The organism is Qipengyuania sp. NPDC077410, assembly GCF_044543405.1.
GTDB classification, from domain to species: domain Bacteria; phylum Pseudomonadota; class Alphaproteobacteria; order Sphingomonadales; family Sphingomonadaceae; genus Qipengyuania; species Qipengyuania pacifica.
The window spans coordinates 903444-959928 of record NZ_JBITWB010000001.1 but is presented as its reverse complement, the minus strand read 5'-3'; the positions used below and the strand labels follow the sequence as shown (position 1 = coordinate 959928).

Annotated in this window: 58 protein-coding genes (2 of these 58 only partly in view); 25 read left to right on the top strand and 33 right to left on the bottom strand. The window is 62.2% G+C overall.

Annotated elements, in window-relative coordinates; translation table 11 throughout:
* Positions 1 to 248, top strand: the end of a protein-coding gene (locus tag ACIGGE_RS04715) for an energy transducer TonB (protein WP_397489583.1). Its footprint begins 655 nt before the window's first position; the window shows 248 of its 903 coding nt (coding positions 656-903); the start codon falls outside the window, past its left edge; the stop codon is at positions 246 to 248.
* Positions 249 to 260: 12 nt separating this feature from the next.
* Here ACIGGE_RS04715 and ACIGGE_RS04710 read toward each other — a convergent pair whose 3' ends face one another.
* The 6 genes from ACIGGE_RS04710 to ACIGGE_RS04685 form a co-directional block, all read right to left on the bottom strand.
* Positions 261 to 1472 (bottom strand): DUF445 domain-containing protein, encoded by a 1212-nt coding sequence (locus ACIGGE_RS04710; RefSeq protein ID WP_397489582.1) that lies wholly within the window; start codon positions 1470 to 1472, stop codon positions 261 to 263.
* A gap of 65 nt (positions 1473 to 1537) precedes the next feature.
* Positions 1538 to 5008: an efflux RND transporter permease subunit gene (locus ACIGGE_RS04705; protein ID WP_196847314.1), complete on the bottom strand. Its 3471-nt coding sequence runs from the start codon at positions 5006 to 5008 to the stop codon at positions 1538 to 1540.
* A gap of 14 nt (positions 5009 to 5022) precedes the next feature.
* A complete protein-coding gene (locus ACIGGE_RS04700; protein ID WP_397489581.1) occupies positions 5023 to 6222 on the bottom strand; it encodes an efflux RND transporter periplasmic adaptor subunit in 1200 nt (399 codons plus the stop codon).
* A 239-nt stretch (positions 6223 to 6461) separates the two neighbouring features.
* Positions 6462 to 6725 (bottom strand): GlsB/YeaQ/YmgE family stress response membrane protein, encoded by a 264-nt coding sequence (locus ACIGGE_RS04695; RefSeq protein ID WP_103024673.1) that lies wholly within the window; start codon positions 6723 to 6725, stop codon positions 6462 to 6464.
* Between the two features lie 150 nt (positions 6726 to 6875).
* On the bottom strand, positions 6876 to 7175 hold the full coding sequence (locus ACIGGE_RS04690; RefSeq protein ID WP_103024674.1) for a DUF1153 domain-containing protein: 300 nt from the start codon (positions 7173 to 7175) through the stop codon (positions 6876 to 6878).
* Complete coding sequence (locus tag ACIGGE_RS04685; protein ID WP_146029865.1) at positions 7172 to 7486, bottom strand: hypothetical protein; 315 nt, start codon at positions 7484 to 7486, stop codon at positions 7172 to 7174. The genes ACIGGE_RS04690 and ACIGGE_RS04685 overlap by 4 nt, the downstream gene beginning before the upstream one ends.
* Positions 7487 to 7568: 82 nt before the next feature.
* Here ACIGGE_RS04685 and mnmA point away from each other — a divergent pair, with 82 nt between their 5' ends.
* Positions 7569 to 8723, top strand: a complete 1155-nt coding sequence (gene mnmA / locus ACIGGE_RS04680) for a tRNA 2-thiouridine(34) synthase MnmA (RefSeq protein ID WP_397489580.1) — start codon at positions 7569 to 7571, stop codon at positions 8721 to 8723.
* Here the strand turns inward: mnmA and ACIGGE_RS04675 are convergent.
* On the bottom strand, positions 8720 to 9064 hold the full coding sequence (locus ACIGGE_RS04675) for a hypothetical protein (RefSeq protein WP_397489579.1): 345 nt from the start codon (positions 9062 to 9064) through the stop codon (positions 8720 to 8722). The genes mnmA and ACIGGE_RS04675 overlap by 4 nt on opposite strands.
* 32 nt (positions 9065 to 9096) lie before the next feature.
* On the opposite strand from ACIGGE_RS04675, the gene ACIGGE_RS04670 reads away from it, so the two are divergent.
* Positions 9097 to 10227: a serine hydrolase domain-containing protein gene (locus ACIGGE_RS04670; RefSeq protein WP_397489578.1), complete on the top strand. Its 1131-nt coding sequence runs from the start codon at positions 9097 to 9099 to the stop codon at positions 10225 to 10227.
* On the opposite strand, the gene ACIGGE_RS04665 is transcribed toward ACIGGE_RS04670, so the two are convergent.
* Genes ACIGGE_RS04665 through pdxH form a run of 3 tightly spaced genes read right to left on the bottom strand, consistent with a single transcriptional unit; the run spans position 10224 to position 12558 of the window.
* Complete coding sequence (locus tag ACIGGE_RS04665) at positions 10224 to 11015, bottom strand: PhzF family phenazine biosynthesis protein (RefSeq protein ID WP_397489928.1); 792 nt, start codon at positions 11013 to 11015, stop codon at positions 10224 to 10226. The genes ACIGGE_RS04670 and ACIGGE_RS04665 overlap by 4 nt on opposite strands.
* 2 nt (positions 11016 to 11017) lie before the next feature.
* Positions 11018 to 11953, bottom strand: coding sequence for a cation diffusion facilitator family transporter (locus tag ACIGGE_RS04660; protein ID WP_103024680.1), 936 nt, complete (start codon positions 11951 to 11953; stop codon positions 11018 to 11020).
* Positions 11950 to 12558 (bottom strand): pyridoxamine 5'-phosphate oxidase, encoded by a 609-nt coding sequence (gene pdxH, locus ACIGGE_RS04655; RefSeq protein ID WP_196847309.1) that lies wholly within the window; start codon positions 12556 to 12558, stop codon positions 11950 to 11952. Before pdxH ends, ACIGGE_RS04660 begins: the two co-directional genes overlap by 4 nt.
* A gap of 191 nt (positions 12559 to 12749) precedes the next feature.
* On the opposite strand from pdxH, the gene ACIGGE_RS04650 reads away from it, so the two are divergent.
* The 4 genes from ACIGGE_RS04650 to ACIGGE_RS04635 are packed head-to-tail and all read left to right on the top strand — an operon-like array spanning position 12750 to position 15976.
* The gene (locus tag ACIGGE_RS04650; RefSeq protein ID WP_221596876.1) at positions 12750 to 13703 is read left to right on the top strand and encodes a DnaJ C-terminal domain-containing protein; all 954 of its coding nucleotides are present in this window, start codon (positions 12750 to 12752) and stop codon (positions 13701 to 13703) included.
* Between the two features lie 3 nt (positions 13704 to 13706).
* The gene (locus ACIGGE_RS04645; protein WP_103024683.1) at positions 13707 to 14729 is read left to right on the top strand and encodes a YihY/virulence factor BrkB family protein; all 1023 of its coding nucleotides are present in this window, start codon (positions 13707 to 13709) and stop codon (positions 14727 to 14729) included.
* On the top strand, positions 14726 to 15529 hold the full coding sequence (gene fabI / locus ACIGGE_RS04640) for an enoyl-ACP reductase FabI (protein ID WP_222826859.1): 804 nt from the start codon (positions 14726 to 14728) through the stop codon (positions 15527 to 15529). The genes ACIGGE_RS04645 and fabI overlap by 4 nt, the downstream gene beginning before the upstream one ends.
* Positions 15530 to 15577: 48 nt before the next feature.
* Entirely contained in the window at positions 15578 to 15976 is a 399-nt protein-coding gene (locus ACIGGE_RS04635; protein WP_397489577.1) for a GFA family protein, read from the top strand.
* 9 nt (positions 15977 to 15985) lie between these two features.
* Here the strand turns inward: ACIGGE_RS04635 and wecC are convergent, their stop codons facing one another.
* The 10 genes from wecC to ACIGGE_RS04585 form a co-directional block, all read right to left on the bottom strand.
* A complete protein-coding gene (gene wecC, locus ACIGGE_RS04630; RefSeq protein WP_397489576.1) occupies positions 15986 to 17251 on the bottom strand; it encodes a UDP-N-acetyl-D-mannosamine dehydrogenase in 1266 nt (421 codons plus the stop codon).
* 65 nt (positions 17252 to 17316) lie between these two features.
* Entirely contained in the window at positions 17317 to 18444 is a 1128-nt protein-coding gene (gene wecB / locus ACIGGE_RS04625) for a non-hydrolyzing UDP-N-acetylglucosamine 2-epimerase (protein ID WP_397489575.1), read from the bottom strand.
* 41 nt (positions 18445 to 18485) lie between these two features.
* Positions 18486 to 19058: a hypothetical protein gene (locus ACIGGE_RS04620; protein WP_397489574.1), complete on the bottom strand. Its 573-nt coding sequence runs from the start codon at positions 19056 to 19058 to the stop codon at positions 18486 to 18488.
* A gap of 90 nt (positions 19059 to 19148) precedes the next feature.
* Complete coding sequence (locus tag ACIGGE_RS04615; protein ID WP_397489573.1) at positions 19149 to 19676, bottom strand: demethoxyubiquinone hydroxylase family protein; 528 nt, start codon at positions 19674 to 19676, stop codon at positions 19149 to 19151.
* Positions 19673 to 20149: a disulfide bond formation protein B gene (locus tag ACIGGE_RS04610; protein WP_221596863.1), complete on the bottom strand. Its 477-nt coding sequence runs from the start codon at positions 20147 to 20149 to the stop codon at positions 19673 to 19675. Before ACIGGE_RS04610 ends, ACIGGE_RS04615 begins: the two co-directional genes overlap by 4 nt.
* 16 nt (positions 20150 to 20165) lie before the next feature.
* Complete coding sequence (locus ACIGGE_RS04605; protein WP_196847303.1) at positions 20166 to 21506, bottom strand: S41 family peptidase; 1341 nt, start codon at positions 21504 to 21506, stop codon at positions 20166 to 20168.
* Positions 21507 to 21609: 103 nt separating this feature from the next.
* Positions 21610 to 22821: a murein hydrolase activator EnvC family protein gene (locus ACIGGE_RS04600; protein ID WP_397489571.1), complete on the bottom strand. Its 1212-nt coding sequence runs from the start codon at positions 22819 to 22821 to the stop codon at positions 21610 to 21612.
* An 18-nt stretch (positions 22822 to 22839) separates the two neighbouring features.
* The gene (locus tag ACIGGE_RS04595) at positions 22840 to 23262 is read right to left on the bottom strand and encodes a 23S rRNA (pseudouridine(1915)-N(3))-methyltransferase RlmH (RefSeq protein WP_196847981.1); all 423 of its coding nucleotides are present in this window, start codon (positions 23260 to 23262) and stop codon (positions 22840 to 22842) included.
* Positions 23263 to 23392: 130 nt separating this feature from the next.
* Entirely contained in the window at positions 23393 to 23812 is a 420-nt protein-coding gene (gene rsfS, locus ACIGGE_RS04590) for a ribosome silencing factor (protein WP_397489570.1), read from the bottom strand.
* Between the two features lie 57 nt (positions 23813 to 23869).
* Positions 23870 to 24535 (bottom strand): nicotinate-nucleotide adenylyltransferase, encoded by a 666-nt coding sequence (locus ACIGGE_RS04585; protein WP_397489569.1) that lies wholly within the window; start codon positions 24533 to 24535, stop codon positions 23870 to 23872.
* 252 nt (positions 24536 to 24787) lie between these two features.
* On the opposite strand from ACIGGE_RS04585, the gene ACIGGE_RS04580 reads away from it, so the two are divergent.
* Together ACIGGE_RS04580 and ACIGGE_RS04575 are read left to right on the top strand one after the other, a co-directional pair.
* The gene (locus tag ACIGGE_RS04580; RefSeq protein WP_397489568.1) at positions 24788 to 25945 is read left to right on the top strand and encodes a M23 family metallopeptidase; all 1158 of its coding nucleotides are present in this window, start codon (positions 24788 to 24790) and stop codon (positions 25943 to 25945) included.
* A gap of 16 nt (positions 25946 to 25961) precedes the next feature.
* On the top strand, positions 25962 to 26351 hold the full coding sequence (locus ACIGGE_RS04575; RefSeq protein ID WP_222826865.1) for a polymer-forming cytoskeletal protein: 390 nt from the start codon (positions 25962 to 25964) through the stop codon (positions 26349 to 26351).
* A gap of 106 nt (positions 26352 to 26457) precedes the next feature.
* On the opposite strand, the gene ACIGGE_RS04570 is transcribed toward ACIGGE_RS04575, so the two are convergent.
* The 5 genes from ACIGGE_RS04570 to ACIGGE_RS04550 all read right to left on the bottom strand — a co-directional run bounded on the left by ACIGGE_RS04570 (position 26458) and on the right by ACIGGE_RS04550 (position 32166).
* Positions 26458 to 28131 (bottom strand): long-chain fatty acid--CoA ligase, encoded by a 1674-nt coding sequence (locus tag ACIGGE_RS04570; RefSeq protein ID WP_397489567.1) that lies wholly within the window; start codon positions 28129 to 28131, stop codon positions 26458 to 26460.
* 95 nt (positions 28132 to 28226) lie between these two features.
* Complete coding sequence (locus ACIGGE_RS04565; RefSeq protein WP_103024697.1) at positions 28227 to 28961, bottom strand: DUF1013 domain-containing protein; 735 nt, start codon at positions 28959 to 28961, stop codon at positions 28227 to 28229.
* 103 nt (positions 28962 to 29064) lie between these two features.
* The gene (locus tag ACIGGE_RS04560; protein WP_397489566.1) at positions 29065 to 30138 is read right to left on the bottom strand and encodes a glycosyltransferase family 4 protein; all 1074 of its coding nucleotides are present in this window, start codon (positions 30136 to 30138) and stop codon (positions 29065 to 29067) included.
* A 5-nt stretch (positions 30139 to 30143) separates the two neighbouring features.
* Complete coding sequence (locus ACIGGE_RS04555; protein ID WP_397489565.1) at positions 30144 to 31028, bottom strand: UDP-2,3-diacylglucosamine diphosphatase; 885 nt, start codon at positions 31026 to 31028, stop codon at positions 30144 to 30146.
* A gap of 100 nt (positions 31029 to 31128) precedes the next feature.
* Entirely contained in the window at positions 31129 to 32166 is a 1038-nt protein-coding gene (locus tag ACIGGE_RS04550) for an NAD(P)H-quinone oxidoreductase (RefSeq protein ID WP_397489564.1), read from the bottom strand.
* An 83-nt stretch (positions 32167 to 32249) separates the two neighbouring features.
* Here ACIGGE_RS04550 and ACIGGE_RS04545 point away from each other — a divergent pair, with 83 nt between their 5' ends.
* From ACIGGE_RS04545 to ACIGGE_RS04510, 8 genes are all read left to right on the top strand, one after another.
* Positions 32250 to 32450 (top strand): DUF1192 domain-containing protein, encoded by a 201-nt coding sequence (locus ACIGGE_RS04545; RefSeq protein ID WP_103024700.1) that lies wholly within the window; start codon positions 32250 to 32252, stop codon positions 32448 to 32450.
* 129 nt (positions 32451 to 32579) lie between these two features.
* Positions 32580 to 34964, top strand: a complete 2385-nt coding sequence (clpA, locus tag ACIGGE_RS04540) for an ATP-dependent Clp protease ATP-binding subunit ClpA (RefSeq protein ID WP_397489562.1) — start codon at positions 32580 to 32582, stop codon at positions 34962 to 34964.
* A 230-nt stretch (positions 34965 to 35194) separates the two neighbouring features.
* On the top strand, positions 35195 to 36133 hold the full coding sequence (locus ACIGGE_RS04535; RefSeq protein WP_397489561.1) for an ABC transporter ATP-binding protein: 939 nt from the start codon (positions 35195 to 35197) through the stop codon (positions 36131 to 36133).
* Complete coding sequence (locus ACIGGE_RS04530; protein ID WP_397489560.1) at positions 36133 to 37638, top strand: ABC transporter permease; 1506 nt, start codon at positions 36133 to 36135, stop codon at positions 37636 to 37638. Before ACIGGE_RS04535 ends, ACIGGE_RS04530 begins: the two co-directional genes overlap by 1 nt.
* Before the next feature lie 48 nt (positions 37639 to 37686).
* Positions 37687 to 38694 carry a ligase-associated DNA damage response exonuclease gene (locus ACIGGE_RS04525; RefSeq protein ID WP_196847295.1) on the top strand — a complete coding sequence of 336 codons (1008 nt, stop codon included), beginning with the start codon at positions 37687 to 37689 and terminating at the stop codon, positions 38692 to 38694.
* A gap of 66 nt (positions 38695 to 38760) precedes the next feature.
* Complete coding sequence (locus ACIGGE_RS04520) at positions 38761 to 39798, top strand: OmpA family protein (protein ID WP_397489559.1); 1038 nt, start codon at positions 38761 to 38763, stop codon at positions 39796 to 39798.
* Positions 39799 to 39802: 4 nt separating this feature from the next.
* The gene (locus ACIGGE_RS04515) at positions 39803 to 41395 is read left to right on the top strand and encodes a cisplatin damage response ATP-dependent DNA ligase (RefSeq protein ID WP_397489558.1); all 1593 of its coding nucleotides are present in this window, start codon (positions 39803 to 39805) and stop codon (positions 41393 to 41395) included.
* 30 nt (positions 41396 to 41425) lie between these two features.
* Entirely contained in the window at positions 41426 to 42094 is a 669-nt protein-coding gene (locus tag ACIGGE_RS04510) for a YoaK family protein (RefSeq protein ID WP_397489557.1), read from the top strand.
* Here the strand turns inward: ACIGGE_RS04510 and ACIGGE_RS04505 are convergent.
* From ACIGGE_RS04505 to ACIGGE_RS04480, 6 genes are read right to left on the bottom strand one after another with little or no spacing between them, the layout of a single operon-like run.
* On the bottom strand, positions 42091 to 42384 hold the full coding sequence (locus tag ACIGGE_RS04505; RefSeq protein ID WP_222826875.1) for a DUF167 domain-containing protein: 294 nt from the start codon (positions 42382 to 42384) through the stop codon (positions 42091 to 42093). The two genes, ACIGGE_RS04510 and ACIGGE_RS04505, sit on opposite strands and share 4 nt — an antisense overlap.
* Positions 42365 to 42952 (bottom strand): gamma carbonic anhydrase family protein, encoded by a 588-nt coding sequence (locus tag ACIGGE_RS04500; RefSeq protein ID WP_397489556.1) that lies wholly within the window; start codon positions 42950 to 42952, stop codon positions 42365 to 42367. Before ACIGGE_RS04500 ends, ACIGGE_RS04505 begins: the two co-directional genes overlap by 20 nt.
* Positions 42949 to 43506, bottom strand: a complete 558-nt coding sequence (locus tag ACIGGE_RS04495) for a GNAT family N-acetyltransferase (RefSeq protein ID WP_196847288.1) — start codon at positions 43504 to 43506, stop codon at positions 42949 to 42951. The genes ACIGGE_RS04500 and ACIGGE_RS04495 overlap by 4 nt, the downstream gene beginning before the upstream one ends.
* Positions 43499 to 44062: a GNAT family N-acetyltransferase gene (locus ACIGGE_RS04490; protein ID WP_397489555.1), complete on the bottom strand. Its 564-nt coding sequence runs from the start codon at positions 44060 to 44062 to the stop codon at positions 43499 to 43501. Before ACIGGE_RS04490 ends, ACIGGE_RS04495 begins: the two co-directional genes overlap by 8 nt.
* The gene (gene hemB / locus ACIGGE_RS04485) at positions 44055 to 45053 is read right to left on the bottom strand and encodes a porphobilinogen synthase (protein WP_103024712.1); all 999 of its coding nucleotides are present in this window, start codon (positions 45051 to 45053) and stop codon (positions 44055 to 44057) included. Before hemB ends, ACIGGE_RS04490 begins: the two co-directional genes overlap by 8 nt.
* Positions 45054 to 45096: 43 nt before the next feature.
* Entirely contained in the window at positions 45097 to 46701 is a 1605-nt protein-coding gene (locus ACIGGE_RS04480) for a M23 family metallopeptidase (RefSeq protein ID WP_397489554.1), read from the bottom strand.
* 270 nt (positions 46702 to 46971) lie between these two features.
* On the opposite strand from ACIGGE_RS04480, the gene ACIGGE_RS04475 reads away from it, so the two are divergent.
* The 7 genes from ACIGGE_RS04475 (at position 46972) to ACIGGE_RS04445 (ending at position 53058) form a co-directional block, all read left to right on the top strand.
* Positions 46972 to 49407: a helicase-related protein gene (locus ACIGGE_RS04475; protein WP_397489927.1), complete on the top strand. Its 2436-nt coding sequence runs from the start codon at positions 46972 to 46974 to the stop codon at positions 49405 to 49407.
* A 10-nt stretch (positions 49408 to 49417) separates the two neighbouring features.
* A complete protein-coding gene (locus tag ACIGGE_RS04470; RefSeq protein WP_397489553.1) occupies positions 49418 to 49675 on the top strand; it encodes an RNA-binding S4 domain-containing protein in 258 nt (85 codons plus the stop codon).
* Positions 49676 to 49725: 50 nt separating this feature from the next.
* The gene (gene fdxA, locus ACIGGE_RS04465; RefSeq protein WP_103024715.1) at positions 49726 to 50064 is read left to right on the top strand and encodes a ferredoxin FdxA; all 339 of its coding nucleotides are present in this window, start codon (positions 49726 to 49728) and stop codon (positions 50062 to 50064) included.
* A 252-nt stretch (positions 50065 to 50316) separates the two neighbouring features.
* Positions 50317 to 50850: a CarD family transcriptional regulator gene (locus ACIGGE_RS04460; RefSeq protein ID WP_103024716.1), complete on the top strand. Its 534-nt coding sequence runs from the start codon at positions 50317 to 50319 to the stop codon at positions 50848 to 50850.
* A gap of 161 nt (positions 50851 to 51011) precedes the next feature.
* Complete coding sequence (locus ACIGGE_RS04455; protein WP_397489552.1) at positions 51012 to 51749, top strand: head GIN domain-containing protein; 738 nt, start codon at positions 51012 to 51014, stop codon at positions 51747 to 51749.
* Positions 51750 to 51857: 108 nt separating this feature from the next.
* Complete coding sequence (locus ACIGGE_RS04450; protein ID WP_397489551.1) at positions 51858 to 52676, top strand: head GIN domain-containing protein; 819 nt, start codon at positions 51858 to 51860, stop codon at positions 52674 to 52676.
* Between the two features lie 55 nt (positions 52677 to 52731).
* Positions 52732 to 53058 (top strand): hypothetical protein, encoded by a 327-nt coding sequence (locus tag ACIGGE_RS04445; RefSeq protein ID WP_103024719.1) that lies wholly within the window; start codon positions 52732 to 52734, stop codon positions 53056 to 53058.
* On the opposite strand, the gene ACIGGE_RS04440 is transcribed toward ACIGGE_RS04445, so the two are convergent.
* A complete protein-coding gene (locus tag ACIGGE_RS04440) occupies positions 53059 to 53988 on the bottom strand; it encodes an L-threonylcarbamoyladenylate synthase (RefSeq protein WP_397489550.1) in 930 nt (309 codons plus the stop codon).
* A 46-nt stretch (positions 53989 to 54034) separates the two neighbouring features.
* Between ACIGGE_RS04440 and ACIGGE_RS04435 the strand changes: the two genes are divergently transcribed.
* Positions 54035 to 55774, top strand: a complete 1740-nt coding sequence (locus ACIGGE_RS04435) for an acyl-CoA dehydrogenase (RefSeq protein WP_397489549.1) — start codon at positions 54035 to 54037, stop codon at positions 55772 to 55774.
* A gap of 1 nt (position 55775) precedes the next feature.
* On the opposite strand, the gene ACIGGE_RS04430 is transcribed toward ACIGGE_RS04435, so the two are convergent.
* Positions 55776 to 56485 carry the 3' portion of a PQQ-dependent sugar dehydrogenase gene (locus tag ACIGGE_RS04430; protein WP_397489548.1) on the bottom strand. It continues 823 nt past the right edge of the window, so 710 of the gene's 1533 nt are visible here — the last part of the coding sequence; its start codon lies off the right edge, out of view; its stop codon occupies positions 55776 to 55778.

Genomic DNA, 56485 nt, shown 5'->3' with positions numbered 1-56485 from the left:
TTCAGAGACATTACCCTATCAAGGCGAAACTGCGTGGCGAAGATGCGGCTCTCACACTAAAAGCCCTGATCGGCTCCGATGGACGCGTTGAGAAATGCATCACCATCAAGAATAGCCGTGCAGAGAACTTCGACGAATCCGCGTGCGACACAGTCAAAGAATACGCCGAATTCGAACCGGCGCGTGACAAAAACGGAAGCCCGACGCGGTCCTTTTATACAATCAGTGTCGTTTACGAAACAAATTGAAGATCTGGGTTCTTACGCAACAAAGCCTGACAGGAAATGTAGTGTCAGCCCCACCAGCCCGCCCACCATCGTACCGTTTATGCGGATGAACTGGAGGTCGCGCCCCACGGCGCCCTCTACCCGATCGGTGATCGTCTGGGCGTCCCAGCGGCGAACGGTTTCCGATACGAGCCGCACGATCTGGTCGCCGTAGCGGGTGGCGACACCGACCGCGGTACGGCGGGCAAAGCGGTTGACCTGGCGTTGCAGCCGCGCATCATCGCGCAGGGCGGCGCCCAGTTCGCCCAGCGTCTCACCGAGATAACCGCCGCCCGGTCCATTGGAATTACGGATCGACGTGATCAGATTGGCCCGCAGCCTTTCCCACACACCCTGCCACCATTCGCCGATGGCCGGATTGTCGAGCAGTTCGTTCTTCATACGCTCCACACGCTCCCGCATCTCCGGATCTTCGCGCAGGCCCCTGGCGAGCTCGTGCAGGCCTTCCTCCACCTTGCTGCGGAGAGGATGCTCGGGATCGACCAGAACCTCCGCCAGCAGCTTGTAGAGCCCGTCGAGCACCGAATTGGCGAGCCGCTCGTCGAGGCCGGTGAACCGCAGTACGGCGTTGGCGCGCTTGTGCACCATGTCGCGCACCATCGTTTCGTTGTCTTCGAGTACCAGGCCGGCCCAGCGGATGATCTTGTCGATCAGCGGCTTGTGGCGCCCGTCGGCGATCATCGCGTCGAGCATGCCGCCCAGTAACGGCGCCACTTCGAGCTTGCCGAGCTGGGTCTTTATCCCGCTGCGGACCTGTGTGCCGAGCCGTTCCGGATCGAGCGATTCGAGTACTTCGACGGCGAGTTCCCCCGCCCCCGAACGGATACGCGAATCCTTCATCGCCCCGGGATCCGCCAGATAACTGCCGACGGCGTGCGCGAGGTTCATCGAGCCCATCCGCCGGCCGACGACGGCTGGCGTCAGGAAGTTTTCGCGCAGGAAGCCCGCCATCGTGTCGGCGATGCGATCCTTGTTCTCCGGAATGATCGCCGTGTGCGGTATCGGCAGGCCGAGAGGGCGGCGAAACAGCGCGGTCACGGCGAACCAGTCGGCAAGCCCGCCGACCATGGCCGCTTCGGCAAAGGCGTGGAGATAGCCCCAGGCTGGATGCGCCTCGAGAAAGCGACCGGACCACAGGAACAGCGCGGCCATCAACACGATGAGCCCGGTTGCCGTGCGCCGCATGGTGCGCGCACGGTCTGCCGCTATGGGAGGGTCTCCGGAAGGCAGACCCGCTGGCGAGCGGCCCTTCACTCCGCGGGTTCGACCCCCGGCTCTTGCGAGCCGTTCCGCACGATCCCGCGCGTATCATCGCCTTCCTTGTAGGTCAGCATGCGGGTGCGCAGCCACGGGCCAACCCGCTTTTCGAAGCCGTCGGCAAGGCTGAACCCTGCCGGCACGATAAGCAGCGTAAGCATCGTCGACAGGATCAGTCCGCCAATCACCACGGTACCCATCGGCGCGCGCCATGCCCCGTCGCCGCCGCCGAACACGCCCGACAGGGCCGTCGGCACCATACCGGCCGTCATCGCGACCGTCGTCATCACGATCGGCTGTGCACGCTTGTGGCCGGCATCGATGATGGCGTGCAGCTTGCGCGTGCCCTTGTCCATTTCCTCGATGGCGAAGTCGATCAGCAGGATCGAGTTCTTCGAGACGATACCCAGCAACAGCAGGATGCCGATGTAGACCGGCATCGATTGCGGCTGGCCGAACAGCCACACCAGCAGAATGCCGCCGAGGGGAGCCAGAGCGAGACTGGTCATGTTGACCAGCGGGCTCATCAGGCGCTTGTAGAGCAGCACCAGGACGGCGAACACGAGCAAGACACCCGAGGCGATGGCGATTGTCAGGCTGGTCATGAGCTCGGCCTGCCATTCATCCTGACCCACGACGTCGCGATTCACCCCCTGCGGGAGATCCTGCAGGATCGGCAAGGCATCGATCTTCGCCTGTGCTTCGCCCGTCACCACGCCCTGCGCCAGATCGGCGCCGACAAGAACGCGGCGGTTCTGGTTGTAACGCTGGATCGTGGTCGGACCCGAACCGAAGGTAATGTCGGCAACGCGGGACAGCGGCACCGACCCGCCGCTGGCGGTCTGGACCGGCAGATTACGGATGGTGGTCAGGTCTTCGCGCGATTGCTCCGGCAGCTTGACCCGGATGGGAATCTGGCGATCGGAGAGCGAGAACTTGGCGGCATTCTGTTCGATCTCGCCCATGGTCGCGATGCGGATCGTCTGGCTCAGCGCGACGGTCGTCACACCGAGTTCCGCGGCAATGTTCTCGCGCGGGGTGATGATCAGTTCGGGGCGGTTAATGTCCGCGCTGATGCGCGGCGCGACCAGCATGTCGATGCCCTTCATCTGTTCGACCAGCTTGGCAGCGGTTTCGTTGAGAAGTTCCGGATCCGACCCGGCAAGCATGACGGTCATATCGCGGCCAGACCCGAACCCACCCGATTGCGACGCGAACCGGACGCGCGCATCGGCGATCTGCGCAAAGGTCGGGGCCAGGGCACGCTCAAATTGAATGGAGGTACGCTCACGGTCGGGCCGCAGCGTGATGTAAATCGTCGCCTGTCCTTCGCGCACGCGTTCAAGCGCCCGGTCGACTTCCTGCTGCTGATAGAGGATCGCTGCGACCTGATCGGCTACCCGTTCGGTCGTCTCGAGAGTGGTCCCCGGGACCATCTCGATTTCGATACGGCTATTATCATCGTCGATATTCGGCTGGAACTGTGAAGGCACGATGCCGAACAGCAGAATGGTCAGCAGCAGCGCGAAATAGCCGACGCCCAGCATCCACACGCGGTGATCGAGGAAGCGGGCACGGAGATATTGCCACACCTGCGCCATGTGATCGCCGAAACGCCGGACAATGAAACCCAGGATTGCGAAGGCGGCCAGTGTGGCCAGCAGTCCGGCAGCGAGGGCCAGCGCAAGCTGGATCACGCCGACAAGTTTTGAAAGGATTTCAGCAGGCAGGCTGGCATTGGGGCCAGCGATCATGGCCGAAATGCCGAACCCCTGCAAAAATCCCGAAACCGTCATCGTGACACCGGCGGAAACGGCCAGGGCGAGCAGCACGACCAGCAACAGGGACAGGACGTAGAGCCAGCGATGGCGCGGCCCCTCCAGCCCTTCGCGCGCAGCATACATCTTGCCCCGATCGAGCGACCACCGCAGCACGTTCATATAGCGGTCCATCAAGGGACCTTCACCGTGCGCGGCTTCGCCATGGGCTTTGAGGAAATATGCGGCGAGCATCGGCGTGATCATACGTGCGACGGCCAGCGACATGAGCACGGCGACGACGACGGTGAAGCCGAAATTCTTGAAGAACTGGCCCGAAATACCGGGCATGGCTCCGACGGGGAAGAATACCGCAACGATGCAGAAGCTGGTGGCAACCACCGGCAGGCCGATTTCATCGGCAGCATCGATCGATGCCTGATAGGCCGTCTTGCCCATGCGCATGTGTCTGACGATGTTTTCGATCTCGACGATCGCATCGTCCACCAGCACCCCTGCCACCAGGGCCAGCGCGAGAAGGGACAATTGGTTCAGATTGAACCCGAGCAGATCCATGAACCAGAATGTCGGGATAGCCGACAACGGAATGGCGACGGCCGAAATCGCCGTTGCCCGCCAGTCGCGCAGGAAGAAGAACACCACTACCACGGCGAGGATGGCGCCCTCGATCATCGCGGCCATAGCGCTTTCGTACTGCTCCTTGGTGTATTTCACCGTGTTGAACAGCGGGATGAACTTCACACCCGGATTTTCGGCTTCGATCTCCTTGATCTTTTCGAGAGCGTCTTCATAGACGGTGACGTCCGAAGCGCCCTTGGCGCGGCTCATGGCGAAATTGACGACTTCCTTGTCCCCGACCTTGCTGATCGACGTCCGTTCGGAGTATCCGTCGCGCACCTTGGCGACATCGGCGAGCTTAACGGTGCGGCCGCCACCCAGCTGAATCTGGCGCTGGCTCAGCGCATAGGCGTCTTCGCTATTGCCGAGCACGCGAACCGACTGCTTGGTGCCGCCGACTTCGGTCGCGCCACCAGCGGCGTCGATATTGCTTTGCCGCAGCACTCCGTTGATCTGGCTCGCGGTAACACCCAACGCCTGCATCTTAGGCAGGTCGAGGATGACTTCTATCTCGCGATCCACTCCACCGAACCGGCTGACTTCCGCCATGCCTTCGATGCTCAGGAGTTGCTTGGCGACATTATCGTCGATGAACCAGCTCAAGCCTTCGATCGTCATGTCGTCCGCTTCGACGGCATAGATCGCCAGGAAGCCGCCGGAGACTTCCTGTTTGGTTACGCGCGGTTCAATAATCCCGTCAGGCAGGGACCCGCGGATCTGGTCGACCGCGTTCTTAACCTCGGCAACGGCGTCGTTCGGGTCCGTACCGATCTCGAACTCGATAAAAGTATTGGAATTACCCTCGCTCGCCGTCGAATTGATCGAATTGACCCCGTTGATCGAGCGAACGGCGGATTCGACCAGTTGCGTAATCTGGTTTTCGATTTCGGTCGGTGCCGCGCCGGGTTGGGAAATCGATACGCTGACCGCCGGAAATTCGATGTCCGGATTGTTGACTACATCCATGCGGGCAAAGCTGATCAGTCCCGCAAGCAGGAGGGCGGTGAACGCGACCAGCGGAATGACAGGATTGCGGATCGACCAGGCAGAAATGTTCCGGAAGCTCATCTACTTGTCTCCGCTCACTCGGCCTCGGCCGCGCGCGTCTTCACGGTTTCGCCTTCGGTCAGGAACCCACCGGCACGCAGCACGACTTTTTCACTGCCCGTAAGACCGTCGGTAATCACGATGCCCTTCGAAGTAACCGTACCGGTCGTGACCGGACGACGCTCCGCCTTGTTTTCGGCATTGACGATCAGGACGTATGGCCCCTCGCGATCGGACAGGACGGCGCTTTCCGGCAGGATCGGGGCAACGACGGTGCCGCTGGAGATGGTCGCGGTAGCAAATCCACCCGGCCGAAGCCCGGGAGCGTAAGACAGCGCTATGCGCACAGTGCCTTGCCTGTCTTCAGGGCTGATCGTGGGCGAAAGCTGCCAGACCTGCCCGGTATAAAGCTGGTTGGTGCCGACAGGGCGGATCTGCGCCCTCGTTCCGACGGAGATGGAACTGAGAGCATCTTCGTTCAGACGAGCCAGCATTTCCATTTCGCCGCCGCGCGCGATGCGGAACAGGGGGGCAGCCCCTGCGCTGACCGTCTGGCCGGTTTCGACACTGCGCTCCAAGACATAGCCGGAATCGGGTGCGACGATATTGAGGCGGGCGTTGCGGGCGCGCAATTCGCCGAGCTGTGCCTGCGCCACGCGGACGCGGGCGACCGCAGCATCGCGTGTGGCCGTCAGACGATCGACATCTGCCTTCGAAACGAAGCCGCGATCGACCAGCTGGAGCGCACGGTCGAGATTGGCCTGCGCCAGATTTGCATCGGCCTGGGCCACCTGGATATTGGCCGCGGCGCTCTGGACCTGCTGGGATTGTACGGACTGGTCGATGCTCGCGAGCACCTGTCCCTTGCGGACCCAGTCGCCGGCTTCCACCGGAACGGACACGACGCGGCCGCCTTCACCGACAACGCCCACAGGCATTTCGCGGCGCGCAGACAAAGTACCCGTGGCTGTGATTTGGCCATCGACCGTCGTCCGGCCGGGGGTGATCACGGTCACGGTCGGCGCCTGTGCATTTTCGTCACCCGCCGGCGTCGTCGTGCCTGCGCCGCGCAGGACGAAGAACGCCACGATCGCCACGGCAAGAACGAGCAGAGCAGCAATGATGATGATCCGGCGCTTCTTGCGCGCGGACCCTTCGAATTCGGCGGACTCACGGTCGAGTTCGACCGCAATCGGCTCGCCCTTTTCAGCCATCACTCCAGATTCGTAGTTCATCTTTTCCCTGCCCCAGTAGCGCCACGGATATACGGTGTATTACATGCCTATATCACTTAGCGCAAGATTTTCGCAATCCGGGCGATATACCCGGGTCATGATTAGGGCAATCTAGGGTTCGACCGATGGCATGCATGGCTTGACGAATGTCATCGTCAAACCACAACGGGGAGCAGACACGAAAAGGGCGGAGCGCCTGGTAGCGCTCCGCCCTTCGCGAAATAAGTGTATTGTTCGGCTTAGCGGACGCGTCCGCGCTGAACCATATTGGCGATGCCGAGAAGCACGATTGCGCCCAGCAGCGACATCAGGAGGCCCGGTACGCTGAATTCGGTCAGCGTCGCGCCGATACCGATGAGCGAGCCGATGAAGCCGCCGATGAACGACCCGACGATGCCAACGATGATATTCCAGAAGATGCCCATCGAGGCATCACGGTTCATCACAAGGCTTGCGAGCCAACCGATGATACCGCCGACGATGATTGCGATAATCCAACCCATTACAATTCCTCCTGTTTACCCCGTCAAACCCTTTGGCCCTTCAACGGACCGTCGTGTCATACGGTTCCCTGCGTTGGGTGCAGGAATGCAAGATGAGCGTGTGGGTGGGTGTTTGGTTCCCGCGGAGCGATCCCGGGGAACCGGCCTGGATCAATATTTCAGCTGACGCTCGTAGAGGTCGCGATAATGCTGGATGCGCGTTACCCGCAGGCCCTGCATACCCGAACGGTCGACCGACCGTTGCCATGACGCGAATTCCTCGAGGCTGAGCGAATAGCGTTCGAGCACTTCATCGATGGTCAGCAGACCGCCGTTTACGGCAGCCACGACCTCCGCCTTGCGGCGCACGACCCAGCGCTTCGTCTTGGGTGAAGGCAAGTCGTCAACGGTCAGCGGCTCCCCGAGGGGGCCGATGACTTGTGCAGGGCGGATGTCCTGGTTTTCGATCATTTGTTCTCTCTATCGCCATGCACCGCATCGCTTGCGGCATCCGCAGCACTTAACCCGGTGGGTTTGCCATGGCTTAAATCTTCATGGTTAAACGCCGGTTTACTTTCCTCGCCGACCTCGCGGCGAGCTTCGCCGAATGCGTTGAAGCCGCCGTCGACCTTGCCCAATTCGTCTCGCAAATCGCGAGTCGCGGCGAGTTTTGCGACCAGATCGGTCCAGCGGAACTGCCGCAAAACCGGAGTTTCACGCTGATCCTGGACCTGCGCCCTGTTGATGTGCCCCTCGAACATGCAAGATGGATAGCGCGCCATGGTAAACGATCCGTGAAACCATGATTGTGGGCCTTACGGGGTCCTACTGGTGGCAGGCGCGCAAGCCGTGTATGGGGCGGCAATGCACGCAACCGAAACCCTATCGCCGAACCAGGCCGCTGCACTGTTCGACCTGCCGCGGCCGGCTTCCGAATGCCGTATCGTCGTCGCCATGTCGGGCGGCGTGGACAGTTCCGTCGTGGCCGCGCTCGCGGCGCGCACCGGGGCCGAAGTCATCGGCATCACACTGCAGCTCTACGACTACGGCGCGGCAACCGGGCGCAAGGGTGCGTGCTGCGCCGGGGACGACATTCGCGATGCGCGCGCGGTCGCCGAACGTCTCGGCATCGCGCATTACGTGCATGATCACGAAAGCGCCTTTCGCGAAGACGTGGTCGAAACCTTTGCGGACGATTACCTCGCCGGACGCACGCCGGTGCCCTGCATCAGGTGCAATATGGGGCCCAAATTCACCGATCTGCTCGACATGGCGCGCGAACTGGGGGCGGACTGTCTTGCCACGGGCCATTATGTCCGGCGCGTCATGGGCCCGGCCGGGCCCGAATTGCACCGCGCGGCCGATCCTGCGCGCGACCAGTCCTATTTCCTTTACGCCACGACCGACGACCAGCTCGACTTCCTGCGCTTCCCGCTTGGCGGCATGCCCAAGACCGATGTGCGCGATCTCGCCGAAGGGGCGGGTCTGCGCAATGCAGCCAAGCCCGACAGCCAGGACATCTGCTTCGTTCCCGACGGCGATTACGCCAAGATCGTCAAGAAGATGCGGCCCGAAGGCGCACGGCCGGGCGCGATTGTCCATGCCGCCACGGGCGAAACCCTGGGCGAACACCAGGGCGTCATCCACTACACGGTCGGCCAGCGCCGGGGTCTCGAAATCGGCGGCCAGCCCGAACCCCTTTATGTGGTCGGGATCGATGCCGCCGAAGCGCAGGTGAAGGTCGGCCCCAAGCGCATGCTGGCGGTGGCCGAAGCGCATATCATCGAGACCAATCGCATCGGCCCGCTTCCCGACGTGCCGCTGACGGCCAAGGTCCGCAGTCTCGCCAAGCCGGTGCCGATCGTGCTCGACGGTTCGCTGGGCGACGGCCAGCCCGTGGCGATACGCTTCGCCCAGCCCGAATTCGGCGTGGCCCCGGGCCAGGCGGCGGTGATCTATGCCGGCGACAGGGTCGTCGGTGGCGGCTGGATCGAGTCGACCACGCAGGTCGCCGCCTAGTCCTGCCACTCCTGCAACAGGCAGCCATAGCCTTCGCGGTACGTCGCGGTGTCGGACGCGATGAGCGGGATGGACGCCGTTACGCTTTTCGTCTCCGCATCCTCGCTCAGCGAGATCAGTTCCATGCCGTCCAGCTTGTCCTTGGCGCAATCGTCCAGGCTGCGTCCGGCCACGAAGCGGCACGAACAGGCGACCCGCGCGGCATAGGCCGATCCGGTGGCGCCCGTCTTGCGCAGGCCATCGCCCCACGCCAGCCAGGCAGCGCCCAGCAGCGCGGCGACCAACAGGATCAGCCACAGCCAGCGGCGCGGGTTGCGGGTGTGTGTTTTGGCCGTTGCCAAGCGGGATTCCTTCGTGCGAGTGACGCCGGGCCATGACCCTGCGTTTCGCCCCCCTTATCGCGCTTGCCCTCGCCACCTCAAGCCTCGTCTCCTGCGGCTCGCCGGGTCCGGTCGAAGAACCCCCGCTGAGCGAAGAGGCCCTTGCCGCGGTGAGCAAGGATCCCGGCGCCCCGACCAAGGCCCTCGCCCGCGCAGCGGACGAATTGTTCACGCTGGACGGGCTCGGTGAAACCCGCGCGCTGGTGGTCTATCATGGCGGCAAGCTGGCGCTGGAACGCTACGCCCCGGGCTATGACAAGGATACGCGCTTCGTCAGCTGGTCGATGGCCAAGACGGTCACCGTCGTGATGATCGGCATGCTGGTGGCGGACGGGCAGCTGCGGCTCGATGCCCCCGCCCCGGTCCCGCGCTGGCAGCGCACCGGCGATCCGCGTGCCGAGATTACGCTGCGCCATCTGCTCCAGATGCGCAGCGGCCTCGAACATACCGAAGCCGGCGACCCGCCGTGGGAAAGCGGCGAAGTGCGCATGCTGTTCCTCGACGGGCGCGACGACATGGCCGATTACGCCACCGCCCAGCCGCTGGAGGCGGAACCCGGCGAAAAATTCGAATATTCCTCCAACACCACCGTGATTCTCGCCGCGATCGCGGCCCGCGCCCTGACCGACAGCAAGGATCCCGACGTGCGGCGCAAGGCGGTGGCCGATTATCTCAAGGCGCGATTGTTCGAACCGCTGGGCATGACCAGCGCCGTGCCCGAATTCGACCGTGCGGGGACACTGATCGGCGGCAGTCTGATCCATGCGACTGCGCGCGACTGGGCGAAATTCGGGGAGTTACTGCGCAACAAGGGATCCTATCGCGGCGAGCAGCTCGTCCCGCGCCAGTGGGTGGACGAAATGGTCGAACCCAGCCCGCGCAGCCCGCAATACGGGCTTCAGACCTGGCTCAATCGCCCTCTTCCCGAAGGCGAGGAACACCCGCTCTTTCCCGATCGTGCTCCCCACAGCGCCTTCTCGCTGATCGGTCACATGGGTCAGTATGTCTTCGTCTCGCCAGCACAGAAACTCACCGTCGTACGGCTCGGCCATTCCAACGCCGAAGAACGCAAGGCCATGCTCCAGCAGTTGGCCGACGTGATCGAACTCTATCCTGCAAGCTAGGGCAGGACGAAACTGCCTTCGACCACGGTGATGCAGGATCCGGACAAAATCGCCCTGTCCCCGTCCCGGCGGCAAACAGCATGCCCGCCACGCTTCGATGCCTGAAACGCAGTGAAGCTGTCCCGCCCCAACCGCTCGGTCCAGAAATAGGTCAGCGCGGCGTGGGCCGACCCGGTGAAGCTGTCTTCATCCACGCCGCCGCCCGGCACGAAAACCCGGCTCACCACATCGGTTTCCATCCCCGGCGCCGTGCAGATGAACTGGTCGTTCCCCAGCGCGGCCAGACCGCGCAGATCGGGGTCCAGCGCACGCACCTGTTCCTCGGTTTCGAACAGATAGATGCCGTACCGATCGGGACTTAGCCAGACGTCTTGCGGCTGCGCCCGCAACAGGTCCACCGCCTGCGCCCAGGCGTCCGGCTCGGTCGGGATCAACGGCAGTGCCAGCTCATACCCGGCCGCCCCGCGGGTTACCGCGAGCAGCCCTGCCCGGCGCGTACGGAACGTCACTTTATCGCCGCCATCGCGCATCAGCAGCGCATGTCCGCTGGCAAGCGTCGCATGGCCGCACAGGCGCACTTCTTCCGTCGGGGTGAACCAGCGCAGTTCCCAGTCCGCCTCGCCGCTCGCATCGCGCACGACGAATGCGGTCTCGGCGAAATTGTTCTCTTCGGCGATGGCCAGCAGTGTCGCATCGTCCAGCCAGCGCTCCAGCGGCATCACCGCGGCCTGATTGCCCGTAAAGGGGCGCTCGGCAAAGGCATCGACATGGAAATAGGGCAGCTTCAAACTCACGCATCTTTCTCCAGCTTGGCGAATTCGTCATCCTCGACCAGCGGATTGCCGGGTTCGTCCACATGGCCTTCCGGGTCGATATGGATGAGCAGTTCCATGCCCGGAAACTGCCCGCACAAATCCTCTTCGACCCGTTCGATGATCGCGTGCGCCTGCTCGATCGTCATTGCCGGCGGCAGGTCGACATGGAACTGGACGAAATCGCGGTTGCCGCTGGTCCGTGTGCGCAGGTCGTGCAGGTTCGAAAGCTCGGGATGCCTGGCCGCCGCCTCGACGAAGGCGATCCGGCGCGATTCGGGCCATTCGCGGTCCATCAGCGCATCCACTGCCTCGCTCGCGCCGCGCCACGCCCCGAAGGCGAGCCAGGCGGCAATGGCGAGGCCGAACAGCGGATCGGCCAGGCCTAGGCCCGCATACTGGTCCAGCATCAGGGCTGCGATCACCGACAGGTTCAGCAGCAGGTCGGACTTGTAATGCAGGTGATCGGTCTGGATCGCCAGGCTGCGCGTCCGGCTCATCACGTAACGCTGCCAGCCGAGCAGGGCCAGGGTAAGCGCAATGGCAATCACCGATACGGCGATACCGTCCCCTGCGGCAGCGGTCTGGTGCTGCCCGGCAAGCTGCATGATGGCGCGCACCGCGATCCCGAATGCGGAAAGCGCAATCAGCATGACCTGGAAGATCGCCGCCAGGGCCTCTGCCTTGCCATGACCGAACCGATGGTCCTCGTCGGCGGGCATGGAGGCGACCCATACGCCGGTCAGCGTGGCGAGGCTGGCAATCAGGTCGAGTGCCGAATCGGCCAGACTGCCGAGCATGGCCGTCGATCCGGTGCGCCAACTGGCCCAGGTCTTCAGCGCAACCAGTATCACCGCCACGGTGATGGACGCCATCGCCGCGGAACGGGCGAGTTTGGCGGTAGGCGCCGTCATGGATAAAGCAACGTATTGGACCATGCTTCTTCCGCGCTATCGCGCGAAAACAGGCGCCGGTCGTGAAGGCGGAATTCGCGATCCTGCCAGAATTCCATCCGGCGTGGACTGAGCCGGAAGCCCGTCCAGTGCTGCGGGCGGGGCAAATTGCCTTCGGGATAATGTTCTTCCAGAGCGGCCACCCGGTCGAGATAGACCTGGCGATCCGGCAGCGGGCGGGACTGGTCGCTGGCAGCGGAACCGATTTGCGAGACCCGGGCGCGCGAATGGAAATAGGCATCGGCCATCTCCGCGCTGACTTCCTCCAGCGGGCCTTCTATCCGGATCTGCCTGCGCAGGCTTTTCCAGTGAAACAGCAGGGCCGCGCGCATATTGGCGCGGATCTGCTCACCCTTGCGGCTCTCGGCATTGGTATAGAATACGAAGCCGTCGCTGCCATGATCTTTCAACAGCACCATGCGTACGGACGGGAATCCGTCGGGCGATGCGGTGGCCAGTGCCATCGCATTGGAATCGTTGGGCTCGCTTTCCTTTGCCTCGGCAAACCACACTTCGAACAGCATGAACGGGTCGCTCTGCGGAATGGCGCTGGTGTCGTTCTGCATCGGACGTTTCCTACACTGGGAAGAAGTTGGAACTGGGTTCAGGAGCAAAATTCACCGGAGCCCGTTTTTGCCCGACAGGGCCTATATACAGGAAATAGCCATCGACCATGGGATGTTCTCTATCGCCAATATGTTCTGCAGGAAACCACGCGCGCTTGCATGCGCATGGCGTAGCAATTAGCTAACACACCATGGCCGATCCCTACTCCACACTTGGCATAGCGCGTAACGCGTCCGAAAAAGACATCAAGAGCGCGTATCGCACGCTCGCCAAGGAACTGCATCCCGACCGCAACAAGGATAATCCCAATGCGGCCGAACGCTTCAGTCAGGTGACCAACGCCTATGATCTGCTATCCGACAAGGACAAGCGCGCGCAATTCGATCGCGGCGAAATCGATGGCGATGGCAACCCGGCCAATCCCTTTGCGGGAATGGGCGGCGGTGGCGGATTTCGCCCCAATGGCGGTCAGCGCGGATACCGGACGGAAGATTTCCAGGGTTTCGGCGGTGAAGAAGTCGATCTGGGCGACATCTTCGAAGGCCTGTTTGGCGGGCGTGGACCGCGCGGCGGCGCAGGCGGACCTTTCGGCGGCGCCCAGCAGCAGCGCCGTCAGCCACCCCAGAAGGGCGCGGATATCGGCTACAAGCTGCGCGTCCCCTTTACCGATGCAGCGACGCTGAAGGATCAGCGCATTACGCTGGCAGACGGCAAGACAATCGATCTCAAGCTGCCCAAGGGTGTCGAAGACGGCACGCAGATGCGCCTCAAGGGCAAGGGTCAGCAGGGTCCCGGCGGCGCGGGCGATGGCCTCGTCACCATCGCGATTGACCGGCACAAGGTATATCGGCGCGAAGGCGACGATGTGCGGCTCGATCTGCCGATCACGCTCGACGAGGCTGTGAACGGCGGCAAGGTCCGGGTGCCCACGGTCGATGGCCCGGTCATGATGACCATCAAGGCCGGCACCGACAGCGGCACCGTGCTGCGCCTGAAGGGCAAGGGCTTTACCCGCAAGAACGGAAGCCGGGGCGATCAACTCGTGACGCTCGAAATCCACCTTCCCGCCGATCTCGCGGAACTTGCCAAGCGGCTCGATGGGTGGAAGGACGATGGGGATCCGCGCAGCAAGCTCGGGATTTAGTTTTTGTCGCAGCAGGACTTGGTAGAAGATCAGGACCGCGAGGTTCGTTCGCTGTCGCCGGAACAGCGACGCAAGGATGCACGCCACCTGCGTGATCGTCTGGAAGATCAGGTCGGGCCCGGCACGCGCGCATGGGAAGTGGCAAAGCGTACGCTTGTCGGTACCTATAATGACGGGTTCATCCACGCGGGCAACCTCGCCTATCTCTCGATGCTCGCCATTTTCCCCTTCTTCATCCTGGGGGCGGCGGTCTTTTCGGCCTTCGGTGAAGAAGCCGAACGCGCGGCCACGATCAATGCCGTCCTCAGCGCCATGCCGCCCGTGGTCGGCAATGTCATCGAACCTGTCGCCCGCGACGCGATCGAAGCGCGCAGCGGCTGGCTCTTATGGGTGGGCGGGCTGGTCGGCCTGTGGACGGTGGGCAGCCTGATCGAAACGATCCGCGATATTCTGCGCCGTGCCTATGGCACCCATGCCGAACATGCCTTCTGGAAATATCGCCTGCTTTCTTCGGGTGTGATTCTCGGCGCGGTATTCCTGCTGATGCTCAGCCTCATCGCGCAGTTCCTCATCGGTACCGCGCAGGAAGTGATCGAAGCCTATTTCCCGCAGCTCGTTGATCGTGTGTCGGACCTGCGCCTGTCGCGCATCGTGCCAGCGCTCGGACTGTTCGGCTCGCTTTACCTCATCTTCTATTCGCTCACGCCGTCGAAATACCGGCGCAAGCGCTATCCCAAATGGCCCGGCGTCCTGCTCACCACTTTGTGGTGGATCGCCGTAACCACCTTGATGCCCGCGGTGCTGCGCAACTTCTTCTCCTACGACCTGACCTATGGCGGGCTTGCAGGGGTAATGATTGCGCTGTTCTTTTTCTGGCTTGTCGGGCTGGGTGTGGTTATCGGCGCCGAACTGAACGCCGCCTTGGCCGAAACGCCCGAGGAAGAAATGAACTTTATCGGGCGGGAAGACGAACGCCGCCGGGCTTCTCTGGCCCGTGAAATGCAAGAAGAGGAGCACGCCGAATGAGCGGGTTGATGACAGGAAAGCGTGGGCTGATCATGGGATTGGCCAATGACAAATCGCTGGCCTGGGGAATAGCGAAGCAATTGCGCGAACACGGCGCCGAACTGGCGTTTTCCTATCAGGGTGACGCGTTGAAGAAGCGCGTGGGCCCCCTTGCCGAACAGCTCGGCAGCGATTTCCTCATCGAATGCGATGTGTCGGACATGGCCGCGCTCGACACGGCGTTCGACACGCTCAGATCGCGCTGGGACACGATCGACTTCGTCGTGCATGCCATCGGTTTTTCGGACAAGAGCGAACTGCGCGGGAAATATGTCGACACCAGTCTCGACAACTTCCTGATGACGATGAACATTTCGGCCTATTCGCTCGTCGCGGTCGCGCAGCGGGCGGCGGCCATGATGCCCGATGGCGGCTCGATCCTCACCCTGACTTACTACGGCGCGGAAAAGGTCATCCCGCATTACAACGTCATGGGTGTGGCCAAGGCCGCCCTGGAAACCTCGGTGAAATATCTCGCCAACGACCTGGGTCCGCAGAACATCCGCGTCAACGCGATCAGCGCCGGGCCGATCAAGACGCTGGCCGCCAGCGGCATCGGCGACTTCCGCTACATCCTAAAGTGGAACGAACTCAACTCGCCGCTCCGCCGCAATGTCACGATCGACGATGTCGGCGGATCCGGCCTCTATTTCCTGTCCGATCTTTCCTCGGGCGTCACCGGCGAAACCCATCACGTCGATGCCGGCTACCATGTCGTCGGCATGAAGCAGGAAGACGCGCCCGACATCGGGCTTGTCTGATATTTTCGTTCATCGTATGTTCTGCCTCGACTCAGAGGAGGACGTGGGATGCTCGAAGGTGGATGCCAGTGCGGTGAAGTACGATATCGGGTGTCGGGCGATCCGGCGCATCATGCGCTGTGTCATTGCCGGGATTGCCGCGCCTCATCCGGTGCTCCGGCAACAGCCTGGATGGCCTTTCCTGCCGAAAACTTCAATGTAATCAAGGGGAAAGCAGTTTCCTACAACTCCTCCGGCGCCTCCTGGCGGCACTTCTGCGGCCAATGCGGCACCGGTATGTATTTCATCAACGAACAGATGCTGCCGGGTATCGTGGACATCCAGTCCGCTACCCTCGATGACGCGCAGGCTCATCCCCCGGCCGCGCAGATCCAGACGGCCGAACGCCTCGATTACATGTCCGATCTCGCAGCCATGCCCCAGTTCGAACGGTACCCGGGCCCGTAAATCCCGCGATCAGACCACGTCAGGCCATATCCCGCGCGTGTCATAGATAATCCTGCCCTGCCGTTCCTCGGCGGGTATCACCTTGAACACGTCGTGATCGACCAGCGCAATGAGTACACCGCACTCCTCGAGCGCGGTATCGATATCGACCAGTTCCGCGTTCGTACCGGCAAATTCCTGCGGTAGTTCACCTGCATAAGGTTCCACAACGCACACCCTGTCCCCATATTCGCGTGCAAGGGATGCCGCCACATAACGCGCCGGGCTTTCGCGGAAATCATCGATGTTCGCCTTGAAGGCGAGGCCCAGACAGGCGATTTTCTCACTAGGGCTGGCTTCGGCCAGTGCTCTTGCACGGGCAAGCACGTGATGCATCTTCATGTCGTTCGTTTCGCGAGCCTGGCGAATAATCCGCGCTTCCTCGGGCGCGCCGTGAACGATGAACCACGGATCCACGGCGATGCAGTGGCCGCCCACACCTGGTCCGGGCGTAAGAATATTAACTCGCGGATGCCGATTGGCGAGACGTATCACCTCCCAAACATCGAGCCCCTGCCGGTCGGCGATCATGGAAAGCTCGTTAGCGAAGGCGATATTGACGTCGCGAAAGGCATTTTCGACCAGCTTGGTCATTTCCGCAGAGCGCGCATCAGTCGTGACGCATTCGCCTTTCACGAACCGTTTGTAGAAGGCGAGCGCCTTCCTTGCACAACGAGGCGTAATTCCTCCGATCGACCGGTCGTTATGCGTCAATTCTTCGAGAATTTTGCCCGGCAGCACCCGTTCCGGACAATAGGCGATGCTGATGTCAGGGCGACCTTCTGCTATTCCTGGCATGGCCAGGTCGGGGCGCACTGCGGCGATCGCATCGCGCACCGCTTCGGTCGTGCCGACGGGCGACGTCGATTCGAGAATAACCGTATCACCCTGCTTAAGAACTTCGGCGACCTTTCTTGCCGCCGCCATGACGTAACTCGTATCGGGCGTATGGTTGCCGTCCTTTGCGAAAGGCGTGGGCACCGCAATGACGAACACGTCGGCAGATGCCACTTCGGTCGATGCCTTGAGCAGGCCACGCTGGACAACGGCCTGTACCAGACCATCCAGATCGACTTCCTCAATGTGAATTTCGCCCCGATTGATCGTATCGACGACGCCTTGTGCCACATCGACACCATGCACCGGACAACCAGCACGCGCGATGACCGCAGCAGTAGGCAGGCCAATATATCCCAGACCGATCACGCAGACGTCCGGCTTCATGTCACCACGCATGGTATTTCAATCCCTGAATTTTGCCGAGCATGCCTAGCGTCGGGTGGTAAATTTAACAGTAACGGCTATTTCCGTGGCACCAGAAGGTCGATGATCCTGCCTGCCGAGTGCCCATCGCCAAAAGGATTATGTGCACGGGCCATGGCCGAATAAGCCGCGTCGTCGTCAAGCAGCCGTTCGGTCTCGTAGACAATCTTATCTGCGTCTGTGCCCACCAACCTGGCCGTTCCGGCTTCCACGCCTTCGGGCCGTTCGGTGGTTTCGCGCATGACCAGCACCGGCTTTCCCAACGCAGGCGCTTCTTCCTGAACACCCCCGCTATCGGTAAGCATCAAATGGCTGATATCGAGCAAACGCGCAAAATGCGGATAGTCGAGCGGATCGATCAAAGCGACATTGTCGAGCCCACTGAGCTCATCGTTCATAACTGCCCGGACGTTCGGATTGAGATGCATGGGAAAGATGACCGCCACATCGGGTCGCGCGGCAATCCGTGCAACAGCTCGAGCTATGCTCCTCATCCCGTCACCGAAATTCTCGCGGCGATGGCTCGTTACGCCGATGATGCGTTTGCCGGCGAAGCGGGATTCCAGCGAAGCAAGACCGGAGGCGATTTCCGGGTGCGCCTGGGCATGTTTCGTGACCCAATGCAGAGCGTCTATGACCGTATTTCCGGTAACATGCACGTTCTTCGGGTCGACGCTCTCACGCAATAAGGCTGCTTGCGCGGTCGCTGTCGGCGCACAATGGAGTGTGGCGAAGGTTCCGACTGCACGTCGATTAGCCTCCTCTGGCCATGGCTGGTAGATATCACCACTGCGCAGGCCTGCCTCGACATGGCAAACCGGGATCTTGCGGTAGTAGGCGGCAAGTGCCCCCGCCAAGACGGTGGTCGTGTCGCCCTGCACCACCACCCAATCAGGCTGTTCGTCATCAAGCACTTTGCCGATTTCGAGCAGAGCACGTGCGGTCAGCGCATCGAGGGTCTGGCCCGGCTGCATCAAATCGAGATCGTGGTCAGGGATGACACCGGTGATATCCAGCACCTGGTCCAGCATTTCGCGATGCTGAGCGGAAATGCAGACGCGGCTTTCGAATCGCGCATCGTCGGCCAAGGCGTGAATCACGGGAAACAGTTTGATCGCTTCGGGTCGAGTGCCGAAGACGGTGAGGATTTTCTGGCGCGCGGTCATGCGCGCATGCCTACCCGCAAAAGGTTAAATGGCGAAAGAAATTACAGCGGGTCTTCTTCACCGCTGCTTGGCTGGGGTAGCGCGGAGGCGTCCGGCGTTTCGGCGGCACGTTCGCGTTCGAGGCGTTCCATGTATTCACGCTCGATCATTTCTACTCGTTCCTGCTCGGAGGCGGCGTCTTCATCGATCGTCGAAAGACGCTTGGCACGTTCTGCCGCGATGATTTCACCGAAGCGCACACCGGCGCTGTTCGCCTTGTCGGCATAAGCAGCGTCGATCATCTGCTGCGTACAACCGGTGAAGCCGCCGGCGCCCGTTGGCGAACAGGACATGATTCCAAACGCACCGGCCATTTCGAAGCTCTCTACGCGTTCGGCCCAGGCTTTGTTATCGGGGCTGTCCGAAAAGCGGAGATTTTCAGGAATGCGGTACCGCTCGCTCTCCGCCTTGCGCGCGCAGACGACGATCTGATCAGCCGTGCTCTGCGGACATTCATCATCGCCATAGACGATGACCATATTGTAATTGTCATCCGACGCTTCCGGTACCTGCTCCTGTGCAGCTAGGGGGAAAGCAAGCGCAAGGCTGGCGATGGCAATCAGGGGCTTCGACATGGTCGTCCTCTCGGCGAATAGGTACGCAGAGCTTAGCGCTCTGCGGGGTGAACTGTCTATGAAGCGCGCGCCGGGCCCTGCCGGTTCCCGTTATACGCGTTCGGAGATACGGATTGCAGTCCGGCACCCCAATCGAATCAGCCCGGACAGCAGCGGATAGGCTGGAGCACGTTCAGCTCCGGCGGCTAGTGCGGCGTCACGATGTTCGCGCTCGTCATCGCGAAATTGCTCTATCATTCCCGCGAGTTCGGGATCCTCGCCAGTCTCGTGGAGGCGGTCGAGTTGCTTCGAATAATGATCGTCGATTTCGGTTTCGATTGCCGCGGTACAGGCCATGGCCGCTTCCGGTCCGATCAGGGCGGTAACTGCGCCCAGGGCAAACCCTGCCCTGTCCCAAAAGGGCTGAAGCACCGTCGGGCGGACACCGCGTTCGGCCATGAGCGCATCGAACTTCGCCCGGTGACCAGCCTCCTGTTCGGCCATTCCTGCGATTTCAGCAGAGTGCGGGCCACGATCACCCATGACCGCCAATTGTCCCGCGTAAATGCGGGTGGCGCCAAATTCGCCTGCCTGATCGACGCGAATCATACGTTCGATATGGTCGGGAACTGCTGTCATACACGTCGGTCCTTACCGAGCAGCGCCAGAATGGAGAGCCCCGCCACAGTCGAGATGAGGAAATTATATCCCGCCAGGCTGATGCCGAAGAGGGTCCACGCAGGCTCGTCACATCGGACCAGCGGCGTGTTCATGATGTCGTCTAGCGCGTTGCCTGTGCCGCCCCCCGTCACCACCGCACAGGATGTCACACCCTGCCACCAGCCATATTCGACGCCCGCATGAAACAGCCCGATCCCGCCCGAAATCAGAATGGCCAAAGCGGCAAGACCGGTCCACAAACGAACTGGGGCAATGGCATAAGCCATCAAAGCAAGCGCCACGGCGGCGAAATGCGGCCAGCGCTGCCACCAGCACATCTCGCAAGGATATAGCCCGAAACCATATTGCGACAAATAGGCGCCGCCCAGCAGCAAGGCTGGAACGGCGAGTGCCAGGACGCGGGCGAGACGAACGTGCTGCGAAAGGCTCATGGAGCCGCGGTGTACCTTATTTGGCGCGGGCGGCAATGCTCTTGGGGCTGGTACGGCGCAGTGTTTCCAGTGCGTAATGCAGCTGGAAATCCTCGATACCCTTTTCCTTCAGCTCTTCAGCGGTCTGTTGGAAACGCGGGTCTTCGCGCATGTCCTTTTCAATCGCTTCGTCGGCAAGACCGATTTCGTTGACCAGGTGCCCGCGCAGGTCCGATTCGCGCATCTGGAAACGAGCGCGCTTTGCCAGATCGGGATCGGACAGCTGCGGCACAGCGATATCGGGCGTGATCCCGCCTTCCTGAACCGAGTGGCCCGAGGGAGTGTAATAGCGCGCGGTCGTCAGCTTGAGCGCGGCATCATTGCCGAGCGGCAGCAACGACTGGACGCTGCCCTTGCCGAAGCTGCGTTGCCCCATGACGACGGCCCGGCGATGATCCTGCAGCGCCCCGGCGACGATTTCGGAGGCCGAAGCCGAACCGGCATCGATCAGCACGACGATGGGCAGACCCTCGGCGATATCGCCGCGGAAGACCGTTTCCGCATCGTAGGAAATGTTTTCGCCCCGCGCCCGGCCGCGCTGGGAGACGATACGGCCGTCGCTGAGGAAGAGGTCGGATAGCGCGACCGCCTCATCCAGCGAACCGCCTGGATTGGAGCGCAGGTCGAGCACCAGGCCGTTCAGGCGGCCCGTAGCGTTTTTCTGAAGGTCTTCCCATGCGCCGAACACATCGCTGCCCACATCGCGCGAAAATTCATTGACCATGATGTGGCCGATATTGCCATCCTCAAGCTCCCAGGTGACCGGCTCGAGCTCGATGACGCCGCGGGTCACCGACACATCGAAAGGTTCATCCCGACCGGGCCGGAATATCGTCAGCTGGATCGACGAACCTTCGGGACCGCGCATCTGCGCCACTGCCTCATCGAGGGACTGGCCAACGATGAACTTGCCATCGAGATGAGTGATGTAGTCGCCCGCCTTGAGACCGGCCTTGTCGGCGGGGCTGCCGCGGAACGGCGAAATGATCTTCACGGCACCATCGTCCTCGACAACGGAAAGTCCGAGGCCGGAATAATTACCGTCGATCATTGTTTCGAGGCGCTGGAGATCGCTGCCGTCGAGATAGCCGGAGTGCGGATCGAGCGAGGACAGCATGCCATCGATCATGCCGCGAATGAGCACGTCGTCTTCGACCGGCTCCACATAACTGGCCTTGATGCGCTGATAGACCGCCAGAACCTTGGCGAATTCGGGACCGGCACGGCCATCGACCTGCGCAAGGCTGGCGGTAGTCGCAGGGATTAGCGCCACGGCGGTCACGAGGGCGGCCGAACGGGCCAGAGCGGCGAATTTCATTGGCGGAACAACTCCTTTGCGCGCGCAATCTATAGTCTGTCTGCGCTGAATGCCAGATGAGCATTGCTACCAACCCGGCATGGAGCGATTTTACACCAGCGTGTCACCGCAAATGGTCGAGCGGGTTCACCGGTTCCCCATCCTGTCTGAGCTCAAGGGTGACCTCGCCCGGCGTCGCCGGTGCAAGGCCGAGCGGCGACCCGGCACCCACATTCTGCCCCACATCGACATCGAGCGTCCCGAGACCCGTCACGAGGCTGATCCAGCCATTTGCATGCTCGACAATCACGATCCTACCGAATCCCCGATAAGGGCCGGCAAACGCAATCCTGCCCGCGCCCGGGGCGACGATCTGCGCGCGTGGGCGCGCCGACAGCACAATCCCCGCCTGCCGCTGTCCGCTGGCCGCCGCCTCGCCGAAACCGGCCGCGATCTTGCCCGCGACCGGCAATTGGTACTGCGTGGGCGGTTCAGTGGCGCTTGGCCGTGGCGACGGGGCAGAAGAAACGCGCGCCATCCGCGGATCGGCGGGCCGCGGCAATGGCCCCGGCAAAGCAGCAAGCCGGGTGCGGAGCGATCCGGCCACTTCGAGCCGCCCGACGAGTTGATCGAGATCGATCGCCTGTTCTGCCAGGACCAGGGCCCGCTGTGCTTCACGATCGGCACCGCCGGCAGCGCGCCTTGCCTTCAGGCGTTCGCTTTCCGCCAAGGCCGTGAGCTGCTTGCGGCGCTGGATCAGCGCCGCTTCGCTGTCGCGCCGATCGGCCACGGCCTGACGTGCTTCGGCCTGAAGCGATTTGGCTCTGTCGAGATCGCCTCGCAATGCCGCTGTGCGGTTGCGAATTACAGGTATCGTGCTGTCGAGCACGGCGCGCGTATAGACGAGGTCGCGCAATGAACCGGATTGGAGCGCGGATAACGCCAACGGGCGGCGCGACATCGACTGGAGCGCCCCGGTCAGGCGAACGAGCGGAGCCCGCCGCGCAGACAGGCGCCGATCCAGCAGTCGCCTTTCGCGATCGGTAAGCGCCAGACGGGCTTCGGCAGCAGCAATCGATGCCTCTGCCTGCTGCACCCTCGCGGCCAGAGCAGCCGCATCAGCGCGGGCCTTGGCCGAAGTCTCGCGCGAACTGGCCGCCTCGCGTTCCAGCCTTTCGCTGCGCGCGCGGGCGTTGCGCTGCTGCTGGCGCGCAGCATCGAGCGCCGCGCGCGCTTCATCCGCGCTGTCGAACCGAGAGGGTGCCTGCGCAATCGCAGGCAGGCCCAGCAGACCTGCGACGGCAAATGCGGCAATGACGGCGAAGCGGCACCTCATGGCGTCCGTCCTGCCCGATCAGCCGCTGCGATGATAGGGGTGACCGGCAATGATGGTCGTAGCGCGGTAGAGTTGCTCCGCCAGCATGGCGCGAGCAAGCAGATGCGGCCAGGTCGCCTTGCCGAAGGCGAGCAGCAAGTCGGCCTGGCTGCGCTCGTCTTCGGAATGCCCGTCGGCGGCGCCCAGTATGAAGCGGCATTCGCGCATACCGTCGTCCCGCCAGCGGCCGAGAATGTCCGCCAGATCCTCGGACGGGAGATCTTTCCCGCGCTCATCGAGCAGGACGGTCTTGTACGGCGTTTGCGGCTCGGGAATGCGGCCCCCGGTTTCGGGCAGTTCGGTGAATTTCACCGGCCATGTCAGCCGCTTCTCATAGCGTGCCACCAACTCCGCCTCCGGCGAGCGCGCAATTTTTCCGCGGGCGATGACATGAAGCAGAATGATCAACGCTCCCGAAATGGTGGCAGGCTCGGCTCGGTCGATCCCGGCAATGCCAGGCAACGGCCATCCGTGGAGCCATTTTTAATGAGGGTACTTGGTCCCGCTCTCTATCTCGAAAACGGGACGATGATTATGCCATCCCGGCGACGGGCGGCGCATCACCGAATGCCCACATACGCTCCAGATTGTAGAAGCTGCGAACCTCCGGGCGGAAGATGTGGACGACGACATCGCCTGCATCGATCAGCACCCAGTCTGCAGCTGGCAGCCCTTCGAGCTTAACCGGGCCAAAGCCTTCCTGCTTGACCTTTTCGGCAAGCTTTTGAGCCATCGCGGCGACCTGACGAGTCGAGCGGCCCGATGCGATCACCATGTGATCGGCAATGGAGCTTTTCCCTTCGAGATCGATGGTCACGACTTCCTGAGCCTGATCGTCATCGAGCTGTTCAAGCACAAGCTTGAGCAGCGGATCGGATTTTGCATCAGCCAAGGTAATCACCTTTGCCGAAGCAGTCCCGGAAGAAGCCGGGCTGGTTTGCGCCTGAGTCATAGGCGAACATGTTACTCCTGATTTGAGAGGCTTGGGCCATGAAGGATACAACGCGCATCATGGCGCGGTGGTTTCCTCCCCGGACGGTATCCTTCGATGTGTCAGCTGGTCCCTCGGAGACGGCCCGGCATAGCGTAAAGCCCAATCGGGATCAGCACGGCGGATGGCCGTGGCCGATCTTTCATCGGGATCGAAACGCAATGTCACCAGTGCCGGTGCGCTCCATTCGCCCCTATTCACAAAGCTGGGAAGAGGTACGGAAAAGCGCCTCAGCCAGGCCATCGCGGGGCTCGCGATAGCAGCGGCATCATAGCCGGGCCTGGCGATAACCGCAATCGGCATCGTACGTGCAATGCCGCGCCAGTCGCGCCAGCGATGGAACTGCGCCAGATTGTCCGAGCCCATCAGCCAGACGAACTCCCGTTTCGGGTATCGCCGCGTGAGGGCTCGCAATGTGTCCGCGGTGTACCGCGTGCCCAGTTCGCGTTCGATCGCCGTCACGCGGATACGCGCCCGTTTCGCTTGCGCCATCGCCGAGCGGGCACGGGTGGCGAGCGGCGCCATCCCCTCTGCCGGTTTGAGCGGATTTCCGGGGGATACGAGCCACCAGACCTCATCGAGCCGCAGCGAGCGCAGCGCGAACAGCGAAATACGCCGATGGGCGCCGTGTGCCGGATTGAAGCTGCCACCCAGCAGGCCGATCCGTTTGCTGATGCCGGTCAAATCGGGAACCTGTCTCGTTCAGGAAACACATGCGAGCGGATAACAGCCCTCCGCCCAGCGAATCGATCGAGTGCGGAAAGCAAAAGCATGAGGTTTAGTTCCCGCGCTTGTTCGAAAATTTGTGCGCGGCCAAACGACTCGTCCCGTTCAGGGTTCAACTCGTGGATTCTTCGGGAACCTCGATTCGATTTCATTAACATCTTTCGCTAGCGACACGCCCGGGACGTTAAAGACCATAAGGGACGGGTCGTTTTGAGCAAACCATTTGCCACCACTGGCTGGGGGAACCGTGTGCGCGGCTGGTTCCCGGACCGCGAATTTTTCATGCGGTCGGAGGGCCAGGTCCGCTTCATCACCATATCGTCGAGATTGCAGATGACGGCGGCCGCTATTGCGCTGGCCGTCTTCGTTATCTGGATGACATCGATGGCCGTTGCGGGCTGGACCCAATATCGCGCCACCGCCGACCGTCTGTCATTGCTGGACCGCGAAGCGAAGGTGGCAACTGCCACCGAGCGCGTGGACGCCTATCGCAACGACATCGACGCCGTCGCCAGCGACCTCGTAAAACGGCAGGAATTCATCGAGGACATGGTCGCCTCGCTGCCAGAGGACGTGAAAGCGGTACAGAACGTCAGCGATTCGTCGGGTGAAGCGGCGGCTATGGTGGACAAGGTCAGCGTATCCATTCCCGAAGCCGGACGGCTGGCGCGGATCGAAGCGCGTCAGCTGGCTTTTGTCGAAGGCCTTACGCGTTATGCCGACTGGCGTTCACAGCGCGCCGCAGCCGCGCTCAAGAAACTGGGCCTCAATCCCGATTCAATGATCCGTAATGCCGATCGCGGCGCGATGGGTGGTCCGCTCGAGAAATTGACGACCGGTGCCGGCGATACCATCGATCCGCGCTTCGAACGTCTCGGTCTTTCGATTGCCCGTATGGATGCGCTCGAGCGCGGCCTTGACGGCGTACCGCAGGTCGCCCCGGCCAATGTCCAGATGGTAACATCGAGCTACGGCTATCGCCGCGACCCGTTCACCGGCGTCGCCGCCATGCACAAGGGTCTCGATTTCCGCGGGCCGACAGGCACGCCGATCTACGCCGCATCCGATGGCCGTATCAGCTTTGTCGGTCGCAAGTCGGGCTATGGCAATGTGGTGGAAATCAGCCACGGTAACGGGCTGATGACCCGTTACGCCCATATGTCGAAATTCAACGCGAAGGTCGGTCAGACGGTCGAAGCCGGGCAGACGATCGGTGCGATCGGGTCTACCGGCCGCTCCACCGGCCCGCATCTGCACTTCGAGGTGCGAATCAACAACCGTGCGGTCAATCCGCGCACCTTTCTGGAGACAGCCCCCCATGTTCTCGAAGAAATCCGACGAACTTCCCAGCTCGACTCCGCCAGCTAATCCGGGAAGAGATCGTATGGCCAGCAAGAGCAATTCCACCTTCTCCGTCCTCGGGTCCGATCTGACGATCACCGGCGACATCCAGGCATCGGCCGATCTGCATATCGATGGTTCGGTCGAAGGCGACATCGCCTGTTCCTCTCTGGTGCAGGGCGAAACCAGCACCGTTAAAGGCGCGATCAAGGCTGAGTCCGCCCGGCTGGCCGGCACTGTCGAGGGATCGATCACCGCACGCGAACTGGTAATCCTGAAATCCGCGCGGATCATGGGCGACGTTTTCTACGACGCGCTGACCATCGAACAGGGAGCACAGGTCGAAGGCCGGTTCGCCCACCGCGATACGAAAGCCAAGGCGGCCGCAACCCCGCAAGGTGGCACAAAGCCCGAGCTCACCGTCGCCGGCTGAGACCTTATTTCCCAAAAAGCAGAAAGGCCGCCCGCGCAGACGTGGGGCGGCCTTTTCTTATCTGACTGCAGACACGCGTCAGCGCGGATTTACGGTTGGCGACGCGTCAGTCGAGGACTTCGGCCCGCAATGCCTTGCGATCGAGTTTGCCGATCATCGTCTTGGGCAGTTCGTCCCGTATGACGACTTCGGCAACGCGTTCATGCTTGCCGACACGCGCATTGAGCCATTCACGTAGCTGTGGCCCGGTTGCCTCACCCCCGTTTTCAAGCGTGACATAGGCCACGGGCACTTCGCCGCGATAGCCATCGGGCCGGCCGATCACGAGCGCTTCCTTGACGGCTTCATGTTCGAGCAGGACGTCTTCGACCTGGCTGGGAAACACCTTGAAACCGCCCACGGCGATCATGTCCTTGATGCGATCGACGATTTCCAGAAAGCCGTCTTCGTCCAGCGTGGCCACATCGCCGGTGCGCAGCCAGCTTTTGCCGTGGTGTTCGACGAATACGTCCTTTGCCGCTTCGGGCCTGTTCCAATAGCCCTGCATCACCTGCGGACCGTGGATCGCCAGTTCGCCCGGCTCCCCGTCGGGTGCGATGACTGTGGGATCTTCCTTGTCGAGCAGGAGGACTTCGGTGCCCATCACGACCTGCCCGATCGTGCCCGGCTTGCGCATGCCTTCGTAAGGATTGGCCGAAACGACACCGGAGCTTTCGGTCAGCCCATATCCTTCGACCAGCCGCACGCCGGTGGCCGCTTCGAATTTCTCGCGCAACGGGCCGGGCAGCGGCGCGCCGCCCGATATGCAGACCTTGAGCGTCGAGAGATCCGTCTTGGCCAGATCGGGATGATCGACCAATGCCTGGAACATGGTCGGCACGCCTGGAAACCCGGTCGCGCCGTATTTTTCGATGGTTTCGAGGACCTGTTTGGTTTCGAAGCGCGGGACCATGGCAATCGACGCGCCGGTCAGCACGGCGTGGTTGAGGAGCGTGGTATTGGCGAAAACATGGAAGAAGGGCAATGCCCCCATGAGGACTTCGCCTGCCGGATCGCCAAACGGGTTCAGGCCCGCAGTCTGCTGGGCGTTGATGGACAGATTCGCATGGGTGAGCATGGCCCCTTTCGGGGTCCCGGTGGTCCCGCCGGTATATTGCAGAAGCGCCAGCGCGTGGGGATCTTGCGCAGCAACGCCGCCCTCGAGCCTCGCCCCTTCGTCGAGTAAATCGTTCCAGCGTAGAATGTCACGACCATAGTCGACCCCGGCAACCTTGCTGCGCGCGAACAGGCGCAACGCAATTCCCTTCAGCGTCGGCAGCATCTTCGCCAGCGAGCTGACAACCAGAGTTTCGAGCGCCGACCCGCGCAGCACCTTGGTGGCGGTGGCATAGAGTTCCGGCACATCGACGGTCACCAGAAGCCGCGTGCCCGAATCCGCCACCTGCTGTGCGAGTTCGTCCACCGTGTAGAGTGGAGAGAAATTGACCACCACCGCACCGGCCATCATCGCCCCGTAATAGGCAGCGACGTAGCTCGGCACATTGGGCAGAAACAGGCCGACGCGATCACCTTCGCCGATACCGCGTGCGCGCAGCGCGCGTGAAAATGCCTGCGCATCGGCATAGAGTTCGGAATATCGATAGGTACGCCCGAGAAAATGCAGCAGCGGTGCCTGCGGCGATGCCTTGGCGCTGCGCCCGAACATATCGGGCAGGGACATCGCTTCGAAATGCGTATCCCATGCAGTCGGGTGATGGTTCGGCAGCTTGCTTACATCCATGTCAGTAGCATGGAGTATTGTGCTATAAAGGCAAGCAAAAAGGCGGGAGAAGCCGCTGCTTCCCCCGCCTTCGCCAACTCTCCAGAAAGACGAGCTCAGGCTTCGTCGGTAGGTTCGCCTTCGCCGGCTTCCTGCGACACGCGTTTCGCTTCGAGCCAGGCTGCCGCTTCCGCTTCCTGCGCGGCTTCGGCAGCGGCCTTTTCGTTGGCATCGCGTTCGGCGCGCAGTTCTTCGATCAGCTTTTCCCGATCGCTCGAACCCTTGACCTCGACGGGCAGCGCATCGTCTTCTTCTTCGCTGACCGGCAGGTTTTTCGCGGCCTTGGCAACGACGGCGTCGAGTTCACGCTGCGAACAAAGGCCCAGCGTAACCGGATCCTTGGGCTGGATGTTCTGGATGTTCCAGTGACTGCGTTCGCGGATGGCGCCGATGGTATTGCGGGTGGTACCGATCAGCTTGCCGATCTGCGCATCCGAGATTTCCGGGTGGTTGCGAAGGATCCAGGCGATGCCGTCGGGCTTGTCCTGACGCTTGGAAACGGGAGTGTAGCGCGGCCCCTTGGTCCGGCTGACTGCCACCGGTGCGCGCTGCATCTTCAGGCGATAGTCGCTGTCCGCCTGGCCCTTTTCGATTTCGGCCAGCGTCAGTTCGCCCGAATGGACGGGATCGCGCCCGGTATATTTGCTGCCTGCCAGATCGTCGGCCATGGCCTGTACTTCGAGGATGTGCAGACCGCAGAATTCAGCGATCTGTTCGAAGGAGAGGCCGGTATTGTCGACCAGCCAGGTGGCGGTCGCATGCGGCATCAGCGGTTTGGGTTGGTCGGCCATGAATGTGCCTTTTCTCGTATCCGAAAATAGAAGGGCCGCCCCTCGCGGGACGGCCGTTACCTTGCCGATGTAGGCGACAGTCCCGGATTCGGCAAGCGTTTCGCTAGACGATGGGCAGTTCTTCCGCGTCGAACGCGGCGAGACCGTTCAGAAACTGCCCTGTCGCGCTAGCCCAAGTGAAGCCCGCACCATAGGCAGCGCAGGCTTTCCGGTCGCAGAACAGCGCTGCGGCTATGGCGCGGTCGAGATCTTCGCACATTGCACCGACATCGTCCGTTATGATGTCGCATGGCCCTGCCACGGGATAGGCGGCGACCGGCGTTCCGCAGGCCAGCGCCTCTATCATCACGAGGCCGAACGTATCCGTCCTGCTGGGGAAGACGAAGACGTCGGCTGCCGCATAACAGCCGGCCAGTTCGCGGCCCGTGCGACGCCCGAGGAAATGCGCATCGGGATATCGCGCCTTCAGGGAAGCCAGCGCCGGACCATCGCCGACCACCACCCTGGTGCCGGGATAGCTGCCTGCGAGAAATGCTTCGATGTTCTTTTCCACGGCGACCCGGCCGACATAGAGCTGGATCGGCTTGGGGAGTTCGGCGAATTCGGGCGGCGGCGGCGCGTCGGGCGTAAAGCAGGACAGGTCGACCCCGCGGCTCCAGCGATGAAGCCGTGTCAGGCCATGCGCGCGCAGTTCGTCGCTGATACTTTCCGTAGCGACGAGCACACGTTTCGCCGGGCGGTGGAACCACTGGATATAGCGCCAGAACCATTGCGCGGGCAGGCGCGTGCGTTTCGCCAGATAATCCGGAAATTGCGTATGATAGGCGGTGGTGAAGCAGATCGAATGCCTGGCACAATAGCGCCGTGCCGTCATGCCGAGCGGGCCTTCGGTAGCGATATGGATGGCCTCCGGCGCGAAGGATCGCAGAAGACTGGCGACAGCCCCCGGCCTGGTGAAGGCAAGGCGGATTTCCGGGTAGGTCGGACAGGGAATGCTGGCGAACTGATCGGGAGAGACCACCATCACCTCATGGCCATCCTCGCGCAATTGCTCGCACGTCGTCGTCAGCGTGCGCACGACACCGTTCATCTGCGGGTGCCAGGCATCGGTGACGATGGCGATGCGCTGCGGGGTCTGGCAAGCAATCGACCGGCCCGGCCCGGGAATAGATTGCATCAGGGTCATGCAGCCTCGGGCACCGTCACGGCGACGTCATGACGCCCGGCGTCGCGCCGCGCGACTTCTTCGGGCCAGTTGAGGATTTCCATGCTTCCGTCGAAATGTTCGACCAGCGCATTGCATCCTTCGACCCAATCGCCATCGTTCCAGTACTCGACGCCGTCGAAGTCGCGAAATTCCGCCGTGTGAATGTGGCCGCATACCACCCCGTCGACGCCGCGTTCGGCGGCTGCGCGGGCAACCACTTCCTCGTATTTGGAAATGAACTCGACCGCGTTCTTGACCTTGTGCTTGGCCGCGCGGGAAATGGACCAATAGGGCAGGCCTAGCCGTTTGCGCAGGCTGGCCACCCAATTGTTGAGCTTCATCATCAGGTGATATGCGGCATCGCCGATGAAGGCGAGCCAGCGATGCGCCAGCATGATGGTATCGAATTCATCGCCGTGCAGCACCATCAGGCGCCGACCGTCGGCGGTTTCGTGGAAGGCGGCACGCATGATCTCCACCCCGCCGAAGTTCATGCCAGCGAAGGGGCGGATCATCTCGTCGTGATTGCCCGGGATATAGATGATACGCGTACCGCGCTTGGCGCGCTTGAGAATGCGCCACACGATGTCGTTATGTTCGGCCGGCCAGTAAAACTTCTTCTTTAGCCGCCAGCCATCGATGATGTCGCCGACCAGATACATGGTTTCGCTGTCGGTGTGGTCGAGAAAGTCGATCAGCAGTTCGTGATTGCACCCCTTGGTGCCGAGATGGACGTCGCTGATCCAGATCGTGCGGAAGCGGCGCCGTTCCCCCAGCGTGCGCTCCGGCACGCTGGGCCTGATCGATGGAAAATTCGCCACCTTGTGAGCGGCGTCGAAGTGTTTGGGCAAATCGTTCATGGGCCAGACCCCCGATCACTGTCGGGTATGCCCTAGCCCATGATTGTTACAGGCGATTCACAGTGCCGTTACGGAATGGCGACATTGCGACGATTGCGCGTCAGCTTCCGGGGACCTCCAGCACGATCTTTCCGATATGATCGCCGCCTTCCATACGGGCATGGGCCGCCCCCGCTTCGGTCAGCGGGAAAATCTTGTCCATGACGGGCGCGATGGTGCCATCCTCGAACAAAGGCCAGGCGTGATTGTGGATCTCGTCGGCCAGCAATGCCTTGAAATCGTCGGAGCGCGGCCGAAGCGTGGAGCCGGTCAGCGACAGGCGCTTGCGCATCACGGTCGCCATGTTGATTTCGGCCTTGAGGCCGCCCAGCACGGCGATGGTCACATGGCGTCCATCATCGGCCAGGCATTCGATATTGCGCGCCACATAGTCGCCCGACACCATGTCCAGCACCACATTGACGCCCTTGCCGCCGGTGAAGGCCTTGACCTCCTCCACGAAATCCTGGCTTTTGTAATTGATGGCGAGATCCGCCCCGAGGTCGCGGATCGCCTGGCACTTTTCCTCGCTCCCCGCGGTTGCGATCACCGTGATGTCGAATGCCTTGGCGAGCTGGATCGCCATGGTGCCGATCCCGCTGGTGCCGCCATGCACGAGCAGCGTGTCGCCATCGCTCGCCCAGCCGCGTTCGAAGACGTTGTGCCACACCGTGAACAGCGTTTCCGGAATGGCCGCAGCCGTGGCCATGCCCATCGTTTCGGGAACGTGCAGGCAATGGGCCGAATGGGCGAGGCAATATTCGGCATAGCCGCCGCCCGACACCAGCGCGCAGACCCGCCGATTCATCAGTTCGGGCGCTGCGCCCTTGCCGACGGCCACCACCGTGCCCGACACTTCGAGGCCCGGAATGGGCGAAGCGCCCGGCGGCGGCGGGTAGAAGCCCTGCCGCTGGATCACGTCGGGCCGGTTGATGCCGGCATGGGATACGCGGATGAGAACCTGATTCTCGCCCGGTTCGGGCACCGGCAATGTTTCGGGACGCAAAACATCCGGGCCTCCCGGATCGTCAAAGCCCATTGCGGTCATCGTCTCGGGCAAATCTGCTGCCACTCGCGCCCCCGTTATCTGTCTGGTCATAGTGGCGCTACTGCCACTTTTGCGGTGCAATACCGTTCGTACCCGTTGACAGCAACCGGGCATCCTTGCGAGATTGGCAATCGATGGATGACGATGACCGTCCACGCCCCCGAGGCGATGCCGCGAGCAAGCTCGCCACCGAAGACCTCGGCCCTTATTCACAGGACGAACTGCAGGAGCGGATCAGGCTTCTCGAATCCGAAATCGTCCGCGTCGAGAAACACCGCCTCTCCGCCGCTGCCCACCGCGATGCGGCAGAAGCGTTGTTCGGGCGAAAGGAATAGTTGGCGATGCGGGGGCTGATATTTTCCGGCTCCGCACCCATATTCGCCATGCATACAGCAATGGCTAACCTCCGGCCCGTAGGCTGTTTCCAGTTCGCCCCAAGCGAGTCGCCCAAGAAAGACAACTGAATGCCCAGCTTTGCAGCCAACCTCGAAAAGACCCTCCACGCAGCGCTCACCGACGCAGGCGAGCGCCATCACGAGTACGCGACTCTGGAGCATCTCCTTCTCGCGCTCATCGACGATGACGATGCCGCGCAGGTGATGAATGCGTGCGGCGTCGATCTGAGCGAACTGACGGCCGTGGTGAAGCAGTATCTCGAACAGGAATATCAGTCGCTGCAATCGGATGAAAGCGCCGATCCGCAGCCGACCGCCGGTTTCCAACGCGTCATCCAGCGCGCAATCCTGCATGTGCAGTCTTCCGGCAAGGATACGGTGACAGGTGCCAACGTACTCGTCGCCCTGTTTTCCGAACGCGACAGCTACGCCGTCTATTTCCTGCAGCAGCAGGACATGAGCCGGCTTGATGCGGTCAGCTTCATCAGCCACGGCATCGGCAAGGGCGGCAAGCAGATCGAAAACCGGCCACCCGACGGCGCGGAAGGCGGCGAATCGCAGGCCGAGGAAAAGGCCGGCGAAAAGGGCAAGAAGGAAACCGCGCTCGACCAGTTCACGGTCAATCTCAACAAGAAGGCCGAAGACGGGCGGATCGATCCGCTGATCGGCCGTGGACCCGAAGTCGACCGCACCGTCCAGATTCTCTGCCGCCGCAGCAAGAACAATCCGCTGTATGTCGGCGATCCGGGCGTCGGCAAAACGGCGATCGCCGAAGGTCTCGCCCGCAAGATCGTGGAAGGCGATGTGCCCGAAGTGCTGCAGGATGCAGTGATCTATTCGCTCGACATGGGCGCGCTGCTTGCCGGTACCCGCTATCGCGGCGACTTCGAAGAACGGCTCAAACAGGTCGTGAACGAACTCGAAGGCATGCCCGAAGCGATCCTGTTCATCGATGAAATCCACACCGTGATCGGTGCCGGTGCGACCAGCGGCGGGGCGATGGACGCCTCGAACCTGCTCAAGCCCGCATTGTCCAGCGGTGCGATCCGCTGCATCGGATCGACCACCTACAAGGAATTCCGCAATCACTTCGAAAAGGACCGCGCCCTGCTGCGGCGCTTCCAGAAGATCGATGTAAACGAACCCACGATCGAGGATACGATCAAGATCCTGAAGGGTCTGAAGTCCGCATTCCAGGATCACCACAAGGTGACCTACACGGTCGATGCGTTGAAAACGGCGGTGGAATTGTCGGCGCGCTACATCAATGATCGCAAACTGCCCGACAAGGCGATCGACGTGATCGACGAAGTAGGCGCGATGCAGATGCTCGTGGCGCCCAGCCGCCGCAAGAAGAAGATCACCGCGAGGGAAATCGAAGCGGTCATCGCGACCATGGCGCGCATTCCCCCCAAGTCGGTATCGAGCGACGACAAGAAGGCGCTCGAGAATCTCGAACGCGACCTGAAGCATGTGGTTTTCGGGCAGGATGCGGCGGTGCACAAGCTGTCCACCGCGATGAAGCTCAGCCGTGCAGGGCTTCGGGATCCGGACAAGCCGATCGGCTCTTTCCTGTTCTCCGGCCCGACCGGCGTCGGCAAGACCGAAGTCGCCCGCCAGCTTGCCTCCATCATGGGGATCGAACTCAAGCGCTTTGATATGTCCGAATATATGGAGCGCCACAGCGTTTCGCGGCTGATCGGTGCGCCTCCGGGCTATGTCGGCTACGATCAGGGCGGTTTGCTGACCGATGCAGTCGACCAGAACCCGCATTGCGTGCTGCTGCTCGACGAAATCGAAAAGGCCCATCCGGATCTCTTCAACATTCTGCTGCAGGTCATGGATAATGGGCGCCTGACAGATCATCACGGCAAGACGGTCGATTTCCGCAATGTCGTGCTGATCATGACCACCAATGCCGGGGCAGCCGACATGGCGCGCAGCGGTATCGGCTTCGGCGATGTCAGCAAGGAAGATGCGAGCGAAGAAGCGGTGAAGCGGATGTTCACGCCGGAATTCCGCAATCGTCTCGATGCGATCGTGCCGTTTGCCTATCTCGGCAAATCGACGGTGGGCCGCGTGGTCGACAAGTTCATTCTCCAGCTCGAACTCCAGCTGGCCGAACAGAATGTCGACATCCAGTTCGACAAGGAAAGCCGGTCCTGGCTGGCGGACAAGGGTTACGACCGCCTCTATGGTGCCCGTCCGATGGGCCGGTTGATCCAGGAAAAGATCAAGCAGCCTCTCGCCGAAGAACTGCTGTTCGGCAAACTGGCCGATGGCGGCGAGGTGTCGGTAACGATGAAAGACGGCAAACCGTCCTTCGAACTGACCCCCGCCCCGCCCAAGGCGAAGAAAAAACCAGCGGCCAAGAAAAAGGCCCCGAAACGCAAGTCGGCTCCGAAAAAACCCGAAGCCGATACGCCGGAAGGCGCCGACGAAACCAAGGGCTGATCAAGCCTGCAATCGATGAAGGGGCACCACCGGGAACGGTCGGTGCCCTTTTTTCTATCCGCGATGGTCTTTCGATAAATATCTTCCGAGGGCGGGCCGCCGGGAATTTCTTCGGCGCGAATACCAGCTAGCGAGCCCCCTCGATGGGGCTCTGTTGATCGTTCACCGAGCCACGCTTGTGAAGGTGGACAGCTTCACTTACGCCCTACCGGTACATAGTCGGGGGATGCATGTCGGTTCTCAAAATATCCAATCTGGTCAAGCGGTTCGAAGGCGTGGTCGCTGTCGACGACCTGTCGTTCTCGGTTTCCCCAGGGGAGATTTTCGGATTTCTCGGTGGTAACGGCGCTGGCAAGACAACGACCTTGCGCATGGTGCTCGACATCATCCGTCCGACGTCAGGGACCATCAGTGTGCTGGGCAGCCCGCCCGACCGGCGCAATGCGCAGGCCATCGGGTTCCTCCCGGAAGAGCGTGGTCTGTACGCCGGAATGAGCGCGATCGACACGATCGTGTATTTCGGACGACTGAAGGGGATGAAGCCCGCCGATGCCCGTAGTCGCGGAATGGAACTTCTCTCCCGCTTCGATCTCGCCGACCGCGCCAAGAGCGATATCGGCGACATGTCGAAGGGGATGGCCCAGAAGGTCCAGCTTGCCACTTCGCTCGTCAACGATCCCGAACTGCTGATGCTGGACGAGCCGTTTTCAGGTCTCGACCCGGTGAATCAGGGGCTGCTGGAAAACGAAATCCTGCGCGCATCCGATCGGGGCGCAGCGGTGATCTTTTCGACCCATGTGATGCAGCACGCCGAACGCCTGTGCGATCGCCTGCTGCTGCTGCGCAAAGGCCGTAAGCGGTTCGAAGGCACGCTGGATGAAGCGCGCGCGGCCTTGCCCGCACGGCTGGTCGCCATGGCCAAATCGGATCTTTCGCTGATCCCCGGCGTCGCCCGTGCCGAACGGGGCGAGGCACATGGCGATGGCTGGCACGACTGGACCCTACATCTATCCGATGGCGTCGATCCCGCTACGGTCCTCGAACACTGCAGCGCAAATGCGACTGCGCTACGCCGCTGGGACGAACACCGGGCAAGCCTGCACGATGTGTTTGTTCAGTTGGTCGGGGCGGATCCCGATCAAGCGGCGATGGAAAGGGAGGCCGCCTGATGAGCCCGTCGATCGACATGAATAATGTGCTGCTGGTCGCGGGGCGCGAAATTCGGCAGATCCTCAAGATGAAGAGCTTCTGGCTCACTCTGCTGATCCTGCCCGTCGCATTCGCGCTCGGGCCGATTTTTGCTGAGAGTTTGGATGACGATGAGCCCACCCGGGTAACCGTGGTGGATCGGTCCGGAGGCGATGCGGCGAAGGCGTTGGAGGCGCGGTTTGCGGCCGAAGATGCCCAATGGCTGCTGCGCGACCTGTCGCGCTACGTCCAGCGCTACGGACTGGAACAGGCCGATCCGAAAGCAAGCTGGGCACAATATGACCGCTGGTATACCGACGCGGACATCGCGGCGTTCGAGCGTGCGGGCGGGCTGGACGCCGCTCTTGAAAAGATCGCTGCCGTCCGGCCGGAGGGCGTCCCCCAATTCGAGCCTGATCCGCCCGCCTATGCCTTTTCCGCTCCGTCAGCAGAACTCTCTGCCGCAAGGGGAGAGGATTTCGGTACCGAGGCCCGTGCCCTGTTCGATGCAGATGACGATGCTTCGCCGGAAATCGTTGTTCTGATCGGCGAGAATTACCCCGCCGACCCGCGTATCCAGCTCTTCTCCGCCAACCAGCCCCGCGGCAGCTTCGTCACTACCATGCAGGAAGTGCTGACAACCGATCTGCGGGCGCGCCTGTTGGCCGCTCAAGGTGTCTCACCTGCGAATGCGGCGGCCGTGCAGAGCGCAGCCCCCGTCATCGCGGTCGATACACCTCCTCCCGGCGGCGGCGCGCGCGAGGCTTTGCTGGTACGCTCGATCGTGCCGCTGGCCCTCGCCTATATCCTCGTGATGAGCCTGATGCTCTCGGGCAGCTGGATGCTGCAGGGCTCGGTGGAGGAGCGCTCCAACAAGCTCCTCGAATCGCTCCTTGCCTGTATTCGCCCGGAAGACCTCATGTACGGCAAGCTCCTGGGCTCGCTCAGCGTCGGTCTGCTGATGATCCTCGTCTGGGGCGTCTGTGCAGGCGTTGCCGCCTATGCGACGCAGGGCGCGATATCGGATATGATCCGCCCCGCGCTCGATCCGGTCTCCAGCCCCGGCATCATCGCTGCGATCCTGTTCTTCTTCATCGCCGGCTATATCGCGATTTCCGCCCTGTTCGTGGCGATCGGTGCGATGGTCGATTCGATGAGCGAGGCGCAAGGCTATCTTATGCCCGTAATGCTCCTGATCCTGCTGCCGGTGACCTTCCTGATTCAGGCGATCCTGGCGGGTAATTCGGGCTGGATCGTACAGGTTCTCACCTGGGTTCCGCTATGGACGCCGTTCACCGTGCTGGCGCGCCTCGGCATGGGCATCGAGTGGTGGGAAATGGTCGGTTCGGGGGTGCTGCTTGCCGGTGCCATCGTAATCGAGCTGGTCCTGATCGGCCGACTGTTCCGGGCCAGCCTGCTGTCCACCGGCCAGAAACCAAGCCTGAAGCGCGTTATCGAGCGTCTGCGCGCCTCTCCTGCTCGATAGCTGGCACCTACGCGGGAACGCTTGTGCGTTCCCGCGCTTGAATCGAGGATGGCCGCCGCCCCCTTCTCCTGGATCAAGCCCGAGCCGCACGGTATTCATATCGTCCCGGCCGATTGCTGGGTCGATCCCAGCCGTGCGGTCGACCGAGCGCTGGTGACGCACGGCCATGCCGATCATGCGCGCGGCGGGCATGGGCAGACCGTCGCCACGCCCGAGACTCTGGCGATCATGGAGTTGCGCTACGCCACGCGCGACGGAGCGACGCCAGTCGCCTATGGCGAGACCATCCGGCTACCCGGCGGCGTCGATGCGACCTATATTCCGGCAGGGCACGTCCTCGGCAGCGCGCAGATCCTCTTGGAACATGCGGGAGAGCGCGTGATCGTCACCGGCGATTACAAGCGACGCCACGACCCCACCTGCCCACCTTTCGAAGTCACTCCATGCGACATCTTCATCACCGAGGCGACGTTCGGCCTGCCGGTCTTCTGCCACCCGCCGATCGAGGACGAGATGGCCAAGCTGCTCGATCGCCTCGCCGCGCACCCGGACAGTTGCGTGCTGGTCGGCGCCTACGCTCTGGGCAAGGCGCAGCGTGTCATCGCCGAATTGCGGCGCGCGGGGCACAGGGACCCGATCTATCTCCACGGCGCGATGGAAAAGATGTGCCGGCTTTATGAAGAACACGGGATCGACCTCGGCGAGCTGCGACTGGTTGCCGATCATGCCAAGGACGATATGCGCGGATCGATCGTCATCTGCCCGCCGTCCGCCCTCAACGATCGCTGGTCGCGCCGCCTGCCCGAACCGATCACCGCCATGGCCAGCGGCTGGATGCGCATTCGCCAACGCGCGCGCCAGCGCAATGTCGAACTGCCGCTGATCATTTCCGATCATGCCGACTGGGGCGAGCTTACCCGCACGATCCAGGAAGTCGGCGCGCAGGAGAACTGGATCACCCACGGGCGCGAGGATGCCCTGCTGCGCTGGTGCCAGTTACACCAGAAGCGCGCACGCGCACTTGCCATGGTCGGCTACGAGGACGAGGACGATTGACCGGAACGAGCACGCGGTTCGACAGTTTTTCCAACCATTCGCGTAAGGCGAAAAAGGGAGATTGCGATGCGTAAGACGTTGGCAACACTATCGATGGCCGCAATTCTGGTGGCCGGTTGTTCGGTAAAGGAAGACGACAACCAGGCCGAAGGCTCCACCATTTCGACAAGCGATCAGGCTGACGAAGCAGCCGCCTCCGACGATGGCGCGCTATATGCCGATGGCGAAGCAATGCCGCTCGATATCGAACAGACGCACCCCACAGGCACCAGCATCGCGCTCGAATCGATCCGCGCAACCCCTACCGAAACGCTTGTCACCATGACGATCAACAATGGCGCCGATTTTCCGGTGACGCTGAACGGCTTCGGCGGCGCCTATCTGTTCGGTCCGGATGGCGGAAAGCTTGAAGTCCAGGCTCCCGCCAATAACGAAAGGCTCGAAATCCCTCCCGGTCAGCAGGTTCGGGCAGAACTCGTCTTCAAGGGTCGTCTCAGCCAGGGTGGGCCCGCAACTCTCTTCTTCAACGAAGCAAAGTATCTGGAAGACGACGATTCGCGTTATCCGGGCTTCCGCATTCCGATGCAGCTGACCAGCGCCGCCTTCGCCGAAGACGGAGCAAAAAAAAAATCTAGTTCGCTTCGGCTGATCGGCTCCGCGCCGGGCGCGTCGGCGCGATCGGCCAGCTCGGTCTCCACGCTGCGCTCCGAACTGGAAGCGAAGGAAACCGATCGCGGTACGCTCGTGTCGTTGCCCGGCGACGTCCTGTTCGATACGGACAAGGCGGAAATCCGCGCTGCCGCCCGGCCCACGCTCGACAAGCTGGCTGAACTGATCAAATCCGATTCCTCGGCCAAGGTGGCCGTGGAAGGCCATACCGACAGTCAGGGCGACGATGCCTACAACCAGCGCCTGTCGGAACGGCGGGCGCAGGCGGTCCGCGACTATCTGAAAGATGTGCGCCAGGTCCCGGCAGACCGGATGACCGTAAAGGGCCTCGGCGAAAGCCGGCCCGTGGCGCAGAACATGACGCCGGACGGTAAGGAAAATGCCAGTGGCATGCAGAAGAACCGCCGCGTCGAAGTGGTCATAGCCAAGAGCTGACGGCTTGGAGCAGTTCGCCGCCCTTATCGATGCGCTGGTCTATACGCGCAGCCGCAACGAGAAACTGCGGCTGATCGCCGAATATCTTCGGGCGACACCCGATCCCGATCGCGGCTGGGCGCTTGCCGCCCTGTCCGACGGGCTGGATTTTCCGGCCGTCAAATCTTCCACCATCCGCAATCTGCTCAAGGATCGGATCGATCCGGTGCTATGGACGCTGAGCCGCGATTTCGTGGGCGATACCGCGGAAACGGCCAGCCTGCTGTGGCCCGCGCCCGAACATCCCCCCTCGCCCCCGGGCGTGACCGAAACGGTCGAACTGCTCGAATCGATGAACCGCAAGACCGTCGTTTCCGAACTGCCCCGGCTGCTCGACCGGCTCGACGCATCCGGCCGCTACGCCCTGCTCAAGCTCGCCACCGGGGGTATGCGGATCGGCGTATCCAGCCGTTTGGCCAAGACCGCCTTTGCGCAGGCTTTCGACGTCTCGGTCGACGAGGTGGAGGAATATTGGCACGGTCTCGCCCCGCCCTACCCCGAACTGTTCGACTGGGCCGCTAATGGCGAAGCGCCGCCCGACATGGCGAACCTGCCGACCTTCCGCCCCTTCATGCTGGCCCACCCGCTCGAAGAAACGGTGGTCGATCTGGCGGATTATGCGGCAGAATGGAAATGGGACGGTATCCGCGTGCAATTGGTACGGGCGGGGGACGAAACGAAACTGTTCTCCCGCTCGGGCGACGATATCTCCGCAACCTTCCCCGAACTGCTCGACGTGCTTCCCTTTCCCGCTGTCCTCGATGGCGAACTGCTGGTGCGCGGAACGCATCAGGGTGGGGAAGAAGGGGGCGCAGCCAGCTTCAACGCGCTGCAACAGCGGCTCGGGCGCAAGACGGTGTCCAAGAAGATGCTGGCCGAAGCGCCCGCCTTCGTGCGGCTTTACGACGTGCTGCTTCTCGACGGCGAAGACCTGCGCGCCCTCCCCTGGACCCAGCGGCGCCAACGCCTGGAAAAACTGATGGATCGCCTGCCCGAAAGCCATTTCGACCTGAGCCGGGTGGTCGACGCGCGCGATTTCGAACATCTGGGCGAAATCCGCGAAGGCAGCCGGGACGACGCCATCGAAGGGCTGATGCTGAAACGCAAGGACAGCCCCTACATCGCCGGACGCCGCGTGGGATATTGGTACAAGTGGAAGCGCGATCCCCTGCTGGTCGATTGCGTGCTGATGTATGCCCAGCGCGGCAGCGGCAAGCGGTCGAGTTTCTATTCCGATTACACCTTCGGATGCTGGGACGGCGATCCCGATGCCGGGGCGGACCTCCTCCCGGTCGGCAAGGCCTATTCCGGTTTCACGGACGAGGAACTGAAGAAGCTGGATCGCCATGTGCGGCAGAACACGGTCAACCGCTTCGGGCCGGTGCGCGAAACGGACAAGAGCCTGGTCTTCGAAGTTGCCTTCGACAGCGTGCATGACAGCAAGCGCCACAAATCCGGCCTCGCCATGCGATTTCCCCGCATTCACCGCATCCGCTGGGACAAGCCGCCGCACGAAGCCGATCGCATCGAAGCGCTGAAGGCGCTGATCAAGGATTGATTTCAAACCCGCGGTGGGCATGGTGCCGGCGTGCACCGTTACGATCCCGCCCGCAGGAAACTCGCTCTCGGCCTCGCCTTTCTGGCAGGCACGGTGGATGCGACAGGCTTCATCAGGACCGGCGGATATTTCGCCTCCTTCATGTCGGGCAATACCACCCGGCTGGGTCTGCATATCGCCGGGCAGCCGTCGATCGCCTACATCCCTTTTGCGCTGATCTGCGGCTTCGTCACCGGCGTGGTAATGGGATCGCTGCTCGCATCGCGCTGGCCCGACTGGCGCAAGAGAGCCCTGCTGGCCGCCGTTACCCTGGTCCTCGGCGCCGGTGCGATCGCCAGCATGCTCGGATCGACGGTCGGATTCCTCGCCGCATCGGCGCTCGCGATGGGGATGGCGAACAACGTCTTTACCAAGGATGGCGAAGTGACCGTCGGCGTGACCTACATGACCGGCGCACTGGTCCGGTTCGGACAAGGCCTTGCCGCGCGCATGTCGGGCCGTTCTCAGGAAGGGTCGCGCGGCTACGGGTGGCTCTGGATGGCGCTCGCGCTGGGCGCGATTGCCGGGGGGATGCTCCACAAGCTTGCGCAGGATCACTCGCCGGCGATCCTGTGCGCGATGGCCTTCCTGCTGTTTTGCTACGCCGCCCTGGTCGAAAAAGGTCGAACGGACGATCCGCCTGCGGACGAGGGGATCTAGAGCGCAATCCGCAGCAGTTTCTCGCGCGAAGTTGCGCCGCGCAACAGTTCCACACGTGACGGCGCCAGATCGAGCGCGCGCGCGACCAGCCGGATCACGGCCGTGTTGGCGGCCCCGTCCTGCGGCTTGGCGCGTACTTTCACGCCGACGCCGGTGCCTGTGCCGGTGCCGATGATCGTGATGGTTTCGCTTCGTGCGCCTGGGGTGGCCCGAACGGCAAGGCGTCCCTGCTCGTCGATCAGGGCGCGCAGGGCGTCCGCGTCGGGCAGGTCAGCGGGTAACCGCTTCATCCACCGCTGCCGCGTGATGCCTGGCGTTTTCGGCGTAATGCGCCACGCCCATCCGCATGCCCGCGATTGCCGCATCGTCGAGATCGCGCATCTTTCGTGCAGGCCGCCCGCCCCATAATTCGCGCCGGCCCATCACCTTGCCCTCGGTCAGCATGGCGCCTGCGGCCAGCATCGAATCGCTGGCGATGACCGCCTTGTTCATCGCGATGGCACCCAGTCCCACGAAGCCGCGGTCCTCGATCGTGCAGCCATGCACCATGGCCATATGCCCGATCAGCACGTCGTCGCCGATGATCAGCGGCGATCCGTCAGGGTCGCCCGGGCGCTCCGGATCGCAATGGCAGACACTGCCGTCCTGAATATTCGTCCGTTCGCCGATGACGATCCGGCTGACATCGGCGCGCAGCACGCAATTGTACCACACCGAACTGTCGGCACCGATCTCGACATTGCCGATGATGGTACAGCCGGGCGCGATGAAGGCGCTGTCATGGATCTTCGGCGTGTGGCCGTGAATCGGAATGATGGTGACGCCCGGTCGGGACACAGGGGGGCGGCTCGCGGTCATCGTGTGCTCTCCCATTGCTCGCGTGAAAGCGAATACTGGATCGTCGGATTGTCCTCGGCCGGATAGGCGGGGTCGGAGAAATCCAGATCTTCGCGGCGCACCATGCCGAGCTTTTCCATCAGTTTCCAGCTGCCGATGTTGGCATGGCTCGTCAGCGCGACCACATGGGGCGCCCCGACACGGGTGAATGCCCAGTCGAGCACGGCATGCATCGCTTCTTCGGCATAGCCGCGCCGCCAGCGATCCTCCCGCACCAGCCAGCCGATCTCGTGATCGCCCTGGTTCTGCGCCAGCGGATTGTCGACCTGTTTGATGCCGCAGTGGCCGACCATTTCACCGCTGGCCTTTTCGATCATGAACAGGAAGCTGAAACCATGCTGCGCATAAAGCGCGCGCGATTTTGCATGTTTCGCTTCGATCTCGTGCAGCTCTTTCACGCCGCCGAGACGCGCCATCACGGTCGGCGTATTCAGCACGCGATCCTGTTCCGCCGCATCGCCTTCTTCGATCGTGCGCAGGATCAGCCGATCCGTTTCGGCAATGATGTCAGCCACGGTCCGTGCTCCATGAATCGCGATCGATCGAATAGACGATGGTCGGGTTCCACGGTTCTTCGTAACGGTTGTCGACATAGTCGAGCTCTTCGCGCCGGGTCATGCCAAGTCGTTTCATCAGGCCCCAGCTCGCCGTGTTGCCAGGAACCGTCAGGGCGAAGACTTCTTCTGCGCCGAATGTGTCGAAAGCGGCATCCAGCGTCGCCGTGGCCGCTTCTCTGGCATAGCCCCTGCCCCAGGCATCTTCGCGCAGGCGCCAGCCCCCCTCGAACTCGCCCGTCAGTGTCGATCCCGGCGCGTCGGCGCGCTTGATCCCGCAGAAGCCGAGCATGGTGCCGTCTTCCTTGCGCTCGACGACCCAGAAGCAGAATCCGTTCTTCGCGCGGCAGGCCTCGACCCGGGCGCGCTGCTTGGCGCGGCCTGCATCGTCGAGCACGTCGCCCAGCCATTGCATGACCGCGGGGGTGTTGGTGGCGCGGAAGAACTCGTCCCAGTCGGCATCGCCGCGCCAGTCGCGCAGGATCAGCCTTTCGGTCTCCAGACGAAACTCAGCCATTGAGGAGCTGCGCGGCGCGCGGGGCGTGATAGGTCAGCACGCCGCTGCATCCGGCGCGCTTGAAGGCGAGCAGCTTTTCCATCAGCAAGGCATCGCGGTCGCCCACGCCCGCTGCCGCACCGGCCTCGATCAGCGCATATTCTCCGCTCACCTGATAGGCGAAAACCGGGACGTGGAATTCCTGCTTCGCGCGCCAGATGATGTCGAGATAGGCCAGCCCCGGCTTGACCATCACGCTATCCGCCCCCTCGGCAATATCCATCGCGATCTCGCGCATGGCCTCGTCGCCGTTCGCCGGGTCCATCTGGTAACTTTTCTTGTCGCCCTTCAGCAGGCCGCCCGACCCCACGGCGTCACGGAACGGGCCATAGAAAGCAGAGGCATATTTGGCCGCGTAAGCCATGATCTGGACATTGGGATGCTGATTCATCTCCAGCGCCATGCGGATCGCCCGCACGCGCCCGTCCATCATGTCCGACGGCGCAATGATATCCGCGCCGGCATTCGCCTGGTTCACGGCCTGATCCACCAGCACTGCAACCGTATCGTCGTTGAGGACATAGCCGCTATCGTCCAGCAGCCCGTCCTGCCCGTGGCTGGTATAGGGGTCGAGCGCGACGTCCGTCAGAATACCGATGTCCGATCCGCAGGCATCGCGGATCGCCTTGATGGCGCGGCACATCAGATTGTCGGGATTGAACGCCTCGGCCCCATCGTCGCTGCGCTTGTTCGGCTGGGTGTTCGGGAACAATGCTACACATGGAATCCCCAGATCAAACGCTTGTTTCGCATGCTTTGCGATACCGTCGACGGACCAGCGCGATACTCCGGGCAGGCTCGCGACCGGCTCCTCCACACCCTTGCCGTCGGTGACGAACAGCGGCCAAATGAGGTCCGCCGGCGTCAGCACGGTTTCGCGATACATCGCGCGGCTCCAGCTGCTCGCACGGGTGCGGCGCATGCGGGTGTTGGGATAGCTTGCGTTTGTCATACACGCGCTCTGCCGCAAGCACGCACGCGGCGCAATCGCCGGGCTACTTCTTCGGCAGCGCAAGCCTGTCGATTTCGCGCACGGGCGCTTCGGCAGCGACCTCGGTGGCGGTCTGTTCCAGCTCGGCAAGCGCAGCCCCGGGCTCGACCGTCTTCATCCTGGCCAGAGTATCCTTGAACCGCTGCAGTTCAGCCCCCGCAAGCTGCGCCCGCGTCACATACTGGACCGATGCGGGATCGATGGCGCGCCCGTTACGATACATCTCGTAATGGAGATGGGGCCCGGTCGACAGGCCGGTCGAGCCGACATAGCCGATCACCTGACCGCGCCGTACATTCTGCCCGCGGTCCACGGCGATGCGGCTCATGTGGCAATAACGCGTATCGATGCCGCCACCGTGGCGCAGCTTCACCGCATTGCCGCATCCGCCAGCGCGCCCTGCCGACAGCACGCGGCCATCCGTGACTGCGACGATGGGCTGGCCGTGGCCCGCCTTGAAATCGAGCCCCGAATGCATCCGGCGATAGCCGAGGATCGGATGGCGGCGCATGCCGAAGCGCGAGCTCATACGACCCGGCACGGGCGCCATCAGGCCGCCGCGTTGCTCCCCGACACCCGATGCCTCGTAAAACTCGCCATCCTTGCCCCAGCGCATCAACTGGACGGCAGGTTTTTCGCCCCGGTCCAGACCCGCATAAAGCAACTGGCCCGCCTGCCGTTCGCCCGTGGCGGCACGGCGATGCGCGACGATGAAATCGAATGTATCTCCGGACCTGACTTCCCGGTCGAGGTTCACGTGCTGGCCCAGCGTCTTGAGATAGGCCTGAACGGCGCTCGCCGGTGCTCCCGCCGCTCGCGCCGAGCGGTACAGACTGTCGCCCACCACACCGCGTATCCGCAAAGGCGTATCGTCGACGCGTATAATCTTGCGGGTAAGTGAAAGATCGGCGCCATCGTCAAGGCGGCCAACGTCCAGTTCGAGATCGAACCGCGCGCGAAATGCGATCGACTGCAGCGGCCGGGGTTGGCCAGGTGCCGTACGGCGCCCCAAGGTGATGTCGAACTGCGTGCCCGATTCCAGGTCCGACAGGGGGATTGCCCCTGCGACCAGCGCGGTTACGCGATCGGTGTCGCCCACGCCGACACCAGCCCGGCGCAGCATGCGCTCGAAGCTGTCGCCCTTGGCCAGCGTCGCGACCATCTCGATCGTGGGTCGCTCCGGCGCTGCAGCAAGCGGCGCGACGAGAGCGGTCGCCCCCATGTGGCGGCCACTGTCTGCACCGAGTCCCAGTGGCAGAATCATCTGGCTGCGAAACTCGTCGCGTACAGCATCATCGATATGCGCAGGTGGCGCAGCCTCGAGCGGCGCGAAAGTCGGCCAGAAAGCTAGAGCGACCGCACTCAGGCCGAGAAAGGTTCCTAGCCCGCGGAACCAGCGTTTGCTGCCGATTTCGCTGCCAAGGTCGGGCGTCAGGTCCAGTCCGGCGATGCGACCCGAAAGGCGTTCGCGCATGGCGGACCACGAAAACTTGGGAAGAGGCAGATTAGGCAGAATCTGGTCGTGCGCGAGCGCTGCGGCCGAGCCATTTCGCCCACCCGTCGCCGACTGCAGATCCGCTTCGTTACTGTCCGTATGGGACGTATACACGCCTGTCCCTCCGTATTGGTCGCCCGATGCGTGTTCGGTGCGACCCAATCCCGCTTAAAGAGCCTGTGCCCGCTTTGCCTGCCAAAACAAAGTAAAGACGGGCTTAACTTGCGGCCATGCGAGTCCGGATTGCGGTGAATCGAACTTCCGGCGCGCCGCACGGTTGCCCTGAGGCCCGCGCACTGCCACCTAGGGCGCGTGCAGAGAAGCGCTATCAAGGCAGTCCTCGGACCCACCAATACCGGCAAGACGCATCTGGCGATCGAGCGCATGGCCGCGCATTCCAGCGGCTGCATGGGCTTCCCGCTTCGCCTGCTTGCTCGCGAAGTCTATGACCGCGTTCGCGCGATCAAGGGCGATGACGCGGTGGCGCTGATAACCGGCGAAGAGCGTATCGAGCCCAAAACGGCACGTTACATGTGTTGCACCGCCGAAGCGATGCCGCGCGATGGAGCGGGCGCCGCCTTCGTTGCTCTGGACGAAGCCCAGATCGGAGCGGATCGCGAGCGAGGGCATATCTTTACCGATCATTTGCTCAATACGCGTGGGCGCGAGGAAACGATGCTGCTGGGCGCGGCCACGCTCGAACCGCTGGTGCGCCAGCTGGTGCCCGAGGCAGAGATTTCCGATCGCCCCCGCTTCTCCACCCTTACCCACATCGGGCCGCGCAAGCTGTCGCGCCTTCCGCCCCGAAGCGCGATCGTCGCTTTCAGTGCCGAGCAGGTCTACGGCGTGGCCGAAATGCTGCGGCGCTTTCGTGGCGGCGCCGCGGTGGTGATGGGCGCACTCAGCCCGGAGACCCGCAACAAGCAGGTCGCCTTGTTCCAGAATGGCGAAGTCGACTATATCGTTGCCACCGATGCGATCGGCATGGGGCTGAACCTTGACGTCAACCATGTCGCCTTCGCCGGACTGTCAAAATTCGACGGGGTCCGGATGCGCCGGCTTTTTCCCGCGGAAATGGCCCAGATCGCCGGGCGGGCTGGCCGTCACCAGCGTGACGGGACCTTCGGCACGCTCGCCGGGACGAACAAGCACGGCACGGCGCCCGAATTCACCGAAGAAGAAGTCTATGCGATCGAGGAACATCGGTTCGCGCCGCTCACCCACCTCTACTGGCGCGAGCCGGAACCGCGCTTCGATTCGCTTGCGACGCTGATCACGGACCTGGAGACGCCGCCGGGCGATCCTGCATTGCGCCTTGCCCCGGAAGCCATCGACCTGGCCACGCTCAAGCGCCTGGCGGACGAGCCGATTGGAGCCAATGTCCGGGGCGCAGGCATGGTGCGCCGGTTCTGGGAAGCCTGTTCTTTGCCGGACTTCCGTCAACGCGGCGCCGATGTTCACGCCCGTTTCGTCGCGCGATTGTGGCAGGACCTTGCGCAAGGCTATCTCGGCGCCGATTATGTCGCGGCGCGCATCAGCGAACTCGACAACATGTCCGGGGACATCGATACGCTGCAGGGGCGGATCTCGGCGATTCGCACTTGGGCCTATATTTGCCAGCGACCCGATTGGGTGCTGGCGCGTGACGAAATGGCGTCGCGAGCGCGCGCCGTCGAAGCCAAATTGTCGGATGCGCTCCATGCGCGGCTGACCGAAAGATTCGTGAACCGAAGGACGGCGATATTGATGAAGTCGCTAGGACAGGATGCAGGCATGCTGCCGATTGAATTGAATGACAGTGGCGAGGTTAGCGTGGAAGGCGAAGTGCTGGGCCACGTTGAAGGATTGCGGTTCAGGGTGGATTCCTCTGCCCGCCACGAAGACCGGCGCATGCTTCTCGCGGCCGCGGAAAAGGCGCTGCCCAAATTGCTAGGGACGAAGGCTGACCAGCTGGTGGCTGCAGACATGGAAGGCATCGAGCTTGCACGCGGCGCCATACGGTGGAAGGGCGAGGTTCTGGCCGAACTCGAACGTCGAGACGGGAGCATAAAGCCACTGCTGAAACCCAGTCGTGAAGTGTCTGCATTGCCCGAAAATGCGCGCAACAATTTGATGGCCGGGCTGGAAAAATGGCTCGACAAGAAGCTCCAGCCTCTGGAGCCGCTTGAAAAGATGCACCATGCGGCAAGCAATCCGGATGCCGGGTCGCAAGCGCGCGCTCTACTGCTCAATCTCATTGCCGGGCATGGTTACGTTACGCGCGACAGAGCGGGGATCGAGCATCTGCCCAAGGAGATGCGACCGTTCCTGCGAAAGATAGGGGTGACCTTCGGAGCCCTGGACGTCTTCGCGCCAGCCTTGCTGAAACCCGCTCCGCGGCAATTGCTCAATATGCTCGGCGTGGATCGCCGACCTTTGCAGGAAGCGATGCTGCCGGTGATTGCGGAAACCAAGAAACTACCCTCTGGCTATCGCGCCGCTGGTACGCAGGCCATCCGAATCGATCTGGCAGAGAAGATACTGCGCGCGGCGCATGAAACGCGGGCGAAGGCGCAAAGCAAGGACCGCAGACGCAAATTCGTGCTCGACTATGCCCTGCCGATATCCATCGGTTTGGAGGAAGATAACATCTCTCGCTTGCTGGGGAATGCTGGTTTTCGGGTGCAGAAAGCAAAGCCGCTGCCCGAAGGCCAATTCGGTCCGCCTCGACCCGATCGCTGGGAATGGCGGCCATCGCGCCGCAAACAGGAGCGGCCTACTCCCATGAAACCCCGTGAAGGGAGTGCCTTTGCCGCACTTGCCGATCTGGTGCGTACATGACGGGGCCCGTGTGAGGATCGACAGGCTGCTGTGCCATTTGCGCTTCACACGAACGAGGAGCGCGGCACACAGGCTGATCGACGAGGGCCATATTCGCCGCAACGGCGAACGCGTCAGGCGCTGTTCGCGCGACATCGTCGAGGGCGACATCCTCACCTTGCCGCTCGGTGACACGGTAAAACTGATCGAAATCCTCGCGTTGCCGGAACGCCGCGGGCCGCCCCGGGAAGCACAAGCCTGTTATCGGGAGCTTGACCCCAACGGATAATCCGCCCTAGCAGCGCGTTCAGGCAAACAGTTCCAGGGATTACGCCACCAATGACCTATGTCGTCACCGACGCCTGCATCAAGTGCAAGTACACCGATTGTGTAGAGGTGTGTCCGGTCGATTGTTTCTACGAGGGCGACAATATGCTCGTCATCAATCCCAGCGAATGCATCGATTGCGGCGTTTGCGAGCCCGAGTGCCCCGCTGAAGCGATTCTCCCCGACACGGAAGATGGCCTGGAAAAATGGCTTGAACTGAACACCAAGTTCAGCGCCGAATGGCCCAACATCACCCAGTCGAAAGAACCGCCGGCCGATGCCGACGAGCACAAGGACGAAGAAGACAAGTACGACAAGTACTTCTCGGCCGAGCCCGGCGAAGGCGACTGATCGCTTGCGGCCGTTGCCGCTCTCAGTTGAACGCTGCATCCTTGCCAATTGCGATTCGCAATTTTGTTGCGGCTGTGCTATATAATGCAACAACTGAGCCGGCTTGCTCCCGGCCAGGTGAGATAATTGAAAGGGCACGCCGCTTCCAGCAACGTCACAACCGGGTTTACACTGCACTCTCGCATGGGTCGCAGTCGGGCCTTTCTTGACGCTGCTGCCTTCGCGCCGCGCTCCGACGAAAGGAAAGATTGCATGGCTAGCAAGCCTGATGCCTTCGACGTTGGCGATTACGTTGTTTACCCCAAGCACGGTGTGGGCCGTGTCATCGAGCTCCAGAGCGAAGAAATCGCCGGCATGCAGCTCGACCTTTATGTCCTCCGCTTTGAAAAAGAACGCATGACGCTGCGCGTTCCGGTCAACAAGGTCGAATCCATCGGCATGCGCAAGCTGTCTTCCGACAAGACGCTCAAGGAAGCGATGGAAACTCTCAAGGGCAAACCCAAGGTCAAACGGACCATGTGGAGCCGCCGTGCGCAGGAATACGAAGCCAAGATCAATTCGGGTGAAATCGTGCTGATCGCTGAAGTGACTCGCGACCTCTTCCGTCCCGACGACCAGCCGGAACAAAGCTATTCCGAACGGCAGATCTTCGAAGCCGCGTCCAGCCGGCTCGCGCGCGAACTCGCCGCAATGGAGAAGACGGACGAGCCGACTGCGCTCGAGAAAATCCTCGACGTGCTGCGCGAACATGCGCCGCAATATTACGAGAATGCCGAAGACGCGTAACACGCAAGATCAATCGAACACGTAAGGGGCGCCATGTGGCGCCCCTTTTCGTTGGCGCCACTCCGCCCATAATCCGCAAAGCGATTACATTTGTCGACGAACGTGTTGGACGTGGTTGTTCCGCGGTGCGAATGATGCAGTCTGCAATTTGGAGACTGCACATGGTACGCACTTTGACGATAGCTGCACTCGCGCTGGCAACCGTTACCGCCATCCCGACAACGCCCCTGCTTGCAGAAAAGACATGGCGCTCGACACTGGATGACGGCCGCCTGATCGGCGAGACGAGCACTGCCACGCAGCGCTTCGAAAAGGTCACTCTGGCAGGCAACGACACGGTGTCGGTCACGCGAGGCAATCAGTGGCGAATCCGCGCCTCCGGCAGCCCAGCCGTGCTGGCCGAACTGCGTTATGTCGTCGATGACGGGCAATTGGTCATCGGCCGCCGCTGGCGCCGTGAACCGATAAAGGGCACAGCCAGAATCGAAGTCACCGCGCCATCTGTCACCTCTGCCACGCTTGCTGGATCGGGCAATCTCATTGTCGATAGCATGAGCGGATCGGATATCGGCGCCACGGTTGCTGGCTCCGGTACGCTGGAGATCGGCCGGGTGAAAGCTTCGCATCTGTCAGCAGCAATTGCAGGGTCAGGCGACCTGAAGATCGTAGGCAATGCAGAGGACAGCAGTATCAATATCGCCGGGAGCGGGGATATCGATGCAACGCGCCTTCGTGTCGGTCGATCGGCCGTATCGATCGCGGGATCGGGCGGTGCCAGGTTCCGCGCCGACGGCCCGGTGAAGGCAAGTATCGTGGGTAGCGGCAGCGCCATCGTTACGGGAACCACTGACTGCTCCCAGACCCGCATGGGATCTGGACGTCTGACCTGCTCACGCTGAGCCGCATCCAAATCGGATGACCGAATACAGCATTCTTACCTTGTTGATGATCAAGCACTGTATTATATCAGCAATACGGACTGCCGCAGCGAGAGGAATACTACACCGATGATCCACCGAATTCTGAAAGGCCTTGCCCCGCTCGCAGCCTTGGCTGGAGCAGCACTTGTAACAGGGTGCGACAACATGAACATCCACATCGGCGATGGCGACGGTGTGCCGCTGGCCGAGCTGGATATGAGCGGTGCCGCACCGACCGAACTTGTTCTTGCCGGACCGGACAAGGTTATTGTGACCGAAGGCGAAAAGCTGGACATCGCCGTGTCCGGAGAAGACGCGGCAGTCGACGCGGTGCGTTTTTCGCTCGACGAGGGCTCTTTGGGCATAAGCCGCGCCAAGGATATGGGCAAAATCGGTGGTGTGGCCACCGTTCGGGTGACGATGCCCAGCCTTACGGCGATGGTGCTTGCAGGATCGGGCGATATCGAGGCCGCCTCCATGCGAGGCAAAGCCGATGTCACCATCGCTGGATCGGGGAAAGCCAAGGTCGCCCGGTTCGACGCTGATTCACTGGATCTGACCATTGCTGGATCGGGAAGCTTCGAAGGCGCCGGAACCGTCGATATGCTGGATATGACCGTAGCCGGATCCGGCAAGGCCGATATGGCCGGCCTCAAGGTCGGCAATGCCGACATATCCGTCGCCGGCTCAGGCGATGCCGAATTCGCCTCGGACGGCAAGGTTGATGCGAGCATCATGGGCTCGGGAACGATCACGGTAAACGGCCGCGCAGACTGCACAGTAAGCGCGATGGGGTCGGGCGCGCTCAACTGCCGCGATATCCGGACGGCGACACAGGCACCCACTGCACCTGACGCCCCTTCGAGCCCGACTGCGCCGGATGCTCCCGCAGCGCCCGAAACGTAAGTTCATCGACGGCTCACGCTATTTAGGCTAGGCGGCGCGGCGAGAGGATTTCGCCATGCGCCGTCTAGCCTTAATCATTCTGCTGCCTGTAACCCTTGCCTTGCCCGGTTGCCTTGCAAAGACCGTGGTGGATGTTGCCACGCTGCCGGTGAAGGCAGTCGGCAAGGGTGTCGATATGGCCACTACCAGCCAATCTGAAGCCGACGAGAAGCGCGGCCGCGAAATTCGGCGTCGGGAAGCCCGGCTCGCCCAGTTGGAACGGGACTATGACAAGCAGCTCGACCGCTGCAAGGATGGCAATCGCCGGGCCTGCGACGATGCACGCAACAGTTATGCCGAGATGCAGCAGATCATTCCATCGATACCGGTCGAGCCCGAGTGATCAATCGGGCGGAGTGGCGGCACGGCGTAGCCGGTCGTTGATCGCAATCCCCACGCCCACTTCCGGAATTTCTGCAACCGCAATGCGGGGTTTGGCCGACAAGGCGCCATTGTGAAGGCAGGCATAGAGGCGTGACGCCGCTTCCGTGAGATCGCCCTTCTCGGACAACGAGCAATCGCCAGCCAGATCACCGAAGCCGATCAAGAACTCGTCTGGTGCAACTTCTGAAGCCATTAGCCGAACGGGCTTGCCCGGCGCGTAATGGCTCGCAAGCTGCCCCGGCGCTTCGATATTCTTTCCATCTGCCGCCGAGGCCGCGAGAAGTATGGGACCTGGGCGCAAAACGACGACAGATCCATCAGCACGTACCGCCGCGATCGTCGATTCCAGGCCCTTCTCGCACATGCCGCCGTCGATCACCGCGTCGATCCTGCCGTCGAGCGATGCGAGTACATGTGCCGTCGAGGTCGGGCTGATGAAACCGCTGCGATTCGCGGATGGCGCAGCGATCGGCAGACCGCTCTGCTCGAGCAAGGCGCGCATCACAGCGTGCGAGGGCATGCGTATCGCGACCGTTTCAAGCCCCGCTGTCACGGCCTCGGCAAGACCGGCATCCTGGTGGCGCGGGAGCACAAGGGTGAGCGGCCCCGGCCAGTTCTCTGCCGCCAGCTTCTCCGCCACGTCGGAAAAGTCGGCCAGCTTGCGCGCCAGTTCCAGCGATGCCACATGGACGATGAGCGGATTGAAATCGGGCCGACCTTTTGCGCTATAGATCCGCGACACCGCCTCGTCGTCATCGGCCCGCGCGGCAAGGCCATAGACCGTCTCGGTCGGTACCGCGACGAGACCTCCATCGCGCAATATCCGTGCGGCGCGCGTAATTTCGTGCGCATCTGTCCCTATCGTTTCCGTAACGTATTTGCCGCTCATGCCCGCGCGCTATATCTCGTTCGGCACAAAGCCAAGAGGATTACCCGTGACCTACACCCCCGCCACCCAGGACCAGTTGCTCGCCATCCGCGTAAACGCCGGAATCGACGATCTGGCGAACAGCGAAAAATTTGCCGCCGCCGAACCGGATATGGTCGAGGCGATCGTAGCTGGCATCGGCGAATTTGCTGCTGGGGAATGGGCGCCCCTCAATCGCATCGGCGATATCGAGGGCGCAAAGCTGGAGAACGGTGTGGTCCGCCTTCCTGACGGATTTGCCGAAGCCTATGCGCATTATGTCGAACAGGGCTGGAATGCCATTTCCGGACCGGTCGGGTTCGGCGGACAAGGCCTGCCGTTTACCCTGTCCTGCAATGTACTCGAAAACCTCGGCACGGCGAACATGGCCTTCAACCTGCTTCCGATGCTGAGCGTTGGCGCCATCGAATCGCTCGACCATCATGGCTCTGCGGAACTTCAGGAAAAATACCTTCCCAAACTGGTGAGCGGCGAATGGTCGGGAACTATGAACCTGACCGAGCCTCAGGCTGGTTCGGATGTCGGTGCACTGCGTACGACCGCCAGACCCATCTCGGAGGGAGAGCACGCAGGAAAGTATCTGATCAAGGGTCAGAAGATCTACATCACCTGGGGTGAACACGATCTCGCCGAGAATATCATCCACCTTGTACTCGCCCGTCTGCCCGACGCGCCTGAAGGTACGCGCGGTATTTCGCTGTTCGTGGTGCCGAAGTACCATGTGAAGGAGGACGGGTCGCTCGGATCCCACAATGACCTGCGATGCGTAAGCATAGAGCACAAGCTCGGCATCAACGCCTCGCCGACCTGCGTCATGAGCTATGGCGACAATGACGAATGCATCGGCGAACTGGTTGGTGCCGAAAATCGCGGCCTGATGGCGATGTTCACCATGATGAACAATGCGCGCATAAACGTCGGCAATCAGGGGGTCCAGATCGGCGAACGGGCGACGCAGCAAGCCTTTGCATACGCGCAAGAACGCGTGCAATCCGCACGCGCCGGATCGCCCGACAGATCATCAGTGGCCATCATCGATCATCCCGATGTCCGCCGCATGCTGCTAAGAATGAAGGCCCTCACTGAAGGCGCGCGTGCGCTGCTGTATTATACAGCGGGACAGGTCGACCGCGGGACGCTGGGCGATGCCAGCGCGCGTATGCGCGGCGAGGTTCTCACCCCGCTGATCAAGGCCTGGGGAACCGATATCGGTATCGAAGTGGCAAGCCTGGGCGTCCAGGTCCATGGCGGCATGGGCTTCATTGAGGAAACGGGGGCCGCACAACACTGGCGCGATTCGCGCATTGCGCCGATTTACGAAGGCACGAACGGTATCCAGGCCGCCGATCTCGTCACCCGCAAGCTCGCGCTCGACGATGGTGCTGCCTTGGCGACGCTGGCGGCCGACATTGCCCGAGATGCGCAGGACGAACCGACGCTTGCTGCGCTTGCTGCCGATTGCGACACAGTGGCGAAATGGATGCGCGCTGATGCCAGCGTAGACGATCGCCTTGCCGGGTCGGTTCCCTTCTGCACCATGCTCGCAGTGGCCGTTGCCGGGTGGCAATTGCTGCGGCAGCTGCGGGCGATACAGGACGGTGCTGCGCCGGAGTTGGCGGCTACCAAGGCCGCTAGCGTTCGGTTCTTTCTCGACCGGATCGTGCCCGAGGCACGCGGCCTGACCGCGGCAGCGACCGCAGGAGCCGAATCGCTTTACACGCTGACCGCCGAGCAGTTGGCGGGGTAGGCTATTCCGCCGTCACCCGGCGCGCGTAATCGTCTGCACCGAAGGTAGCTTCCTGTCCCCGCAGTTCGCGCTGCGGGGGCAAACGGTCACCGGTGATCCGGCCGATTGCGCCCTGCCCCTGTGCACCGGGGGCGAAGACACGCCAGATGATTCCGGCGGTGTCGTCGGACACGAGCAGAGACCCATCGCCCGCCCATTCGACCCAGGTCGGACGACCACGCGTCGTCCCATCGTCTTTGAGGAAGCCGGTCAGCACGGGCACGGGCTTACCGGTAGGGTTCCCGCGCTCGTCGAATGCAACATAGACGACGTCATAACCCGACGGCGGCTTGCGGTTCCAGGACCCATGCTGGGCGACGAATGCCCCGCTGCCGAACCTGTCGCCCATCTTTGCGCCTTCTTTACTGAAGACAAAACCGAGGGCAGCCACGTGCGGTCCCAGGGCATATTCGGGGGTACGTACGTAATTGATATATTCAGGGATCGGATATTTCACGCGGCGATCGAAGTTGTTGCCGTAATAGACCCACGGCCAACCATAATTCGCGCCGATCGGCACATTGGTCAGATAATCCGGCACCAGGTCAGAACCGAGCATGTCGCGTTCGTTGACGGTGGTCCATAATTCTCCGGACCATGGGCTGAAATCGAGTCCATTGGCATTTCGCAAGCCGCCTGCGAACATGCGCTGACGGCCAGTCTCAAGGTCGA

Bases quoted from the DNA above. Each gene is read 5' to 3' on its own strand.
- ACIGGE_RS04555 (WP_397489565.1), bottom strand. From the start codon at position 31,028: ATGAACGATTTGCCCAAACACTTCGACGCCGCTCACAAGGTGGCGAAT.
- ACIGGE_RS04560 (WP_397489566.1), bottom strand. From the start codon at position 30,138: ATGCAATCTATTCCCGGGCCGGGCCGGTCGATTGCTTGCCAGACCCCG.
- ACIGGE_RS04615 (WP_397489573.1), bottom strand. From the start codon at position 19,676: ATGACAGCAGTTCCCGACCATATCGAACGTATGATTCGCGTCGATCAG.
- ACIGGE_RS04570 (WP_397489567.1), bottom strand. From the start codon at position 28,131: ATGGATGTAAGCAAGCTGCCGAACCATCACCCGACTGCATGGGATACG.
- ACIGGE_RS04445 (WP_103024719.1), top strand. From the start codon at position 52,732: ATGCGCCGTCTAGCCTTAATCATTCTGCTGCCTGTAACCCTTGCCTTG.
- ACIGGE_RS04450 (WP_397489551.1), top strand. From the start codon at position 51,858: ATGATCCACCGAATTCTGAAAGGCCTTGCCCCGCTCGCAGCCTTGGCT.
- hemB (WP_103024712.1), bottom strand. From the start codon at position 45,053: ATGACAAACGCAAGCTATCCCAACACCCGCATGCGCCGCACCCGTGCG.
- rsfS (WP_397489570.1), bottom strand. From the start codon at position 23,812: ATGACTCAGGCGCAAACCAGCCCGGCTTCTTCCGGGACTGCTTCGGCA.
- ACIGGE_RS04670 (WP_397489578.1), top strand. From the start codon at position 9,097: ATGACCCTGCGTTTCGCCCCCCTTATCGCGCTTGCCCTCGCCACCTCA.
- ACIGGE_RS04685 (WP_146029865.1), bottom strand. From the start codon at position 7,486: ATGGCGCGCTATCCATCTTGCATGTTCGAGGGGCACATCAACAGGGCG.
- ACIGGE_RS04505 (WP_222826875.1), bottom strand. From the start codon at position 42,384: ATGAAGCGGTTACCCGCTGACCTGCCCGACGCGGACGCCCTGCGCGCC.
- ACIGGE_RS04565 (WP_103024697.1), bottom strand. From the start codon at position 28,961: ATGGCCGACCAACCCAAACCGCTGATGCCGCATGCGACCGCCACCTGG.
- ACIGGE_RS04600 (WP_397489571.1), bottom strand. From the start codon at position 22,821: ATGAGGTGCCGCTTCGCCGTCATTGCCGCATTTGCCGTCGCAGGTCTG.
- wecC (WP_397489576.1), bottom strand. From the start codon at position 17,251: ATGCGTGGTGACATGAAGCCGGACGTCTGCGTGATCGGTCTGGGATAT.
- ACIGGE_RS04620 (WP_397489574.1), bottom strand. From the start codon at position 19,058: ATGTCGAAGCCCCTGATTGCCATCGCCAGCCTTGCGCTTGCTTTCCCC.
- ACIGGE_RS04700 (WP_397489581.1), bottom strand. From the start codon at position 6,222: ATGAACTACGAATCTGGAGTGATGGCTGAAAAGGGCGAGCCGATTGCG.
- ACIGGE_RS04490 (WP_397489555.1), bottom strand. From the start codon at position 44,062: ATGGCTGAGTTTCGTCTGGAGACCGAAAGGCTGATCCTGCGCGACTGG.
- ACIGGE_RS04545 (WP_103024700.1), top strand. From the start codon at position 32,250: ATGGATGACGATGACCGTCCACGCCCCCGAGGCGATGCCGCGAGCAAG.
- ACIGGE_RS04650 (WP_221596876.1), top strand. From the start codon at position 12,750: ATGGCCGATCCCTACTCCACACTTGGCATAGCGCGTAACGCGTCCGAA.
- ACIGGE_RS04535 (WP_397489561.1), top strand. From the start codon at position 35,195: ATGTCGGTTCTCAAAATATCCAATCTGGTCAAGCGGTTCGAAGGCGTG.
- ACIGGE_RS04440 (WP_397489550.1), bottom strand. From the start codon at position 53,988: ATGAGCGGCAAATACGTTACGGAAACGATAGGGACAGATGCGCACGAA.
- mnmA (WP_397489580.1), top strand. From the start codon at position 7,569: ATGCACGCAACCGAAACCCTATCGCCGAACCAGGCCGCTGCACTGTTC.
- ACIGGE_RS04550 (WP_397489564.1), bottom strand. From the start codon at position 32,166: ATGACCAGACAGATAACGGGGGCGCGAGTGGCAGCAGATTTGCCCGAG.
- ACIGGE_RS04460 (WP_103024716.1), top strand. From the start codon at position 50,317: ATGGCTAGCAAGCCTGATGCCTTCGACGTTGGCGATTACGTTGTTTAC.
- ACIGGE_RS04710 (WP_397489582.1), bottom strand. From the start codon at position 1,472: ATGCGGCGCACGGCAACCGGGCTCATCGTGTTGATGGCCGCGCTGTTC.
- wecB (WP_397489575.1), bottom strand. From the start codon at position 18,444: ATGACCGCGCGCCAGAAAATCCTCACCGTCTTCGGCACTCGACCCGAA.
- ACIGGE_RS04500 (WP_397489556.1), bottom strand. From the start codon at position 42,952: ATGACCGCGAGCCGCCCCCCTGTGTCCCGACCGGGCGTCACCATCATT.
- ACIGGE_RS04530 (WP_397489560.1), top strand. From the start codon at position 36,133: ATGAGCCCGTCGATCGACATGAATAATGTGCTGCTGGTCGCGGGGCGC.
- ACIGGE_RS04690 (WP_103024674.1), bottom strand. From the start codon at position 7,175: ATGATCGAAAACCAGGACATCCGCCCTGCACAAGTCATCGGCCCCCTC.
- fdxA (WP_103024715.1), top strand. From the start codon at position 49,726: ATGACCTATGTCGTCACCGACGCCTGCATCAAGTGCAAGTACACCGAT.
- clpA (WP_397489562.1), top strand. From the start codon at position 32,580: ATGCCCAGCTTTGCAGCCAACCTCGAAAAGACCCTCCACGCAGCGCTC.
- ACIGGE_RS04610 (WP_221596863.1), bottom strand. From the start codon at position 20,149: ATGAGCCTTTCGCAGCACGTTCGTCTCGCCCGCGTCCTGGCACTCGCC.
- ACIGGE_RS04455 (WP_397489552.1), top strand. From the start codon at position 51,012: ATGGTACGCACTTTGACGATAGCTGCACTCGCGCTGGCAACCGTTACC.
- ACIGGE_RS04705 (WP_196847314.1), bottom strand. From the start codon at position 5,008: ATGAGCTTCCGGAACATTTCTGCCTGGTCGATCCGCAATCCTGTCATT.
- ACIGGE_RS04635 (WP_397489577.1), top strand. From the start codon at position 15,578: ATGCTCGAAGGTGGATGCCAGTGCGGTGAAGTACGATATCGGGTGTCG.
- ACIGGE_RS04475 (WP_397489927.1), top strand. From the start codon at position 46,972: ATGGCCGCGCATTCCAGCGGCTGCATGGGCTTCCCGCTTCGCCTGCTT.
- ACIGGE_RS04605 (WP_196847303.1), bottom strand. From the start codon at position 21,506: ATGAAATTCGCCGCTCTGGCCCGTTCGGCCGCCCTCGTGACCGCCGTG.
- ACIGGE_RS04695 (WP_103024673.1), bottom strand. From the start codon at position 6,725: ATGGGTTGGATTATCGCAATCATCGTCGGCGGTATCATCGGTTGGCTC.
- ACIGGE_RS04575 (WP_222826865.1), top strand. From the start codon at position 25,962: ATGGCCAGCAAGAGCAATTCCACCTTCTCCGTCCTCGGGTCCGATCTG.
- pdxH (WP_196847309.1), bottom strand. From the start codon at position 12,558: ATGCAGAACGACACCAGCGCCATTCCGCAGAGCGACCCGTTCATGCTG.
- ACIGGE_RS04660 (WP_103024680.1), bottom strand. From the start codon at position 11,953: ATGACGGCGCCTACCGCCAAACTCGCCCGTTCCGCGGCGATGGCGTCC.
- fabI (WP_222826859.1), top strand. From the start codon at position 14,726: ATGAGCGGGTTGATGACAGGAAAGCGTGGGCTGATCATGGGATTGGCC.
- ACIGGE_RS04525 (WP_196847295.1), top strand. From the start codon at position 37,687: ATGGCCGCCGCCCCCTTCTCCTGGATCAAGCCCGAGCCGCACGGTATT.
- ACIGGE_RS04520 (WP_397489559.1), top strand. From the start codon at position 38,761: ATGCGTAAGACGTTGGCAACACTATCGATGGCCGCAATTCTGGTGGCC.